Source organism: Streptomyces sp. NPDC013187 (assembly GCF_042899705.1).
GTDB classification, from domain to species: Bacteria; Actinomycetota; Actinomycetes; order Streptomycetales; family Streptomycetaceae; genus Streptomyces; species Streptomyces hawaiiensis_A.
Window position 1 is genome coordinate 112898 of record NZ_JBIBAF010000011.1, and the last position, 55514, is coordinate 168411.

At 70.6% G+C, this 55514-nt stretch carries 50 protein-coding genes and 5 pseudogenes (2 of these 55 running past the window's edge); 26 read left to right on the forward strand and 29 right to left on the reverse strand.

Annotated features, from left to right (window positions below):
* Positions 1–624, reverse strand: partial view of a DUF3533 domain-containing protein gene (locus tag ACFY5B_RS24145; protein ID WP_389972403.1) — the 5' portion only. 489 nt of this gene lie to the left of the window's left edge; 624 of the gene's 1113 nt are visible here — the first part of the coding sequence; the start codon lies at positions 622–624; its stop codon lies beyond the left edge, outside the window.
* Between the two features lie 152 nt (positions 625–776).
* On the opposite strand from ACFY5B_RS24145, the pseudogene ACFY5B_RS24150 reads away from it, so the two are divergent.
* The 3 genes and pseudogenes from ACFY5B_RS24150 to ACFY5B_RS24160 form a co-directional block, all read left to right on the forward strand.
* A pseudogene (locus ACFY5B_RS24150) lies at positions 777–1479 on the forward strand (hypothetical protein); the annotation flags it as partial.
* The gene (locus ACFY5B_RS24155; RefSeq protein WP_389972405.1) at positions 1476–1817 is read left to right on the forward strand and encodes an L-rhamnose mutarotase; all 342 of its coding nucleotides are present in this window, start codon (positions 1476–1478) and stop codon (positions 1815–1817) included. The pseudogene ACFY5B_RS24150 and the gene ACFY5B_RS24155, both read left to right, overlap by 4 nt.
* On the forward strand, positions 1814–2734 hold the full coding sequence (locus ACFY5B_RS24160) for an amidohydrolase family protein (protein WP_389972407.1): 921 nt from the start codon (positions 1814–1816) through the stop codon (positions 2732–2734). Before ACFY5B_RS24155 ends, ACFY5B_RS24160 begins: the two co-directional genes overlap by 4 nt.
* Before the next feature lie 80 nt (positions 2735–2814).
* On the opposite strand, the pseudogene ACFY5B_RS24165 reads toward ACFY5B_RS24160, so the two are convergent.
* A pseudogene (locus tag ACFY5B_RS24165) lies at positions 2815–3114 on the reverse strand (aldo/keto reductase); the annotation flags it as partial.
* A 38-nt stretch (positions 3115–3152) separates the two neighbouring features.
* Positions 3153–6008 carry a glycoside hydrolase family 3 C-terminal domain-containing protein gene (locus tag ACFY5B_RS24170; RefSeq protein WP_389972409.1) on the reverse strand — a complete coding sequence of 952 codons (2856 nt, stop codon included), beginning with the start codon at positions 6006–6008 and terminating at the stop codon, positions 3153–3155.
* A 387-nt stretch (positions 6009–6395) separates the two neighbouring features.
* On the opposite strand from ACFY5B_RS24170, the pseudogene ACFY5B_RS24175 reads away from it, so the two are divergent.
* From ACFY5B_RS24175 to ACFY5B_RS24200, 6 genes and pseudogenes are all read left to right on the forward strand, one after another.
* Positions 6396–7241, forward strand: a pseudogene (locus ACFY5B_RS24175) (extracellular solute-binding protein); the annotation flags it as partial.
* Positions 7151–7522 (forward strand): annotated as a pseudogene (locus ACFY5B_RS24180) (beta-galactosidase trimerization domain-containing protein); the annotation flags it as partial. The pseudogenes ACFY5B_RS24175 and ACFY5B_RS24180, both read left to right, overlap by 91 nt.
* Before the next feature lie 147 nt (positions 7523–7669).
* On the forward strand, positions 7670–7825 hold the full coding sequence (locus tag ACFY5B_RS24185; protein ID WP_389972755.1) for a Beta-galactosidase C-terminal domain: 156 nt from the start codon (positions 7670–7672) through the stop codon (positions 7823–7825).
* A 28-nt stretch (positions 7826–7853) separates the two neighbouring features.
* On the forward strand, positions 7854–9989 hold the full coding sequence (locus ACFY5B_RS24190) for an alpha-galactosidase (protein ID WP_389972411.1): 2136 nt from the start codon (positions 7854–7856) through the stop codon (positions 9987–9989).
* 18 nt (positions 9990–10007) lie between these two features.
* The gene (locus ACFY5B_RS24195) at positions 10008–11519 is read left to right on the forward strand and encodes a glycoside hydrolase family 43 protein (protein ID WP_389972413.1); all 1512 of its coding nucleotides are present in this window, start codon (positions 10008–10010) and stop codon (positions 11517–11519) included.
* Positions 11520–11614: 95 nt separating this feature from the next.
* Positions 11615–13378, forward strand: coding sequence for a cellulase family glycosylhydrolase (locus ACFY5B_RS24200; protein WP_389972757.1), 1764 nt, complete (start codon positions 11615–11617; stop codon positions 13376–13378).
* A 152-nt stretch (positions 13379–13530) separates the two neighbouring features.
* On the opposite strand, the gene ACFY5B_RS24205 is transcribed toward ACFY5B_RS24200, so the two are convergent.
* The 4 genes from ACFY5B_RS24205 to ACFY5B_RS24220 are packed head-to-tail and all read right to left on the reverse strand — an operon-like array spanning position 13531 to position 17493.
* Positions 13531–14541: an aldo/keto reductase gene (locus ACFY5B_RS24205; protein ID WP_389972415.1), complete on the reverse strand. Its 1011-nt coding sequence runs from the start codon at positions 14539–14541 to the stop codon at positions 13531–13533.
* Positions 14538–15296: an SDR family NAD(P)-dependent oxidoreductase gene (locus ACFY5B_RS24210; protein WP_389972417.1), complete on the reverse strand. Its 759-nt coding sequence runs from the start codon at positions 15294–15296 to the stop codon at positions 14538–14540. Before ACFY5B_RS24210 ends, ACFY5B_RS24205 begins: the two co-directional genes overlap by 4 nt.
* Positions 15293–16630, reverse strand: coding sequence for an L-fuconate dehydratase (locus ACFY5B_RS24215; RefSeq protein WP_389972419.1), 1338 nt, complete (start codon positions 16628–16630; stop codon positions 15293–15295). Before ACFY5B_RS24215 ends, ACFY5B_RS24210 begins: the two co-directional genes overlap by 4 nt.
* Before the next feature lie 11 nt (positions 16631–16641).
* Positions 16642–17493 carry a fumarylacetoacetate hydrolase family protein gene (locus tag ACFY5B_RS24220; protein WP_389972421.1) on the reverse strand — a complete coding sequence of 284 codons (852 nt, stop codon included), beginning with the start codon at positions 17491–17493 and terminating at the stop codon, positions 16642–16644.
* A gap of 577 nt (positions 17494–18070) precedes the next feature.
* Here ACFY5B_RS24220 and ACFY5B_RS24225 point away from each other — a divergent pair.
* The 4 genes from ACFY5B_RS24225 to ACFY5B_RS24240 all read left to right on the forward strand — a co-directional run bounded on the left by ACFY5B_RS24225 (position 18071) and on the right by ACFY5B_RS24240 (position 22707).
* Positions 18071–19126: a sugar ABC transporter substrate-binding protein gene (locus ACFY5B_RS24225; RefSeq protein ID WP_389972423.1), complete on the forward strand. Its 1056-nt coding sequence runs from the start codon at positions 18071–18073 to the stop codon at positions 19124–19126.
* A 129-nt stretch (positions 19127–19255) separates the two neighbouring features.
* On the forward strand, positions 19256–20848 hold the full coding sequence (locus ACFY5B_RS24230) for a sugar ABC transporter ATP-binding protein (RefSeq protein ID WP_389972425.1): 1593 nt from the start codon (positions 19256–19258) through the stop codon (positions 20846–20848).
* A gap of 2 nt (positions 20849–20850) precedes the next feature.
* Positions 20851–21894 (forward strand): ABC transporter permease, encoded by a 1044-nt coding sequence (locus ACFY5B_RS24235; RefSeq protein ID WP_389972427.1) that lies wholly within the window; start codon positions 20851–20853, stop codon positions 21892–21894.
* A 111-nt stretch (positions 21895–22005) separates the two neighbouring features.
* Positions 22006–22707 (forward strand): FadR/GntR family transcriptional regulator, encoded by a 702-nt coding sequence (locus ACFY5B_RS24240; protein WP_389972429.1) that lies wholly within the window; start codon positions 22006–22008, stop codon positions 22705–22707.
* Between the two features lie 108 nt (positions 22708–22815).
* Here the strand turns inward: ACFY5B_RS24240 and ACFY5B_RS24245 are convergent, their stop codons facing one another.
* The 4 genes from ACFY5B_RS24245 to ACFY5B_RS24260 are packed head-to-tail and all read right to left on the reverse strand — an operon-like array spanning position 22816 to position 25407.
* On the reverse strand, positions 22816–23514 hold the full coding sequence (locus ACFY5B_RS24245; protein ID WP_389972431.1) for an alpha/beta fold hydrolase: 699 nt from the start codon (positions 23512–23514) through the stop codon (positions 22816–22818).
* 10 nt (positions 23515–23524) lie between these two features.
* Positions 23525–23935, reverse strand: coding sequence for a nuclear transport factor 2 family protein (locus ACFY5B_RS24250; protein WP_389972433.1), 411 nt, complete (start codon positions 23933–23935; stop codon positions 23525–23527).
* Positions 23936–23937: 2 nt separating this feature from the next.
* Positions 23938–24747: an MBL fold metallo-hydrolase gene (locus ACFY5B_RS24255; RefSeq protein ID WP_389972435.1), complete on the reverse strand. Its 810-nt coding sequence runs from the start codon at positions 24745–24747 to the stop codon at positions 23938–23940.
* Between the two features lie 42 nt (positions 24748–24789).
* On the reverse strand, positions 24790–25407 hold the full coding sequence (locus ACFY5B_RS24260) for a DsbA family protein (protein ID WP_389972437.1): 618 nt from the start codon (positions 25405–25407) through the stop codon (positions 24790–24792).
* A 393-nt stretch (positions 25408–25800) separates the two neighbouring features.
* On the opposite strand from ACFY5B_RS24260, the gene ACFY5B_RS24265 reads away from it, so the two are divergent.
* Positions 25801–27147 (forward strand): jacalin-like lectin, encoded by a 1347-nt coding sequence (locus tag ACFY5B_RS24265; protein ID WP_389972439.1) that lies wholly within the window; start codon positions 25801–25803, stop codon positions 27145–27147.
* A 117-nt stretch (positions 27148–27264) separates the two neighbouring features.
* Here the strand turns inward: ACFY5B_RS24265 and ACFY5B_RS24270 are convergent, their stop codons facing one another.
* Together ACFY5B_RS24270 and ACFY5B_RS24275 are read right to left on the reverse strand one after the other, a co-directional pair.
* Positions 27265–27759 (reverse strand): MarR family winged helix-turn-helix transcriptional regulator, encoded by a 495-nt coding sequence (locus ACFY5B_RS24270; protein WP_389972441.1) that lies wholly within the window; start codon positions 27757–27759, stop codon positions 27265–27267.
* 40 nt (positions 27760–27799) lie between these two features.
* Complete coding sequence (locus ACFY5B_RS24275) at positions 27800–28732, reverse strand: AraC family transcriptional regulator (protein WP_389972443.1); 933 nt, start codon at positions 28730–28732, stop codon at positions 27800–27802.
* Positions 28733–28861: 129 nt separating this feature from the next.
* On the opposite strand from ACFY5B_RS24275, the gene ACFY5B_RS24280 reads away from it, so the two are divergent.
* The 3 genes from ACFY5B_RS24280 to ACFY5B_RS24290 all read left to right on the forward strand — a co-directional run bounded on the left by ACFY5B_RS24280 (position 28862) and on the right by ACFY5B_RS24290 (position 31826).
* On the forward strand, positions 28862–29641 hold the full coding sequence (locus tag ACFY5B_RS24280) for an MBL fold metallo-hydrolase (RefSeq protein ID WP_389972445.1): 780 nt from the start codon (positions 28862–28864) through the stop codon (positions 29639–29641).
* Between the two features lie 227 nt (positions 29642–29868).
* A complete protein-coding gene (locus tag ACFY5B_RS24285; RefSeq protein WP_389972447.1) occupies positions 29869–30813 on the forward strand; it encodes a hypothetical protein in 945 nt (314 codons plus the stop codon).
* 326 nt (positions 30814–31139) lie between these two features.
* Positions 31140–31826: an NAD(P)-dependent oxidoreductase gene (locus tag ACFY5B_RS24290; protein WP_389972449.1), complete on the forward strand. Its 687-nt coding sequence runs from the start codon at positions 31140–31142 to the stop codon at positions 31824–31826.
* Positions 31827–31839: 13 nt separating this feature from the next.
* Here the strand turns inward: ACFY5B_RS24290 and ACFY5B_RS24295 are convergent, their stop codons facing one another.
* Both ACFY5B_RS24295 and ACFY5B_RS24300 read right to left on the reverse strand, forming a co-directional pair.
* Positions 31840–34071 carry an alpha-L-fucosidase gene (locus ACFY5B_RS24295; RefSeq protein WP_389972451.1) on the reverse strand — a complete coding sequence of 744 codons (2232 nt, stop codon included), beginning with the start codon at positions 34069–34071 and terminating at the stop codon, positions 31840–31842.
* A 221-nt stretch (positions 34072–34292) separates the two neighbouring features.
* Positions 34293–35224 (reverse strand): annotated as a pseudogene (locus ACFY5B_RS24300) (RICIN domain-containing protein).
* A gap of 160 nt (positions 35225–35384) precedes the next feature.
* On the opposite strand from ACFY5B_RS24300, the gene ACFY5B_RS24305 reads away from it, so the two are divergent.
* The gene (locus ACFY5B_RS24305) at positions 35385–35759 is read left to right on the forward strand and encodes a hypothetical protein (RefSeq protein WP_389972453.1); all 375 of its coding nucleotides are present in this window, start codon (positions 35385–35387) and stop codon (positions 35757–35759) included.
* Between the two features lie 69 nt (positions 35760–35828).
* On the opposite strand, the gene ACFY5B_RS24310 is transcribed toward ACFY5B_RS24305, so the two are convergent.
* The gene (locus tag ACFY5B_RS24310) at positions 35829–37025 is read right to left on the reverse strand and encodes a cytochrome P450 (protein WP_389972455.1); all 1197 of its coding nucleotides are present in this window, start codon (positions 37023–37025) and stop codon (positions 35829–35831) included.
* Between the two features lie 156 nt (positions 37026–37181).
* On the opposite strand from ACFY5B_RS24310, the gene ACFY5B_RS24315 reads away from it, so the two are divergent.
* The gene (locus tag ACFY5B_RS24315) at positions 37182–38687 is read left to right on the forward strand and encodes an FAD-dependent oxidoreductase (RefSeq protein ID WP_389972457.1); all 1506 of its coding nucleotides are present in this window, start codon (positions 37182–37184) and stop codon (positions 38685–38687) included.
* 97 nt (positions 38688–38784) lie between these two features.
* Here the strand turns inward: ACFY5B_RS24315 and ACFY5B_RS24320 are convergent, their stop codons facing one another.
* Positions 38785–38952, reverse strand: coding sequence for a hypothetical protein (locus ACFY5B_RS24320; protein WP_389972459.1), 168 nt, complete (start codon positions 38950–38952; stop codon positions 38785–38787).
* A 282-nt stretch (positions 38953–39234) separates the two neighbouring features.
* On the opposite strand from ACFY5B_RS24320, the gene ACFY5B_RS24325 reads away from it, so the two are divergent.
* Entirely contained in the window at positions 39235–39870 is a 636-nt protein-coding gene (locus ACFY5B_RS24325; protein ID WP_389972461.1) for a hypothetical protein, read from the forward strand.
* Positions 39871–40089: 219 nt separating this feature from the next.
* Entirely contained in the window at positions 40090–40638 is a 549-nt protein-coding gene (locus ACFY5B_RS24330; RefSeq protein WP_389972462.1) for a GNAT family N-acetyltransferase, read from the forward strand.
* 87 nt (positions 40639–40725) lie between these two features.
* Here the strand turns inward: ACFY5B_RS24330 and ACFY5B_RS24335 are convergent, their stop codons facing one another.
* The 3 genes from ACFY5B_RS24335 to ACFY5B_RS24345 form a co-directional block, all read right to left on the reverse strand.
* Positions 40726–41109, reverse strand: a complete 384-nt coding sequence (locus ACFY5B_RS24335) for a hypothetical protein (protein ID WP_389972464.1) — start codon at positions 41107–41109, stop codon at positions 40726–40728.
* 40 nt (positions 41110–41149) lie between these two features.
* Complete coding sequence (locus ACFY5B_RS24340) at positions 41150–41428, reverse strand: hypothetical protein (protein WP_389972466.1); 279 nt, start codon at positions 41426–41428, stop codon at positions 41150–41152.
* Positions 41429–41517: 89 nt separating this feature from the next.
* Complete coding sequence (locus ACFY5B_RS24345) at positions 41518–42144, reverse strand: TetR/AcrR family transcriptional regulator (protein ID WP_389972468.1); 627 nt, start codon at positions 42142–42144, stop codon at positions 41518–41520.
* Positions 42145–42225: 81 nt separating this feature from the next.
* On the opposite strand from ACFY5B_RS24345, the gene ACFY5B_RS24350 reads away from it, so the two are divergent.
* Entirely contained in the window at positions 42226–42615 is a 390-nt protein-coding gene (locus ACFY5B_RS24350; protein ID WP_389972470.1) for a Dabb family protein, read from the forward strand.
* Positions 42616–42674: 59 nt separating this feature from the next.
* Here ACFY5B_RS24350 and ACFY5B_RS24355 read toward each other — a convergent pair whose 3' ends face one another.
* A complete protein-coding gene (locus tag ACFY5B_RS24355) occupies positions 42675–43601 on the reverse strand; it encodes a helix-turn-helix domain-containing protein (RefSeq protein WP_389972472.1) in 927 nt (308 codons plus the stop codon).
* Between the two features lie 254 nt (positions 43602–43855).
* Here ACFY5B_RS24355 and ACFY5B_RS24360 point away from each other — a divergent pair, with 254 nt between their 5' ends.
* The 4 genes from ACFY5B_RS24360 (at position 43856) to ACFY5B_RS24375 (ending at position 48352) form a co-directional block, all read left to right on the forward strand.
* Positions 43856–45334: an MFS transporter gene (locus ACFY5B_RS24360; protein WP_389972474.1), complete on the forward strand. Its 1479-nt coding sequence runs from the start codon at positions 43856–43858 to the stop codon at positions 45332–45334.
* Positions 45335–45455: 121 nt separating this feature from the next.
* Positions 45456–45926, forward strand: coding sequence for a hypothetical protein (locus ACFY5B_RS24365; RefSeq protein WP_389972476.1), 471 nt, complete (start codon positions 45456–45458; stop codon positions 45924–45926).
* 201 nt (positions 45927–46127) lie between these two features.
* Complete coding sequence (locus ACFY5B_RS24370) at positions 46128–47231, forward strand: nitrous oxide reductase family maturation protein NosD (RefSeq protein WP_389972478.1); 1104 nt, start codon at positions 46128–46130, stop codon at positions 47229–47231.
* 92 nt (positions 47232–47323) lie between these two features.
* A complete protein-coding gene (locus tag ACFY5B_RS24375; RefSeq protein ID WP_389972480.1) occupies positions 47324–48352 on the forward strand; it encodes a methyltransferase in 1029 nt (342 codons plus the stop codon).
* 146 nt (positions 48353–48498) lie between these two features.
* Here ACFY5B_RS24375 and ACFY5B_RS24380 read toward each other — a convergent pair whose 3' ends face one another.
* The 8 genes from ACFY5B_RS24380 to ACFY5B_RS24415 form a co-directional block, all read right to left on the reverse strand.
* On the reverse strand, positions 48499–48831 hold the full coding sequence (locus ACFY5B_RS24380; protein ID WP_351643249.1) for a TcmI family type II polyketide cyclase: 333 nt from the start codon (positions 48829–48831) through the stop codon (positions 48499–48501).
* Between the two features lie 20 nt (positions 48832–48851).
* A complete protein-coding gene (locus ACFY5B_RS24385) occupies positions 48852–49331 on the reverse strand; it encodes an SRPBCC family protein (RefSeq protein WP_389972482.1) in 480 nt (159 codons plus the stop codon).
* A 1-nt stretch (position 49332) separates the two neighbouring features.
* A complete protein-coding gene (locus ACFY5B_RS24390) occupies positions 49333–49587 on the reverse strand; it encodes an acyl carrier protein (RefSeq protein WP_389972484.1) in 255 nt (84 codons plus the stop codon).
* 32 nt (positions 49588–49619) lie between these two features.
* Positions 49620–50873 carry a ketosynthase chain-length factor gene (locus ACFY5B_RS24395; protein WP_389972486.1) on the reverse strand — a complete coding sequence of 418 codons (1254 nt, stop codon included), beginning with the start codon at positions 50871–50873 and terminating at the stop codon, positions 49620–49622.
* Positions 50870–52138 (reverse strand): beta-ketoacyl-[acyl-carrier-protein] synthase family protein, encoded by a 1269-nt coding sequence (locus tag ACFY5B_RS24400; protein ID WP_389972488.1) that lies wholly within the window; start codon positions 52136–52138, stop codon positions 50870–50872. Before ACFY5B_RS24400 ends, ACFY5B_RS24395 begins: the two co-directional genes overlap by 4 nt.
* Positions 52135–52578, reverse strand: a complete 444-nt coding sequence (locus ACFY5B_RS24405) for a cupin domain-containing protein (RefSeq protein ID WP_389972490.1) — start codon at positions 52576–52578, stop codon at positions 52135–52137. Before ACFY5B_RS24405 ends, ACFY5B_RS24400 begins: the two co-directional genes overlap by 4 nt.
* A gap of 69 nt (positions 52579–52647) precedes the next feature.
* A complete protein-coding gene (locus ACFY5B_RS24410; RefSeq protein ID WP_389972491.1) occupies positions 52648–53802 on the reverse strand; it encodes a SchA/CurD-like domain-containing protein in 1155 nt (384 codons plus the stop codon).
* A 257-nt stretch (positions 53803–54059) separates the two neighbouring features.
* A protein-coding gene (locus ACFY5B_RS24415; RefSeq protein WP_389972493.1) for an FAD-dependent oxidoreductase crosses the window boundary here: on the reverse strand, positions 54060–55514 show its 3' portion. It continues 264 nt past the right edge of the window; 1455 of the gene's 1719 nt are visible here — the last part of the coding sequence; its start codon lies beyond the right edge, outside the window — the gene reads right to left on this strand; it ends in the stop codon at positions 54060–54062.

Sequence of the window (55514 nt, forward strand, 5' to 3'; positions counted from 1 at the left end):
GCGGATCAGGGTGCGCTGCCGGTTGGCAGGGCGGGCACCCGCCGCCATCCCCATGATCGTGGCCGTGAGATAACCGCCGATCACCCAGCCCACCACCAGGTAGAAGGACGTCATGCCTCGGCCGTCCCCGGCGTTCGGGGGGCGGATGTCGGAGACGGTGATCTGCCGCTTCTGCGCCGTCTCGATCTTCTGGGCGATCTGTGTGGCGGTCTGCGACACCGAGGGCCCACCGGCCGAAGCGACCAGGAGGGTGTCCTTGGTACCGGCCGCGTCGAAGAGGAAGGCGGCGTCCGTCTTTCTCGTGAGCACCCATTGCCGGGCCGTCTCGGCGCTCGGTGCCGCCGTCGCCTTGACGGGGTCGCCGGACAGGGCGTCGAGCTGGGCGACGATCTTCGCGGAAGCCTGTTGTGGAGCGGCGACCGCCACGGCTATCCGGTGGGGCGTGGGCGAGTGGAAGGCCCCGACGTAGGAGACGATGAAGGCGAGCTGCACGAGCAGGCCGCCGAGCACGAGCCCGAAGGCCCGGAGCGTGACGGCATCCTTGAACTCGGCTGCGAAAACAGGCGACTTGGCGTCGCGCTCGGTCGGCGATTCACCCGAAGGCGGGCTGGAGGGTGCTTTCACGGGCGAATGATCGCACACGGACGTGAATGCCCTACTCCGCTTACTCCGCTTCCACCGCTTCCACCGCTTCCACCGGTTCGCCGGCGATCGGTGACGCACTCGCGCTGCGCAGTGCCTTGTTCAGCCTCCCGCCTCGCCCGGCGCTACCCGACAACCCGGTCACCGCGCCGGTGCCGGTGGCCCTGTGGCACCACAGGGCCCCTGACGCCGACCATGCCCGGCTGAAGGGGCTGGGTGAGGCCGACGGCATCGACTGGCGCGGGGTCCGGCCGTTCCGTGCCCAGGAGGAGCCCGGGCACGAGAAGGCGTGGTTCGCCTTCCACGCCGGTGACGACCCCGGGTACCCGGAGCGGACCCTGGCCACCGCCCAGGCCCAGGTCCGCCACCGTCTGCGGCGCATGGACCGCTACCGCTACCTGGAGGTGGCCGAGGCAGACATCCATGTGTGGCAGCTGTGCAGTCCGGTGGTCACCGAGGCTCTCGTCCAGCTGACCTGGGGCGGCCCCAGGTGCTGTACACGGCGGCCTGCAACAGGCCCGGCTGCGCTACCACGACGCCGAGGCCCAGGCGGGTGCCTTCGCTGAGCACAGCATCACGGCGCTCCGGTACACAACGTGCGCGGACGACGGTTGAATCGGGGACATGTACGACTACGGCCACACGGAGCCGGTCGTCTCCCATGCGGAGACGGCTTGCGACAGTGCCTACCTGACCGTCCGGCTTCCGGCGTCCACCCCTATACAGCTGAGACACCGGCTTCGGTCTCGCACCCGCACCCGCACACCCAGCTACCGCACACCTTTCGACACCTGTGCCGACCAGCCCCGCCCGGGCGTGGAGGAGGACACCTCATGAAGCGCTTCGCCCAGACCATCAGGCTCCGACCCGAACACCGGCGGGAGTACCTCGAACTCCACTCCGCCGTGTGGCCCGGGGTCGAGGCCGCCCTGCACCGGGCACGGATTCGCAACTACAGCATCTTCCTCCACGGTGACGTGCTGTTCGCTTACTTCGAGTACCACGGCGAGGACTTCGAGGCCGACATGGCGGAACTCGAGGCCGATCCCGAGACCCAGGAGTGGTGGAAGCTCACCGACCCCTGCCAGGAGCCCTGGCCGGACCGGGGTGACTCACGCCAGTGGACGGAGATGCCGGAGGTCTGGCACCTGAACCCGGAGGGGGACCCACAGTGACCGCAGCACCCGCACTCGTCGACGCCCACCATCACCTGTGGGACCTCGATCGGCGCCCGCAACCCTGGCTCGACGACCCCGACGTGGCAACGATCCGCCGTACCTTCACCCCCGGCGATCTGCGCTCCACCGCCACTCACCCGATCGCGGGCCGACGGCTGCACAGCACGGTCGTGGTGCAATGCATCGCGGACGTGCCCGAGACCGAGGACCTGCTCGCCCTCGCCGCACAGGAGCCACTGATCGGGGCCGTGGTCGGCTGGGCGGATCTGACGTCCCCGGCGATCGGTGACGTGCTCGACCGCCTGAGCGCCGGACCCGGCGGCACGTATCTGCGCTCCGTGCGCCACCTCGTCCAGGGCGAGACGGACCCCGAATGGCTGCAGCGGCCCGATGTGGAGCGCGGCCTGGCGGCCCTGCGGGACCGCGGGCTCTGCTACGACGTGCTCGTCCGCAGCCACCAGCTCGAGCAGGCGATCCGGCTGGCCGAACGGTTCCCGGACCTGCCCCAGGTCCTCGACCACGCGGGCAAGCCGCCCATCGCCGCGTGTGACCTGGCGGACTGGGAACGCGAGGTGCGCCGGCTGGCGGGTCATCCCCACGTGGTGTGCAAGGTGTCGGGGCTGATCACCGAGGCCGACCACGACACCTGGTCGACCGCCGGCATCCGGCCCGTCTGGGACGTTCTGCTCGACTCCTTCGGCCCCGGCCGGCTGATGTTCGGCTCGGACTGGCCGGTCGCGAACCTCGCCGGCGGCTGGAACCGCTGGGCCGCCACCGTGGACGAACTGCTCGACGGCTGTGCCGAGACCGAGATCCAGGCCGTCCTGGCCGGAACGGCGACCGCCTTCTACCGCCTGGCGCCCGCCCCCGAGGGAGGCGACGCCACAGCCCGCACCACAAGGGGGGACGGATGACTCCTTCTCACCGTCCACCTTCCTCCCCCAAGGCGCACGTGGCCCACGTGGCGCACAGCGGACCGTAGGGAACTCCTCGGTTCCAGGGTGTCGCCGACGGACCGTAGGACGCCGTCGCGGCTGAAGTCCCCTTGCCGGAGCAGGTCGTCGCGCACGACGAAAACCTCGTCGTCGACGCCTCGGGGCCCATCGTCGGGGACGGGGAGCCGGCCCGCCTCGGAGGAGACGACGCAGGCCTCACGCGGCCGGGCGCGCAGGGCGGCACCCAGGCGGCGCTCGGAGAGGCCGAGGCCGTAGTGCGGAGCGGTGTCGGACTACCGGATGCCCGCGTCCCAGGCCGCGTCGACGGCGGCCGCCGCGTCCTGGGCCGGAGTCACCCGTGGAGTCGCCGTCGACGGTCGGCAGCACCTCGCACTGATCACACGGCCCCGTCCTCGGACGAGCCGAAGGAGAAGGAGGAGAGGCGGAAGTCGCCGTGCAGGATCAGTCGCAGGTCGTGGACACCGTCGACGGGTGCCGTCACATCGGCCGCCACTGTGGTCCAGATGTAGGGGCCCCCGGTGACCGGTACGGTGAGTTCGGTCAACGGCCGGTCCCCGGCCAGGATCTCCAGCCGTGGCTCTCCGCCGCCGGCGTCCACGCGCGCGACCTGCGCCGCGAAGCGGGCCGCGCCGGTCAGATCGGCGCGGCGGAACAGCAGGGTGGCGGGGCGTGCGGGGCCGGCCGGGGCGACGGCGTCACCTGCGGCGCGGTCGGCGTCGACCAGGGTGACGGCCGTGTAGTCGTCGAAGTCGACCGCCAGGGTACGCCGGCCGACGACCGCTCGGGGCGCGGGAGGCGCGCCGGTCACCGTCAACGGTGCGGTCAGGACCACGTCTTCGGCGGACCTGGCGACGAGGACCTCGTAGGTGCCGGGGTCCACGGTGAAGGCGCCGGTGGCGACGTCCCAGTGCGCGAACCGGTCGGCGGGCAGCCGGAAGACCACCTCCCGGCTCGCCCCGGGTTCGAGCCGTACCTTGCGGAAGTCGGCGAGCCGCAGCCTCGGCGCCTCGTAACGGGCTTTCAACGCCCGGACGTAGAGCTGGACCACCTCGCTTCCGGTACGGCCGCCGGTGTTCGTCAGGCTCAGTGAGACGTCGAGCGTGCCGTCCCCCGCCACCTCAGCCGCGGACAGCCGCAGGTCGCTGTGGGTGAAGTCCGTGTAGGACAGACCGTGTCCGAAGGCGTAGCGGGGTGCGGCGTGGTGGTACTGGTAGGTCCAGCCCGCCTTGATGACGTCGTAGTCGAGGGGGTGCGGGAGCTCGTCGTCGCCCCGGTACCAGGTTTGCGGCAGGCGCCCGGCGGGGTCGGCGTCACCCCGCAGGACGGCGGCCAGTGCGGTGCCTGATTCCTGCCCGCCGTGAGACGTCCACATCACGGCGGGCAGGTGCTCGTCGGCCCAGTCGAGGGCGTAGGGGTAGCTGCTCATGACGACCAGTGCGGTCTCCGGGCGGACCGCGGCGACCGCGCGCAAGAGCGCATCTTGGGCCGCGGGCAGTGCGATGCCCGAGCGGTCCTCGGTCTCGCGGCCGTCGATGAGCGGGTGGTTGCCGAGGACGACGATCGCTACATCGGCCGCCTCGGCGGCGGCGCGGGCCTCGGCCGTGCCGTCCCGCAGCAGCTCGCGCTGCCAGCGTTCGGCCTTCTGCGGCGTCTCGGCGGTGGCGGCGACCCGACCGTCCGTGGGGTCGACCGCGGCGTAGCGGCCGGTGTGGAGGTTGCGCAGGAGCACGGTGTCGGCGTCGCCGAGCGGATCGGGCTCCAGTCGGAAAGTCTCGTTGACGAACCAGCTCTTGATGACCGTGGGGTCCGCGAGGATCGCGTCGTCGTCCTTGCGGGTGAGGTAGCGGCCGGTGCCGGTGTCGCGCAGCGTCAGCGTGCCGCCGCCCCAGTCCTGGACGTCGAACGTGGTCCCGCCAAGAGGGGTGCCCGTGGTGTGCGAGCGCAGGGCGATCCGGTCGGTGCCCTCGACGGTGACGACGTCCGCCGGGGCGGCACGCAGCCCGGACGCGATGCCGACCCGGTAGGGCAGGGTGCCGCTGTACCAGTCCTCGTACACGCTGTCGGCGTGGGGGCCGATGACGGCGATGCGGAAGGAGCGCTCCGTCCGCAGGGGCAGCAGGCCGTCGTTCTTGAGCAGCACCACCGACTCGGTGGCGGCGCGCCGGGCGAGGGCGCGGTGGTCGGGGCAGTCGATCACCTCCGGGCCGATCCCGGCGTACGGGTCCAGGTCGGGGTCGAACTCGCCGAGACGGAAGCGGAGTTGCAGGTGGCGACGGGCCGCGCGGTCGATGTCCGCCTCGTCGATCAGGCCGCGTTCCAGGGCCTCCCGCAAGCGGCCGGTGACGGTGGAACTGTCCTCGTTCTGGTCGGTGAAGCTGTCGATGCCGGCCTTCAGTGCCGCAGCGTGCCCCTCGGGGTGGTCGGCGAAGTAGTGCTCCGGGTCGACCAGGTTGGACGGTGCCTCGGCGTCGCTGACCACGAAGAGCTCGTGTCCGGTCGGCACGGCCCACTCGCGCAGTTCCGTCCGGATGAGTGGACTGACGTGGCAGGGTCGGCCGTTGACGAGGTTGTACGCGGCCATCGCGCCGGTGGCCGCACCCGAGGCGACGGCGGGCCGGAAGGCAGCCAGGTCGTACTCCTGGAGGACGCGGGGGCGCAGGCCGGAGGAGGTGATGCAGCGGTCGTCCTCGTTGTTGTAGGCGAGGAAGTGTTTGAGCACGGGGGCGGCGCGCAGGTACGTGGGGTGGTCGCCGGCCAGCCCCCGGCAGTACGCCGTTCCGAGCCGTGCGGTGTGTTCCGGGTCCTCGGAGTAGCCCTCCTCGTTGCGGCCCCAGCGCGGGTCCCGCAGCAGGTTCAGCACGGGCGCCCATGCCTGCAGGCTGTTGGTGCCGACGCCGTTCGCCGTAGGGCGGTGGCGGTGGAAGGCGCGCAGTTCGACCGAGACGGCCTGGGCGACCTCCCGCACCAGATCCTCGTCCCAGGTCGCGCCGAGACCCACGGCCTGCGGGAAGACGGTCGCTTCACCGAGCCAGGACACGCCGTGCAGTGCCTCCGTGCCGGTGCGGAACGCGGCGACGCCGAGACGCTCGACGGCCGGGGCGTACTGGTGCAGAAGGGCGATCCGCTCGTCGAGTGTGAGCCGCCCGAGCAGGTCGTCGACCCGCTTCGACATGGGCAGTGCGGGGTCACGGAACGGGAGCCGAGCGGCGGCGGTCAGCGACGGAGAAACCACGAGGCACACCTCTGGAAGCAGGCCGGTTTCGGATTGTTGAAGCGCTTCGACGCTGCCACCGCCTTCGCAGCCTGTCAATGCATTGAAGAGAGGGAAGTTTCTCAGGTATCACCATCTTGTTTCGCGAAAAGCATGTCATTAACGTTCGCCGCCTGGTGAAGCGCTTCGACGCTCTGTGGGAGAAGGGGCCGCTCATGAGCAACGAGTTGAACCGCAGATGCTTCGTCGGCAAGGCCACCGTGGTGGCGGGGGCCGCGGCGATGGCTCCTCTGCTCTCCGCCTGCGGGAACGACGGCGCACAAACAACCGGTTCGAACACCGCGTCGGGACTGAAGAAGGCGATGCCCGCCTACGTTCCCCAGGTCCGCGAAGCCCGACATCCCTTGGGTGTCGAACGGCGCCGACCCGGCCACGGACCCCGCCTCGGGGAACTCCTTCTACCAGGCCATGAACAAGGCCCTGGGTGTCGACCTCACCATCAAGCCCGCGGACGGCAACAACTACGCGACCATCATCCCGACCATGACGGCCGCCAAGCGGCTGCCCGACCGGCTCCAGCCGCCGACCTGGTGGAATGCCACCTTCAACGTCGGCCGGCTCGCGGGCACCCAGCTCGCGGACCTGACGCCCTACCTGTCGGGCGACAAGATCAAGAAGTATCCCGGCCTGGCCGCGATCCCCACCGGTGGCTGGCAGGTCGGCGCTCGGGGCAACAAGCTGTACGGCACACCGAGCGGATCCACGAGGTTCGCCATCGCCGGTACCACCTTCTACCGGCGCGACATCCTGGAGGCGCAGGGCATCACGGCGGACGACGTCACGTCCGCCGACGACCTGATGAACCTCGGCAAGGAGCTGACCGACGCCTTCTACTCCGGGAAGGTGCTGATAGTGGGCGGCGGCACCGGTGCCTGGAACCTCGCCGATTACCAGTCGGGCATCGCCGCGGACAAGAAGGCCCCGCGTGCGGCACCATCGCCGAGTGCCCTGCACGACGCGGACGCATGGTGGGCACTGGGCGTGGACGGCCTGCCGTCGGCGGGTCTCGACGACTACCACGCGGCACCCGGCCGGGCCCACCGCGCTCTGTGGGACGCCGGCGTCACGGTCGACTTCGCCCACCAGGAGCACGATCTGGTCCGGTGCCCGCTGGTCCTCGCGCCCGCCCTGTTCCTCCTCTCCGACGAGGCCGCCGAGAACCTGCGCCGCTACGTCGCCGGCGGCGGCACGCTTCTGGTGCAGCACGCGAGCGGATACGTCGACGACCGCCTGCACGCTCGTCTCGGCGGTATCCGGCCCCTCCCCTGCGCGAGGCCCTGGGCATTCGCGTCGAGGAGTACCGGCCGCTGCGGCGGGACGAGCGGATCACCCTGTCGGACGGGTCGCACGGCACCGTATGGAGCGAGTCCCTGCGCACCGCCGGTGCGCAGCCGCTCGCCGCCTACACCCACGGCCTGCTCGCCGGCAGCCCGGCTCTCACCCGTCACCACTACGGCGCCGGACAGGGCTGGTACCTCTCCACCCGCCTCGAAGACGTCGATGACGCGGCCCTGGTCGCCCGGCTCCTCGAAGACGTCGATGACGCGGCCCTGGTCGCCCGGCCCCTCGACGAGGCGGACGTGGGCCCCGAGGTGCAGGACCTCTCTCCCCGGGTCGAGGCCGTGACCCGGCACACCCCGGACGGCCGCCGCTGGCGCTTCCTGATCAACCATGGCACCGAACCCGTGCCGCTCCCCGAGCCCGCCCACGACCTGCTCACGGACGCCCCGGTGGCGGAACTGCCGCCCGGCGGCTGCGCCGTGCTCCGTATGGCCTGAACCCTGCCGACCGATCGGAAAGGCAACCATGACCAGCGCACCGCAGATCATCCGATGGGGCCACCGGGCCCTGGAGGTCGAGATCGGCGTCGGCGAGGACGGCATCGCCCGCCTCACGCGGATCGGCCGCCCCGGCGGCACGCCTCCCGAGCGGCGCAACTGGCCTCCGCTGCCCCTGGTGGAGGTGACGGCCGCGGGCCACGGCCGCGCCTGGTCGGGCGGGCGCCTCATCGACACCTCCCTCGGCGCGCGTCTGCGGTACCGCGAGCACCGCGTGAAGCGCGACGGCGCGTGGCAGATGCTCACGGTCCGACTTCACGACCCCGAGACCGGTCTCGCAGCGGAGGTCGCCTACCGCTCGCCGGACGGCGTGCCCGTGCTGCGCGCCGAAGTGGCCCTGCGCAACAGCGGGGAGGCCACCCTCCACCTGGAGTCGGTCTCCTCCCTCGTCGTGGGCGCTCTCGCCGATGGGCCGGAGGCCGTCGAGGCGGCGGACCTGCTGTGGGCCGAGAACGACTGGGTCGCCGAATGCCGCTGGCAGCGACGGCCGATGCGGGTGACCTCACCGGCCCTGGGCGATCGCGTCGTCTACGACAACGGCAAGGGCGAGTTCACGCGGACCGGGCGGGGCGTGTGGTCTAGCTGCGGCCGCCTGCCCATGGGCGGCCTGACGGACCGTCGTCTCGGGCGCACCTGGGTGTGGCAGATCGAGCACAACGGCGGCGGCTGGCACTGGGAGTGCGGCGAACGCGACACGCTGGCCTACCTGGCCCTGTTCGGCCCGAACGACACCCACCACGGCTGGCGGCACCCGCTGGAGCCCGGCGCGGAGTTCGCCACCGTACCGGTGGCCCTCGCCTTCAGCGACGACGGCGGCCCGGACGAGGCCTTCGCCGCCCTCACCCGCTACCGGCGGGTCATCCGCCGCCCGCACTCCGACCACGAGCGACTCCCCGTCATCTTCAACGACTACATGAACTGTCTGATGGGCGACCCCACGACGGAGAAACTGCTGCCGCTGATCGACGCGGCAGCCGACGCGGGCGCGGAGTACTTCGTCATCGACGCCGGCTGGTACGACGGCGAGAACGGCGGCTGGTGGGACAGCGTGGGCGCCTGGGAGCCCGCCGCCTCGCGTTTCCCCGGCGAGCGCGGGATCCACGAGGTGCTGGACCGCATCCGGGAGCGGGGCATGGTGCCCGGTCTGTGGCTGGAGCCGGAGGTGATCGGTGTCCGCAGTCCCATGGCCGAGTCGCTCCCGGACGAGGCGTTCTTCCGCCGCGACGGTGTACGCGTCACCGAGACCGGCCGCCATCACCTGGATCTGCGTCACCCCGCCGCCCGCGCCCACCTGGACCAGGTCGTGGACCGCCTGGTCGGTGAGTGGGGCGTCGGCTACCTCAAACTGGACCACAACATCGACCCGGGCTCCGGTACGAGTGCCCACCCCGGGGAAACGCCGGGCGCCGGCCTGCTCGGTCACAACCGGGCGCACCTCGACTGGCTCGACGGCATCCTGGACCGCCATCCGCACCTGGTCGTGGAGAACTGCTCGTCCGGCGGCATGCGCTGGGACTACGCGCTGCTGTCCCGGCTGCAGCTGCAGTCCACCAGTGATCAGCAGAACTTCCAGCTGTACGCGCCCATCGCGGCCTCCGCACCCACCGCGGTCACCCCTGAACAGGGCGCCGTCTGGGCCTACCCGCTGCCGCAGGACTCCCTGGACGAGGTGGTCTTCACCATGGCCAACGCCCTCCTCGGCCGCGTCCACCTGTCGGGTCTGCTGCCGGACCTGCGGCCCGAGGCCCTCTCCCTCGTGCACGAGGCCGTCGCCGTGTACAAGGCCATCCGCGACGACCTGGCCCGGGCCGTCCCCGTCTGGCCGCTCGGCCTGCCGGCCTGGGAGGACCCGTGGCTCGCCCTGGCTCTGCGCACCCCCGCCACCACCTACCTCACGGTCTGGCGCCGCCCGGGAGCCGAGGCCACCACGCGTCTCGCTCTGCCGCACCTCCACGGCTCCGCGTCTCGCCTCGAGGTGCTCTACCCGACCGCGAGCCAGGCCGACGCCCACTGGGATCCCGGCACCGCCGACCTCACGCTGACGCTGCCCACGGCTCCGTCCGCCGTGCTGCTCCGCCTCGACCACACGTCGACGAACCGCTGACGACAAGGATGTGACCGCGTGCCAGAGAATCAGCTCCCGACAGCTGCCGTGACCAACCCCGTGATCCCCGGCTTCCATCCCGACCCCAGTGTGTGCCGGGTGGGCGACGACTACTACGTCGTGTGCTCCAGCTTCGAGTACTTCCCCGGCATCCCCGTGTTCCACAGTCGCGATCTGGTGCACTGGACGCAGATCGGCAACGCCCTGGACCGGCCGAGCCAGCTCCGTCTGCCCCCGGACATGGCGTCGTCCGGCGGCATCTACGCCCCCACCCTGCGCCACCACGACGGCCGTTTCTGGCTGATCGTCACCAACGTGGCCAAGGGCGAGGGGAACCTGCTGTTCACCGCCACCGACCCGGCCGGGCCCTGGTCCGAACCGGTGCGGCTGCCGGGGGTCAAGGGCATCGACCCGGACCTCGCCTGGGACGAGGACGGCACCTGCTGGTGCACGGTCGCGGGGGTGTCGCAGGTGCGCATCGACCCGTCGACGGGGGAGACGCTCGGCGAGCAGCACCCGCTCTGGTCCGGCAGCCCAGGCGCGATGGCCCCGGAGGGACCGCACTTGTACCGCATCGGCGCGTACTGGTACCTGCTCATCGCCGAGGGCGGCACCGAGCGCGGCCACGGCGTCTCGATCGCCCGCGGGACGTCTCCCTCCGGCCCGTTCGAGCCGTGCCCGCACAACCCGGTGCTGACCCACCGCGGCACCAACCGCCCTGTCCAGAACACCGGACACGCGGATCTGGTGCAGGCACCCGACGGCTCGTGGTGGATGGTGCTGCTGGCCGTCCGGCCGCGGGGCGGCACACCGGGCTGGCATGTACTGGGCCGCGAGACGTTCCTGGCGCCGGTGGAATGGGTGGACGGCTGGCCGGTCGTCGGCGAAGTCCCGTCCGAACTGCCCGCGCCGGCCTGGCCGCTCGTCCCCGTACCCGCCGAAGCCGTACGTGACGACTTCGACCTCAGCGAGCTGCGGCCGCAGTGGATCTCCGTGCGGGAACGCCCCGTGGAGCACTGCACCACCAAGGAACGCTCCGGCTGGCTGACCCTGCGTGCCCGTGGTGACTCCCTGGACGAGCCGGACGCCGTGTTCGTCGGCCGCCGCCAGCAGCACCTGGCATGCGAGGCACGCACCCGCATCGACGTGGAGCAGGGACGCGGCGGTCTCGCCGTCCGTCTGGACGAGGAGCACCACTACGAGATCGAGGCGTCGAAGGGACAGGTGCGGGTGCTCGCCCGCGTCGGCAGCCTGCGCACGGTCCTGGCCTCCCGGCCGGCGCCCTCCGGCCCCGTGACGCTGGGCGTCCGGGTCTCCCCCGCCCCCGAGCAGGGCCCCCGCACCGGTCCCGACACCCTCACCTTCGGCGTCGAGGAACCGGACGGCACCTTCGCCGAACTCGGCACCCTGGACGGCCGCTACCTGTCCACCGAGGTGGCCGGCGGCTTCACCGGACGGGTCATCGGCATGTACGCCGCCGCCGGCACGGTCCACTTCGACTGGTTCGACTACACCCCCCAAGGCTCCTGACCAGGCACCGCTCGCGCCGGGCGCCCTCCCTCGGCCACCTGAACGCACCTCCCCCAAGGGCGGGCCCCCGCCCGGTCGAAAGAAAAGGGTCAATGATGCAGAGAACGCAGCACCTCACCGGTCGCCGCAGCCGCGGCCCCGGCCGCCTGCTCGGCCTGCTGCTGGCGCTGGTCACCATGATCGGGGTGACCGGCACCTCGGCCTTCGCCGCCCCAGCCCACAAGGGCTCGCTCCCGATACGGCTCCCGAAGCTCGCCGCCACCCCCATGGACACGGTGGCCGCGATGCAGCCCAGCTGGAACCTGGGCAACACCCTGGACGCCATTCCCGACGAGACGTCCTGGGGCAACCCGAAGGCCACCAAGGCCCTGTTCGACACGATCAAGGCCCAGGGTTACCGCAGCGTCCGCATCCCCGTCACCTGGAGCGGACACCAGTCCTCCTCGGCGCCCTACACGATCGACGCGACCTGGATGGCCCGCGTCAAGCAGCTGGTCGACTGGGCGCAGGCCGACGGCCTGTACGTGGTGATCAACGTCCACCACGACTCGTGGCAGTGGATCAACACCATCGCCACCGACCACGACGGCGTGCTGGCCCGCTTCAAGGCCACCTGGACCCAGATCGCCTCCACCTTCAGGAACTACCCGCAGTCCCTGCTCTTCGAGAGCAACAACGAGCCGCAGTTCGACAACACCACCGACGCCCAGGGCATCCAGTACAACAGCGAGCTGAACACGGCGTTCCACACCGTGGTACGCCAGTCCGGAGGCAACAACACGAGCCGGCTGCTCGTCCTGCCCACCCTGCACACCAATTCCGGCCAGGTCTTCCTGGACGCCCTGGCCGGCGAGATGAAGTCGCTGAACGACAAGAATCTCGTGGCCACCGTGCACTACTACGGCTACTACCCGTTCAGCGTGAACGTCGCGGGCGGCACCAAGTTCGACGCCACCTCGCAGCAGGACATGAGCGACAACTTCTCCAGGATCCGTGCCACCTTCACTTCCAAGGGCATCCCCGTCTACCTCGGTGAGTACGGCCTGCTCCAGTTCCCCGACTCCAACCACCCCTCCCGCATCGAGCGGGGCGAGGCGCTGAAGTTCTACGAGCAGCTCGGCCACAACGCCCGCACCGCCGGTGTGACCACGGCCCTGTGGGACGCCGGAACCTGGAACCACCTGAACCGCACCACCCTGCAGTGGTCCGATCCCGCGCTGTTCGCCGCGATCAAGTCCAGCTGGACCACCCGCTCGGGAACCGCCTCCTCGGACCGGATCTTCCTGGCGAAGGCGAGCGCCATCACGGCCAAGTCGCTCACCCTGAACCCGAACGGCACCACCTTCCGGGGCCTCTGGCAGGGCAACACACGCCTCGTCCAGGGCCGGGACTACACCGTCTCCGGCAACCAGCTCACCGTCACGGCCTCCGCCCTGACCAGGCTGGCGGGCAACCGCGCCTACGGGACCAACGCGACGATCCAGGCCCGTTTCTCCGCGGGCGTCCCCTGGAACATCTACGTGACCACGTACGACAGGCCGGTGCTCTCGGGCGCGAGCGGCACCACCCCCGACGGGCTCGGCATCCCCACCCAGTTCCGCGGTGACCAGCTGGCGACCATGGAGTCCAAGTACGCCGACGGCAGCGTCGCCGGCAACACCTCCTGGACCCCCTACCAGGAGTTCAACGGCGCCTTCTCTCCCAACTACTCCGGCAACGCCCTCACCCTGACCGCCGATTACCTCAACGCCCTGCGTGACGGCGCGCAGGCGACGCTCACGTTCCACTTCTGGAGCGGGGCCACCGTGACGTACCGCGTGACCAAGAACGGAGGCTCCGTGACGGGAACGGTCGCCTGACCGCGCCACGCCTGACCCTCGGGGGCCACCCCGGCCCCCGGGGCTCTCTCCCGGTCCCCTCGGCTCTCAGCGCGGTGATGCCCAGCCCTTCGGTGCAGTGGTCGTGGACGGCACGGGCAGCGTGCCCGCGGCTCTGGTGTGCGGGGCGGCTCTCAGGGCGACTTCTCCGACGGCATCCCGGCGGGGGTCGGCGTGTCCGGTGTCAGCAGTCCCTCGGCGCGCAACTCGTCCCAGAGGGCGGCCGGGACCGGCTGCCGCAGCTGCTCCACGGTGTCGCGCACCTCCTCGGCGAAACGGGCCCCGGTCAGGACGCTCGCGACCGCGGGGTGGCCGTACGGGAAGTGCAGGGCGGCGCTGCGCAGCGGCACGCCGTGACGTCCGGCGACGGCCTTCAGCCGCAGCGCGCGGTCGAGCACCGATTGCGGGGCGGGAGCATAGTCGTACATCGCACCGGGCTCCGGGGCGACCAGCAGCCCCGAGTTGAACACCCCGCCGATGATGACGCTCCTGCCGCGAGCGGCGGCCTCCGGCAGAGTCTCGGCGAGGCCCTGCTGTTCGAGCAGGGTGTAGCGGCCGGCGAGCAGGACGACGTCGATGTCGGTCTCCCGCAGGAAGCGGGCGGGCAGCGCGCACTGGTTCATCCCGACGCCGATCGCCCCGATCACACCTTCGTCGCGCAGCCGCTCCAACGCCGGATACGCCTCGCGCAACGCCTGGTCGGCGTGGTCGTCGGGGTCGTGCAGCAGGGCCACGTCGACGCGGTCGAGGCCGAGCCGTTCCAGGCTCGCTTCCAGGGAGCGCAGCACCCCGTCGGCGCTGAAGTCCCAGACGCGCCGGTGGGTGTCGGACACGGCGAAGCCGTGCGCCAGGTCGTCGTCCCCGCCGCCCTGTGGGTTCGGCTCCAGCAGCCGCCCGACCTTGGTGGACACGGTGTACATGTCCCGGGGGCGGTCGCGCAGTGCCGCGCCCAGGCGGCGTTCGGACAGGCCCAGCCCGTAGTGGGGAGCGGTGTCGAAGGTGCGGATGCCCGCGTCCCAGGCGGCGTCCACCACGGCGAGGGCCGCCTCGTCGCTGATCGGGCGGTAGAGGTTGCCGATACCCGCGGCCCCGAACGACAGCGCGGTGACCCGGACACCGGTGCTGCCCAGTGTCGACGTCTTCATGAGCCGGCCGCCGGGCGGATCCTGAGCCCCTGCATACCGCCGTCGACGGCGAGGGCCGTACCGGTCACGGAAGCGGCGGCCGGAGACGCCAGGTAGACGATGGCGGCGGCGACCTCGTCGGCGGTGACCAGGCGCCCCATCGGCTGACGGGCTTTCAGAGCGGCGCGTTCCGCCTGGGGGTCGTCGGCGGCGTCCAGAAGCCGCGCCACCCAGGGGGTGTCGGCGGTTCCGGGGTTGACGCAGTTGACGCGGATGCCTTCGCGGACGTGGTCGGCGGCCATGGCGAGGGTCAGCGACAGGACGGCGCCCTTGCTGGCGCAGTAGAGGGCGCGCTGCGGGAGGCCTGCGGTGGCGCCGATCGAGCAGGTGTTGACGATCGCCGCGTGCGCCGAGCGTCGTAGATGGGGCAGGGCGGCCCGGGTGGTGCGCACGATGCCGAGGACGTTGACGTCCATGACGCGGTGCCAGTCTTCGTCGGTGTTGTCCTCGATGGTGCCTATGGCTCCGACACCGGCGTTGTTGACCAGGATGTCGAGACCGCCGAGGTGTGTGGCCGTTTCCTCCACGGCGAGGCGGACCGACGTGTCGTCGCGGACGTCGGCCTTGACGGGGTACAGCGGTTCGGGCACCCCGGACGGTGCGAGGTCGAGCACCGCCGCCGTCGCACCCCGCTCGGCCAGCGCGCGTGCGGTGGCGAGCCCGATACCGGAGGCGCCGCCGGTGACGAGGGCCTTGAGTCCTGACAGTTCGCTCATGTGTCACTCTCCTGCCGGGCGCGGTCGGCGACCCAGAAAGTTCCGTCCGGGAAGTGGTAGGCGGCGATGGACTCCTCGCGCATGGTGGCCGAGAAGCCCGGGTCGAGGGGCGCTGTGTAGTGCCCGTCGCGCACGACCACGGGCGTGTCGAAGTGCTGGTGGAGGTGGTCGACGTACTCGATGGCCCGGTCGTCGGTGGTGCCGGACAGGGTGAGGTAGTCGAACATGGACAGGTGCTGCACCAGCTCGCACAGTCCCACTCCCCCGGCGTGCGGACACACGGGAACCCCGTACTTCGCGGCGAGCAGCAGGATCGCCAGGTTCTCGTTCACTCCGCCGACCCGGGCCGCGTCGATCTGCAGCACGTCGATGGCACCGGCCTGGAGGAGCTGTTTGAAGACGACGCGGTTCTGCACGTGTTCGCCGGTGGCGACCTTGACGGGGCCGACAGCCCGGCGTACGGCGGCGTGTCCGAGGATGTCGTCGGGGCTGGTGGGTTCCTCGATCCAGTAGGGCTTGAACTCGGCGAGCGCGTTGGTCCATTCGATCGCCTCGGCCACGCCCCACCGCTGGTTGGCGTCGATGGCGATGCGGATGCCGTCGCCGACGGCCGCGCGGGCGGTGCGCAGGCGCCGGATGTCGTCGCCGAGGTCGGCGCCGACCTTGAGCTTGATCTGGGTGAACCCGTCGTCGACCGCCTGCTCGGCCAGCCGGGTGAGCTTGTCGTCCGGGTATCCGAGCCAGCCCGGGGACGTGGTGTAGCCCGGGTAGCCGCGCTCCAGCAGTGTCACCTCGCGGTCGGCGAGTCCCGCGCGGCCCTTGCGCAGGAGGGCGAGGGCCTCCTCGGGGGTGAGGGCGTCGGTGAGGTACCGGAAGTCGACCTGGGAGACGAGCCACTCGGGTTCGGCGTGGGCGAGCAGGCGCCACAGCGGCTGCCCGGCGCGCTTGGCGGCCAGGTCCCACACGGCGTTGACCACGGCGCCGATGGCCATGTGCATCACGCCCTTCTCGGGGCCGAGCCAGCGGAGCTGGCTGTCGCCGATCAGGTCGCGGCTGAGCGAGCCCGGGTCGTCGCAGAGCTCCGCGACGGAACGTCCCACGACATGGTGCCGCAGGGCGTCGATCGCGGCGACCTGCACGTCGTTGCCGCGTCCGATGGTGAAGGTGAAACCGTGGCCTTCCGGACCGTCTGGGGCGTCGGTGCGCAGCACCACGTAGGCGGCGGAGTAGTCGGGATCCGGGTTCATGGCGTCGGAGCCGTCCAGTTCCCGCGAGGTGGGGAAGCGGACGTCGTACGTGTCGAGCGCGGTGATCCGGGCTGCGATGGCGGTCACGGGCGTGCCTTTCACGCTTGGCCGAAGGTCTGGCCCTGGCTGCCGAGCCGGTCGACGGAGAGTTCGACGGTGTCGCCCGGGCGGAGGTAGGGAGCGCCGGGCAGACCGAGGGCCACGCCCGCGGGCGTACCCGTGTTGATCACGTCGCCCGGTTCCAGGACCATGTACTGACTCAGGTAGGCCACGAGGTGGTCGACCGGGAAGATCATGTCCCGGGTGTGTCCGTTCTGCCGCTTCACGCCGTTGACGCTGAGGTGCAGCCCGAGGTTCTGCGGATCGCCGACCTCGTCCGCGGTGACCAGCCACGGGCCGAGCGGGTTGAAGGTCTCGCAGGACTTGCCGAGGTCCCACTGCGAGGAGTACTCAAGCTGGAACTCCCGCTCCGAGACGTCATGACTGATCGCGTACCCGGCGATGACGGCCCGGGCGGCTTCCGGGCCGTCCAGGTAGCGAGCCTGTCGGCCGATGACGACCGCGAGTTCGACCTCCCAGTCGGTCTTCACCGAGCCACGCGGGACGAGCACCCGGTCGTAGGGTCCGACGACGGTCCCCGGATCCTTCATGAACACCACCGGCCGCTCGGGGATCGCGGCACCGGTCTCGGCGGCGTGGTCCCGGTAGTTCAGGCCGACGCAGACGATCTTGCCGGGGCGTGCGACGGGCGGGCCGATCCGCAGTCCGCCGGCGTCCAGTGCTGGGAGGTCTCCCGCCGCGATGGCGGTGCGGGCGCGGTCGATACCGTCCGAGGCGAGGAACGCGCCGTCGATGTCGGAGGTCACGGAGGACAGGTCCAGCAGCCGGCCCTCGTCGGTGCGGACAGCTGGGCCTTCTTCGCCGGTGGCGCCGACTCTCAGCAGTTTCACTCGCAGTCTTCCCTTGCCCTAGGCGGTTCGCGGAGGGAGACGACGGCCGGTTTCCGTGCTCTCCCAGTCATCGGATGTATGACTACAGCGCGACTGTAGACGCGAGAGAAACCCGCTGGCAACGGATACCTCGGATGTATTTCCCTACGCGCCGGTGGCCTCCTTGACCGGGACGGAACACCCCGATGGACGCTCCTACAGGTATGCACAGGTATGCCGGGCGAGGGCCGGAGTGGGCGAGCAGACCTGGTCCATGCCGCGCAAATCAGTGGGTTCGGAGTCTTGTCAGCATCGACAACGCCGTCGTAACGTCCTCGGCGTCCGAGATACATCGGAGGACTACTCTCAAGCTTCCCAGCTGCACCCTGCACTTCCGTCGGCCGTACCGGTCGGCGGGCCTTCACCTCTTCGGCACCGGCTGTCCCTCACGTCCGTCCCCATCGGGCGCGGGCCCGCACCGCCCCGTGCCGGGCCGCCTTTTGCCCGGCCTGCCTGCTCCCCCGCGTCCGGCAGGCCGGTACGCACCTCCTCACCCACGCCCCGCGGTCCTCCGCCCTGCCAAGGAGACAACACGGCCATGAAGCTCACTCGCACCCGCTCCACCGCCGCAGCCGCCACCGCTGTCCTCGCGGTACTCGCCCTCGCCACCGCGTGCAACCGCGAGAGCACCGCCACGGCCGCCTCGGGCGGCGGCGACAAGCCGTCCATCGGCATCGACCTGCCGCGCTCCGACTCCGACTTCTGGAACTCCTACGCCCAGTACGTGAAGAAGGACATCAAGTCCGGCGGCATCAAGGCCCTGCCGATCAGCAACTCCCAGAACGACATCACCAAGCTCGTCGCCAACGTCCAGGTCTTCGAGAACACCGGCGCCAAGGCCGTCGTCATGGCACCCCAGGACACCGGTGCCATCGCCTCCACCCTCGACTCGCTCGCGTCCAAGAAGATCCCCGTGGTCAGCGTCGACACCAGACCCGACAAGGGCGACGTCTACATGGTGGTGCGCGCCGACAACCGGGCGTACGGCACCAAGGCCTGCGAGTTCCTCGGCAAGCAGCTCGGCGGCAAGGGCAAGGTCGCCGAGTTCCAGGGCGCCCTGGACTCCATCAACGGACGCGACCGCTCCGAGGCGTTCGCGCAGTGCATGAAGACCAAGTTCCCGAAGATCAAGGTCTTCGAGCTGCCCACCGACTGGAAGGGCGACGTGGCCTCCGCCAAGCTCCAGTCCCTGCTCGCCCAGCACCCGGATCTGAACGGCATCTACATGCAGGCCGGCGGCGTCTTCCTGCAGCCCACCCTCGCCCTGCTGGAGCAGAAGGGACTGCTCAAGCCCGCCGGGCAGAAGGGCCACATCAGCATCGTCTCCAACGACGGCATCCCGCAGGAGTTCGACGCCATCCGCAAGGGCCAGATCGACGCCACGATCTCCCAACCCGCCGACCTCTACGCCAAGTACGCCCTCTACTACGCCAAGGCCGCGGCGGAGGGCAAGACGTTCGAGCCGGGTGCGACCGACCACGACTCCACCATCATCAAGCTGCCCAACGGCCTGGAGGACCAGCTGCCCGCACCGCTGGTGACCAAGGACAACGTGGACGACAAGTCCCTGTGGGGCAACAGCGTCGGGCACTGACCGGCAGGCGGCGACGCCGACGCCGGGGGCCTCGCCATCCCGCTCCCCCGGCCCGGGCCTCCACCCCGGATCCGGGCCTGTACCGCGCTCCGCGGCCCCACCCTCCGTACCCGAAGGACGGTACACACCATGGCGGACACCGCCACCACCCCGGCGGCCGGCTCCGGAACCCGGTCACCGGTCGCCGAGGCGACCGGCATCGGCAAACGGTTCGGCGCCACCGTCGCGCTGCGCGACGCCCGCATCAGCATCGCCGAGGGCGAGTCGCACGCCCTGGTGGGGCGCAACGGCGCCGGCAAGTCGACGCTCGTGTCCATCCTCACCGGTCTCCAGCAGCCCGACACCGGTTCCCTTCGCTTCTCGGGCGAACCGGCCCCCGCCTTCGGCGACATCGACGCCTGGCGCTCCCGGGTCGCCTGTGTCTACCAGCGGTCCACGATCATCGGTGACCTGACCGTCGCCGAGAACCTCTACCTGAACCGGCAGAGCCCCACAGCGATGCGCCCCATCCGCTGGAAGCAGCTCAGACAGCGTGCGGAGGAACTCCTCGCCGAGTACGGCGTGGCCGTCGACCCCGCCGCGCGGGCCAGGGATCTGACCGTCGAGCAGCGGCAGTTCGTGGAGATCGCCCGCGCTCTGTCCTTCGGAGCCCGCTTCATCATCCTGGACGAGCCCACCGCCAAGCTCGACGCCCGCGGCATCGGCCGGCTCTTCGGCAAACTCCGGGACCTCCAGGAGCAGGGCGTCGCCTTCCTCTTCATCTCCCACCACCTGCAAGAGGTGTACGACCTCTGCACCACCGTCACGGTCTACCGCGACGCCGCCCACATCCTGACCGCGCCCGTGGCCGAACTCGATCACCACTCCCTCGTGGAGGCCATGACCGGCGAGGCGGCCGTGGGCCAAACCCTCGCGAGCGGGCCCCCGGTGACACCGGTGGATGGTGCGGAGCTGCTGCGCATCGACGCCCTGACGGTGCCCGGCGCCTGCGAGGACCTCTCCCTGTCGGTGCGCTCCGGCGAAGTGGTCGGGCTCGCCGGAGCGGCGGCCAGCGGCAACGTACAGGTGGGCGAGGCCGTCGCCGGTCTGCACCGGGCCGAGGCCGGCGGGATCTCGGTCGGCGGCAGGGCGGTACGCGCCGGCAGCGTCCCGTCCGCCCTGGCCGCAGGTGTGGGTTTCGTCCCCGAGGACCGCCATCTGCAAGGCCTCGTCAACGGCCGCAGTGTGGCCGAGAACGCGACGCTCACCGTCACCGACCAGCTCGGCCCGTTCGGTGTCGTCCTGCCCGCCCGCACCCGCGCCTTCGCCCGGCACATGATCCGCGATCTCGACATCAAGACCCCGGCAGCGGCCACCCCGGTCTCCGCCCTCTCCGGCGGCAACCAGCAGAAGGTGGTGGTCGCGCGCGCCCTGGCCACCGACCCGCACGTGCTGGTGGCCATCCGTCCCACGAACGGCGTCGACGTCAAGTCCAAGGAGTTCCTGCTCGGCAGGATCCGGCGGGCCGCCGACGAGGGCAAGGCCGCGCTGATCGTCTCCGACGAACTGGACGACCTCAGGGCCTGCGACCGGGTCGTGGTCATGTTCCACGGGCGGGTGGTCGGCGAGTTCGCCCGCGGCTGGAAGGACGAACACCTCGTCGCCGCCATCGAAGGCGTCACCGGCACCACCACCCCACCCGCCGCGTCCACGGCGTCCGGCACTCACCAGCACGGAAGGTAGACATGTCCGCCACCACAGATGTCACGGAGCCCGCATCGAGCACGAAGGCGCCGGCCTCGGTGGACACCACCCGGAGCCGGCTCGACGTCGGCCGCTTCCGTGAACTGTCCCTGATCCCGGCCATCCTGGTGCTGGGCCTGATCGGCTTCATCGTCTCGCCGGCCTTCCTCACCGCCGACAACCTCATCGGCGTACTGCAGCAGTCCACCGAGCTGAGCCTGCTCGTCCTGGCCGCCGCCCTCATCCTCATCTGCGGACGGATGGACCTCTCCCTGGAGTCCACCATCGGCGTGGCCCCGGTCATCGCCGTGTGGCTCGTCCTGCCCTCCACCGGCGGGCGGTTCAACGGACTCGGCCTCTTCCCCGAGTGGACGGCCATCCCGCTGTGCCTCCTGGTCGGCGTGGCGATCGGCGCCCTGAACGGCTTCCTCATCCTCAAGCTGCGGCTCAACGGGTTCATCGTCACTCTGGGCGGTCTGACGATGTTGCGCGGTCTCCAGGTCGCCCTCTCCGAGGGCCAGTCGATCGTGGACCTGCCGTCCTCGTTCACCTATCTGGGCAAGGCGTCCTGGCTCGGTGTACCGGCAGCCATCTGGATCTGCGCGCTGCTGTTCACGGTGGCCGGCAGCGCCCTGGCCTGGCTGCGGCACGGCCGGGCGCTGTACGCCATCGGCGGCAACGCCGAAGCGGCACGCACCGCAGGCATCCGCGTCGACCGGATCGTGTGGGTCGTCCTCATCCTCGGCAGCCTGCTCGCGGCGTTCGCCGGCATCCTCTACAGCGGCCACTACGGCTCGATCTCGGCGACCCAGGGCAGCGGCTGGATCTTCCAGGTCTTCGCGGCGACCGTCATCGGCGGGGTGAGCCTCAACGGGGGCAGGGGCTCGGTGTTCGGCGCCCTCACGGGTGTCCTCACCCTGCAGCTCGTCGTCAACGTCATGACGCTGGCGGGCGTACCGGCGCTGTGGAACCAGTTCCTGAACGGCGCCATCATCATCGTCGCCCTGATCATCTCCCGCTTCGCCTCCGGCGAGAGGCAGGACTAGTGCCGCGGCAGGCACCGTTCGCCCCGGAGCGACGCCCGGGCACCGCTCCGGCTCGGCCCCGGCGACGCGAGGCGGCGCTCGCACCATCCCCCGGCACAGGAAGGCATGCGCGTGGCACTCACCGACGAGGCGATGGACAAGATCAAGGCGATGATCGTCGCCGGCGAGCTGGCACCCGGTTCGCGCCTGCCGAAGGAGGAGCTCCTCGCCTCGCAGCTGGGTCTGTCCCGCAACTCTTTGCGGGAGGCCGTCCGCGCGCTCACCGCGATGCGCATCCTCGTGGCGCGGCAGGGCGACGGCACCTACGTGTCCAGCCTGGAGCCCCAACTCCTCCTCGAGTCGCTCTCCTTCGCCTCGGACGTCTCGCAGGGGCATACCGCTCTGCAACTGTTCCAGATACGCAGGCTCCTGGAACCAGCGGCGACCGGGATGGCCGCCACGTTGCTGACGCCCGATGACCTCCGGGACCTCGGCGACATCCTGGAGAGGTCCAAGTCGTCGGCCACCGTGGAGGATTTCGTGGCGCACGACATCACCTTCCACGCGAGGATCGTCGAAGCGGTCGGCAACCCGGTGTTGTCCATGCTGCTGCGCGTGCTGTCCACCAGCACCCAGCGGGTGCGCATCGTCCGCGCCGGCCAGGCCCGCCGTGCGGTGGCCCACGCGCACCGGGACCACGAGCAGATCCTCGGCGCACTCCGGTCCCGCGACGCCCTGCTGGCCGCTTCGGCCGCGACGGTGCACATCACCGCCGTCGAGCAGTGGCTGGCGGCAAGCCTCACCGAGGCAGCGGAAGCACCCCTGGCCGGCTGACCGGTCCCGTCCGGCCCGCATGAGTGAAGGCGGGTTCCCGGCGTCCGTGAAGGCGGGTTCCCGGCGTCCGTGAACGCCGGGAACCCGCCCCGTCGGGGCCGGTCGACGTCAGTCGCCGGTCGCGGCCCGTGCCACCGCTGCCGCGAGGACGTCGGCGACCTCGTCGGGGTGGGACAGGTGCGGGGAGTGCCCCGAGGGGACGCGCAGGATGTGCGCGGCGCGGTCGGCCCACTGCTCCTGGACGGGGGGCGGCAGGGCCGGGTCCTCGGTGGCCACCACGTATGTCTGCGGGACGTCCGCCGACGCGGCGCCCAGTTTCTCGGTGAAGGCGCGCATGCCCTGCCAGTTGAGGCGTTTGACGGCCTCGGCGGTCAGGACGGGGTCGACGCCGCTGAAGACGGACTCCTCCGCGTCTCCCGCCTTGACGGCGAGCCCGTCCGGCGATCGGTGCCAGGTGGGCGGGAAGTCGCCGCCCATCCACTCCATCATCGAGGTGCCCGGCTCCAGGGCGAACGCGGCGATGTAGACCAGTTCGACGACCTGGTCCTCTTCGGCGGCGACCCAGGTGGCGGGAACACCACCGTAGGAGTGGGCGGCGAGCACGACGGGCCCCTCGACGCCCTCGACGGCGGCACGGACCACCGCGACGTCCTCGGTCAGCCCTTGGGCGGCGGCGCTGTCGGGGTTGCTGCTGGGCAGTTGCACGGCGAGGGAGGCGATGTCGCGGGCCGTGAGACGCTCGCGCAGCGGGTCGAAGATCCACGGGGTGTGCATGGCACCGTGGACCAGCACGACGGTCGGTTTCATCAGAGAGACCTCACGAGGTCATCGCGTCGCGGACGAGCGCGGTGTCGGTGAACTGTTCGAAGCGGACGATCAGGCCGCCGCGCACCACGAAGTGATGAGCCACCCGGACGTCGATCGGCTTGCCGGTGCTCTTGTGTGTCGCGGTGTAGCGGGCGAGGACGACGACGTTCTCGCCGTCGACGACATAGGTGTCGTCGTGGGCCGCCCAGCCGTCCCAGTCCTGGCCGAGTTTCTCCATCACGTTGGCGGTGACGCCCTCGGGGGTGCGGTAGGTGCCTGCGAGGGGGAAGCCGGCCATCTCCGTCCACTCCACGTCGGGGGCGAGCGTGGCGCGCAGGGCTGCCAGGTCACCGGCCGCCGAGGCCAGGTACTGGCGGCGTACGACGTCGGCGGGGGCGGTGGAGGTGGTGAACTCGCTCATGGTCAGCCCCACTGCATTTCGCCCTTGGCGACCTTCGCGCCGATCTGGGCGGCGATCAGCATGCCGTTGCCGGGGTAGCGCTCGACGAGGGCGTCGGTCAGCGCGGCGCCGTCGGCCGCCTTGCCGAGCTCCTCCTCGAAGGCGACGAGGTACTCGCGGGTGGCGGTGATGGCGGAGGCGTCGGCGGGAGCGCCGGGCAGGCGGTGCCCGGGGACGACGAGCTCCGGCTGCAGGGCGGCCATCTCGTCGAGCAGGCCGATCCATGCGGAACGGTCACCTGGGGCCGGGGTGTCGGCGACCCAGACGTGCTCCTGCTGGAAGAGCAGCACGCCACCCAGGATCGCGCGGTGCTCGGCCTGCCACAGGTAGTGCCGGTCGGGGAGATCGGCCGGGCCTCCCCTGAGCTCGAAGCGGTTTCCTTCAAGGGTGAGGTCGCCGGTCAGCGGCTCCAGGTCGACGAGACGGGTCGGCAGGTTCTCGCCCACGGCCGCCCAGGCCTTGAGCTTGCCCTCGTAGGAGTGCCGGATGTGCTCGATGATGATCGGGGTGGCGACGAACTTCGCCTCCGGGAAGGCGTCGGCGAGGACCTCGGCGCCGAAGTAGAAGTCGGGGTCGCCGTGGCTGACGAAGACGGTGGTCAGCTTCTTGCCGGAGTCGAGGACCTCTGCGGCCAGGCGGTGACCGTCGGCGCGGGTGAAGGCGGCGTCCACGAGGAGCGCCTCGTTCTCGCCGGTGACGAGGGTGGCGGTCTTGTTCTTGCTGCCCGCGGGGAAGTCGAGGTCGAGGACCTTGAAGGAGAGAGCGCTGCTCATTGCTGGTTCCTTGAGTGTGGGGTGGCTGGGGACGGGGGGAGCTCAGTGGGCCGTCAGGGACGAGAGCCGCTGTTCGACCTCGGTGGCGGTGGCGTTCCCGTAGGCCAGCGGGGTGGCCCGGTCACCGTCGACGGCGAGGAGCGTGGGGAAGCCGGTGACACCCAGGGCGGCCGCCCGGCGGAAGTCGGCCTCGGCCGCCTCCTGAGCCCGGGGTGCTTCGAAGGCGGCGATCACGGCGTCGGCGTCCAGTCCGGACTCCTCGGCGACCTTCCGGTACGTTGCCGCGTCGGAGAGGCTGAGGCCGTCGACGTAGAAGGCCCGCTGGAGTGCGGCGGCCGACTCGACCTGCCGCGTGGGCGCGACCTGGCGCAGGGCGGCGACACCGCGTGCGGCGGCCTCGGAGTCCATCACGAACGAACCGTCGGCGATCAGCCGGTCGTACGCCTCACCGAACTCGGCGCCGGTCAGCTCGGCGATCTTGGCGTTCGCACCCTGGACGTATCCGAACTCGCGGATCGGCACCCGGCGGGGCCCGGTGAAGAGGCCGCCGGAGACCACCTCGACGTCGAGCTCCGGATTCCGCGAGACCACCTCACGGAGAGTCCGGGAGAACCCGTGGGACCAGCCGCAGTAGGCGTCGAAAACGTAGCTGAGCTTCATCGTGGACCTCGGCAGAGCGGTGGGGCACCCGCCTGGTGCGGGCGATTCACCTGACACAACAGTACCTGACACGTCAGATATTTGGGGCGAGGTGTCGCTCGCCACACGAGCCGGTACCGAGCGAGCGGCTCGGTCGTGCCGATCCTTGCCCCGACCGGTGAACACAGGCCTGCACCGGAGGTCAAACGATCGCCAAGCATGCGACCGCCCTGGCGTATCGACCGCGAGCGCGTCACCCAGGGAGCAGGGTTCTCCTGACCGACCTCCGCACCCGCCTGGTCCGGACCCGTCGGTCAAGATTCGGTCTCGCTTAACCGAGTAGTCGGCCGCAGGGATTGTTACCCACGGTAAGTTCCGCCTCCCCACTCCCCGTTGTCAGGAGCCCCGGTTTTCATGCGCCGACTTCCAGCCTCCATCGCGGTGGCGTCCGTGGCCATCGGCGGGTTCATCACGAACACGTCGCCCGCCGCTGCCGCGGACCCCGCGTCCGGTTCCTTCAGCGTCCTCGCCTACAACGTCGCAGGCCTGCCGGAGAGCATCTCCAGCGCTCCCACCCCGCGCGAGCCCGCCACCACGGAGATCGGCCGGCGGATCGCGCCGTACGACATCGTCAACGTCCAAGAGGACTTCAACTACCACGCCTTCCTCTACGCCGGCGACACCGCGCACGCGTACCGGACCCCCACCAGCGGCGGTGCGGGGATCGGCAGCGGCCTCAACACCCTGGCGAAGCTCCCCTACGACACCGACGACTTCGAGCGGGTGCGCTGGAAGTCCTGCCAGTTCGACTCGGGTGACTGCCTCACGCCCAAGGGGTTCACCTTCATCCGCCAGCGTCTCGCCGAGGGCGTGTACGTGGACTTCTACAACCTGCACACCAACGCCGGGACGAACCCCGGCGACCTGGCCTCGCGGGCGGACAACCTCAACCAGCTGACGGCCTTCATCAAGAGCCATTCGGCCGGGAACGCCGTCGTCGTCATGGGCGACACCAACACCCGCTACACGCGCTCCGGCGACACCATCGCCGAGTTCGCCGCCGCGAACGGCCTGACGGATCCCTGGGTCGAACTCATCCGCAGCGGCACCCCGCCCGCCAAGGGCAGCGACGCCCTGGTCTGCGACCAGACCGGCCCCACCGTGCCCAACACCTGCGAGGTCGTGGACAAGGTCCTGTACCGCGACAGCAAACTCGTCTCGCTCGACGCCACCTCCTACAACAACGAGCACTCCAAGTTCCTCACCGACAACGGGCTCATGCTGTCCGACCACGACCCGATCAAGGTGGGCTTCTCCTGGTCGCGCGCCGCGGACTTCCAGCTCAGCGACCAGTTCGGCGGGCCGCACGGCGACCACTACAACGACATCGACGCCGTCCCGGCGGGCGTACGCCCGGTCAGCCTCTCGCTGCGCAGCGGCACCCGCGTCGACGGTGTCGGCCTGACGCTCGGCAACGGCAAGGTCGTCAGCCACGGCGGAACCGGCGGCACGGTGTCGACCCTGAACCTGGGCAGCGGGGAGTTCCTGAGCTCCGCCCGGCTGTGCCGAGGTGAGAAGGACGGCCGCACACGGATCTTCTCCGCCGAGTTCACCACGAACCTCGGCAGGAGCCTGTCCGGCGGAACGACCACGTCCGACTGCGTGACGCGCACCGCGCCGTCGGGATGGCAGATCGCCGGGTTCCACGGGCGCGCCGGTGCCGAGGTCGACAAGCTGGGCTTCATCTACACGAAGCGCTGACGCGCTCCCACGTCGGCTGCCACCGGCGCCGGCACGCCGACGGCGGCGACGGCCTCACACCGGCTGTCGCCGCCTTCCGGTGGGGCGGATTCATCCGCCTGCCCAGCCGCCGCGCGGTCAGGGGAGGCGGGGCAGCATGTCCCGCGCGCTGTGGCTGAGAACGCGGAGGTTCTCGGCGAACCGCTCCCGGTCCTCGACCGGCAGGGGCGCCAGGAAGTAGCGCTTGATGTTCTCCACGTGCGCCCGGGCCGCGACGACCGTGGTCTCCTCCCCCTGCGCGGTCAGGCGCACCAGGCGCGCACGCCGGTCACCGGGGTCCTCGACCCGCTCGACCAGACCGGCCGACACCATGCGGTCCACCAGGCGGGTGGCACCTCCCGTGGTCAGCACCTGCTCCTGGGCGATGGCACCCATGGACAGCCCGGGCTCCCCCGCCCGCCCCAGAATGAGCAGCACCTCGAACATCAGGTGGCTGATGCCGCACTCCGCCTCCAGCGCCCGGCCCAGGATGTATTCCAGCCGGTTCGCAGCCCCCTGCAACCGGCCGAAGGCCAGCACCAGGGCGTCGTTCGCCGCTTCCCCCGGCGTCGAGATCTCCGCCTGCTCGTTCACGGCTCCACCACCCCTTTCCTCCTCGCACCCGTCCTCCCGATCATGCCGCACCCTCGCCGGGCATCACCTGCCGGCTGTGATGCACCTGCCGGAACGTGCCCGGCGGCATGCCCGTGTGACGGGTGAAGAACTTGCCGAAGTTGGTGGGTTCGGGAAAGCCGAGGCGGCGTGCGATCGTCGCCACCGGCTCGTCGGTGTGTGCGAGCAGGCGCCGGGCCTCCAGGGCGACACGACCGTCGATGACGTGTTTGACGGGCTGTCCCGTGGCGGCCGCGCAGGCGCGGGTGAGGGTCTTGACGGTGTATCCGAGGCGGTGGGCGTAGTCGGCGGCGCGCCGGGTGGTGGGGTAGGAGCGCTCCAGCTCGGCGCGGAAGCGGGCGTAGACCTCTCCGCCCGCGCGCGGGTCGCCGCCGCCCTCGGGGTGGGGCAGCCGGTCGATCTGCAACAGCACGGTGGTCAGCAGGAGTTGCAGGATCTCCGGGGACACGGTCTGCGCCGGCCGGTCGTACTCGGCCCGCAACTGGCCCAGCAGGGTGGACAGCACAGCGTACTCGGGGATGGCGCCCAGTTGCCGGCATGTGGTCCCGTACCAGTCGCTGACCAGCCGGTCGGCACTGCCGGCGCGCGACGGGAACGCCGAGGTGAACAGCAGATGCGTGCCGTTCGCGGTGCCCGGCCGCACGAAACTCTGCACCTGCCCGGGGCGGACCCACAGCAGTGTGCCGGGGCGGAGGGGGTAGGTCACGAAGTCGACGGCGTGCTCGCCGCTGCCCTCGGTGATGAGGGTGAGGGTGTGGAAGTCGACCCGGTGCACCGCGTCCAGCCGACTGCGCCGACGCCGACGCCGCTCGTGCAGGGTGGACAGGTCGATGATCTCGAAACCGGGGATCCGCTGCTCGGGCGGGTTGAAGTCGAACCGGGGGATGGCGCCGCCCCGGGAAGGGTCGTCCGCGTCAGGATCCGAGGCGGGCATCGCACTCTCCGAATGTCCTCGATTCACCATGCCAGGTCTCCAGCGTATCTCGCCTGCCTGCGCTTTCGCGGCGAGAGTGGAGGACATCAAGGGCGACGCAAGGCCGCCCTGACCTTCAGGGAGCAGCCCATGAACGGCACGGTCACGGTCCTCGACAAGGGCGCGGTCCGCATCCACAGTTACATGTCCCCGGCGGACACCTTCCACACCACCACCCAGCTGATCGAAACCCCGGCTCGGATCATCGCGATCGACGCCCAGCTGCTTCCCGCCTACGCGGACGAGGCGATCGCCTACGCCAAGGGGCTGGGCAAGCCGCTGGACCGGCTCATCGTCACCCACGCCCACCCCGACCACTACAACGGTGCCGCCCGCTTCGGCGTCCCCGTCCACGCCCTGGCCGTGGTGCGCGAGCAGATCATCGCGCGCGGCGACAGCCTGCTGCCGACCGGACTGGTCATCCCCGTCGGCGACTTCACCCCGACCGTCGACCTCACCCCCGGCACCGAGGTCATCGACGGCGTCCCGTTCGTCTTCGAGGCCGTCTCCGGCGGTGAGGCCGCCGACGAACTGCTCGTCAAGCTGCCCGAGCAGGGCGTCCTGGTCGCGCAGGACCTCGTGTACAACGACGTCCACCTCTACCTGGGCAACAACGACATCAATGGCTGGCAGCAGGCGGTCGACGCGCTGGCCGCCGAGTCCGGCTACGACACGATTCTGGCGGGCCACGGCCTGCCCACGGGGCCGGACGTGTACGCGGAGGTCCGCCGCTACCTCGCCGACGCACGCGAGCTGCTCGGCGACGACGGCGACGCGTACAAGAAGGCGATCGTGGACCGCTACCCCGCCCACGTCGGCCCGTTCATCATCGACATCGCCAACCGGTCCCTGTTCGGCGCCACCCACTGATCGCACACCACTGATCGCACACCACTGATCGCACATCCCGCTGATCGCACACCCGCTGATCGCGAAGGGAGGCAGTCATCATGCAGATCACCATCGTCGGCGCCGCCATCATGGCCCGCGGCATCGCGCCCCGCGCCCAGATGGACGTCTTCATCACCGGCTGGGCGAGCACCGTCAAGCTCATCGCGCCCTGATCCCCGCTCCTCCCCCTCCTGGAGAACCACCCCATGGACCCCCGCTCCACCCTCACAGCGCTGGCGGCAGCCGCCCTGCTGGCCTCCGCGGCGACCACGACCGCCTCCGCCGCCACCGCTCCCGTCTCAAAACCCCGTATCACCGCCCACTTCGACCTGGCCGCCGCCCAGCAGCCCGAGAACATCACCCTGGGCGCCGACGGATCCGCCTACCTGACCTTGTCCTTCGCACGGCAGATCGCCCGGGTCGACCCCTCGGGCCGGACGCACGTCCTCGCCACTCTCCCGGCCCCCGCCGAAGCCGACACGCCCAACCTCGGGAAGGCGTTCATCGGCGGCATCGCCCGCGCACACGACGGCACCTTCTACGTCACCTACGCCACGGGCACCGCCGATCTCACCGGCATCTGGTCCGTCGGCCCCGGCGCCCGCCCGCATCGCATCGCCGCCCTCCCCGCCGACGGGCTGCCCAACGGTCTCGCCCTGGACGACCGGACGGGTCGGCTGTACGTCACCGACTCCGTCCACGGCGTCGTCTACCGCGCCTCCGTACACGGAGGCACCGCCGCGGTATGGGCCGGGGGCGACGCCCTGAAGCCCAGCTCGTTCGCCGGCGGCAACGGAGTCAGATTGCACGACGGGGCCGTCTGGACCACCAACGCCGACAAGGGCACCGTCCTGCGCATCCCCGTCACCGCGCAGGGCAGCGCCGGGAGGATCCAGGTCCGGGCCACCGGCCTGCCCTCCATCGACGACTTCGCCTTCACCGGCCGCGGCGACACTCTCCTCGCCGCTCGCAACGACGACGAAGTCGACCTCATCCATCCCGACGGCAGCCACACCGCCGTGCTCACCGCGGCCGACGGCCTGCAGACCCCGACCTCGGTCGCCGTCCGTCGCGGCACCGTCTACGTTCCCAGCGCCGCGTACCTCACGAACGAGGATCCCAACCTCTTGAAGGCCCACCTCGGCCGCTGAGGCGGAAGGTGGCACCCCGGGGTCGGCACGTCGCCCTCCCCCGTCCCCATGAACGACACGAGCGCCAACCACCCCACCACGAACGGGGCTCGCCGAGACGGGCGCGTCGAGCAGCACATCTCTGGTCGCCCGTGGCGGTCTCGCGGTCGTGGTGGCGGGCACGGCCGCGGTCTGGTTCGGACGCAGGCGCCGTACAGCGGGCAGGACTGTCGGACACGCCGCACCACCCCGAACGGGGCCGGGGCGTCCGGGACACGTGGGCGGCCCGGTCGCGCTGTTTCCGCTATCGGCGTCCGGGGTGCAGTCCGAGCCATCCCGGGGACGGCGTGCCCGTCACCTCGCCGACGTACAGGGTCAGTTGCCGGCGGAAGCGCTCCGCCATAGCCCGGTCCTCCATCGGCTCCCGGGTCGCCTCGGAAGCGCTGGGCCGCGGCCACGAGGTGACCGCAGCGACCCGCTCCGGCGCGGCGGCGGCCCTGCCCGAGCACGACTCCCTGACCTCGCTGGCCCTCGACGCCTCCGTGCCCGCCAAGGTCGCCGAGGCCGCCGACGGACACGACGTGGTCGTCTCCGCCGTATCCCCGCCCCGCGACGGCTCCGACCCGGCCGCTCCGCTCCTTGCCCTCTACCGCTCCATATGCGCAGGACTGCGTACCGCCGGCGTGCGCCGTCTTGTCGTCGTCGGCGGCGTCGGCAGCCTCACGACCGCCTCGGGGCTCGACCGGGTCGACACCCCCGACTTCCCCGCGCCGTACATGGGTGAGGCACTCGCTCACCGGGAGGTCCTGCGTCTGCTGCGCGCCGAGGTGGACGACCTGGAGTGGACCTGCCTCTCCCCCGCCGACGAGATCGCTCCCGGCGAGCGCACCGGAACCTTCCGCCTCGGCGGTGACGAACTGCTGACCGCCGAGGACGGCAGCAGCTTCATCAGCGCCGAGGACTACGCGGTGGCTCTGGTCGACGAGGTGGAGAAGGGCGAAGCGATCCGGCGTCGCATCACCCTGGCGTACTGACCCCCGGTGGGCCTCACAGAGCCGTGAAGGTCCACATCAGGTTGGTGCTGCCGTCGTAGGTCCACTGCTTGGTGACGGAGCCGGAGGGCACGTTGCCCCCGCCGTCGAGGACCAGACCGGTGGTGCGGTTGGCGATCGAGTAGCGCCCGTCGCCCCGGTGGGTGATCCGCCACTGCTGGTTGCCGCCACCGTTCCAGGTGGCCTGCCGGGCGGGGGAACCGTCGGCGGCGGCACCCCAGCCGTCGGCCACCATGCCGTTGGCGCGGTTGACCAACTTGTAGTAGCCGTCGCCGACGTCGACCGCCTGCCAGTGCAGGTTGGGGCTGTTGTCCCAGCTCCACTGCTTGAGGTTGGAGCCGGAAGCGACGTCCCCGCCGGAGTCCAGGGCCAGGCCGTCCGTGACATTGGTGATCCGGAAGTACGAGGACGGCGCGAACTGCACTCTCAGCGAGGCGACCTTGTCGTTGCCGCCGGTGCCCCGCAGGTCGGGGATGTCGGTGGTGAAGGTCCACGACGTGCCGGTGAAGTCGTCTCCGGAGGAGCCGGTCACCTGATGGCCGGGAGCCGGCCGCAGTGAGGACAGGCTGCGGGGACCGAGACCGGCGAGCTCGAGTTGGCCACCGTCGTAGTCGCCGACAGCGAGGACCGCGGCCGGCCCGCGGTAGCCGGAGTCCGGGAAGACCACGGCACCGCGCAGGGGGCGCAGACCGGGGATCTGACCGGAGAACTCCAGCTTCAGGACGTACGCGTGGGCCTGGAACGGCGCTGCCGCCGGGAGGCTCACCTGCAAGCCGGTCGCGCCCTGTACGGGCTTGGGCAGGGTGATGTAGTGACCGGCCTTGTCGTCGAGCAGTTTCACCGACCGCAGCGAGGCGAGGTCGATCCGGTCGGAGTCGAGCGTGCCGATCGTCAGCGAACTTCCGGGCCAGCCCAGGACGGTGGCGTACAACGCGGTGTTGGCCTTGTTCCGGGTGAACCGGATGTCCTGTGCCGTGCCGGCGGTCGGGTTCGTGAAGGAACCGCCGCCCATCTTCGTCGGGCCCTCGCCGTGGGCGGTCCAGGCGCGGGTCGAGTACACCGACTCCCCGAAGCGCTTCAGGTAGTCGCCGATGCCCAGCAGGATGTCCTTCTGCGCCTGCGGGATGGTGCCGTCGGCCTTCGGCGCGATGTTGAGCAGCATGTTGCCGTTCTTGCTCACCCGGTCGAGGAACGAGTGCAGCATCTGCTGGACGCTGTAGTAGCCGATGCCCTCCGTGTAGCACCAGCTGGAGCTGGAGATGCTGTCGTCGGTGAGCCAGTACGGGGCGGTGAGGTCTCCCGGACCGCCGCGCTCGTAGTCGAAGACCTGACCGCGGTCGCTCATGCCGTCCTTGTAGGTGGCGACGACTTCCTTGCCCCAGGCCTCGGCCTGGTTGTAGTAGTACGCCAGGAAGTTCAGCCGTTGTTTCTCGTCGACGGCGTCGAGCTTGAAATCCTGCCAGAGGATGTCGGGGCGGGCGCGGTCGATGACCTCCTTGAGCTTGTCGTACCAGAGTTGGTTCTCCTCGGCCGGACTCAGCTGCCCGTACAGCTCCTTGAGGCTGGGGTCCGTCTGTGCGGGCACATGGTCGAAGAAGCCGTTGAAGTGGTACGCGTGGTGCATGGCCACCAGGAGTTTGAGGCCCCTGGCACGGATGGCCTCGGTGAAGAGTCGCAGCAGGTCGAGCCTCGGGCCCTTGGCGACCGAGTTCCACTCGCTGACCTTGCTGTCCCACATCGAGAAACCGTCGTGGTGCTCGGCGACGGGGCCGGCGAACCGGGCGCCGGCGTCGACGAACAGCTGCACCCACTCCCCGGGGTCGAAGTCGCCACCCGCGGACTTCAGCTTCGGCGCGAACTGCACGGTGTTGCCCGCGAGATCCTTCCCCCCGTCGATGAAGTTGCGGTAGGGCCAGGCCGAGGGCGGGCCATAGGTGGCGACGTGGTGCTTGTTGGCCGCGCTGCCCTCGATGTACATATGGCGCGGGTACCACTCGCTCTCGTAGGCGGGCACGCCGAAGACACCCCAGTGGAAGTAGATTCCGAACTTGGCGTCTCTGAACCACTCCGGGGCCGGCGGATGCCGGTCGACCGAATCCCAGTCGGGCGTGTAGGTGCGGGTGCGGGGCACCGCCTGGGCGCCTCCAGCGCCGAACGGGCCTCCGGCAGCGGCGGCCACCACCGTGGCTGCCGTGAGGAACTGACGTCTGTTGGTCCGACTCGACATGGGCGTCCCTGCGACGAAGGGGAAGGGGGGTGCGCTCGGAGACGAGGCTCCGAGCGCCCTTGTGCCAGGGACGAAGGTCGACCATGCGAGCCACTCATGTCAACGGGCGTGCACGTAATTGATGGGATGGATTTCGCGGGTGGTCGGATTCCTACCGGGAAATACGCACTCGCAGCCCGCACTCATCCCATCAATCACGTGCTCTGCGTCCTCGCTGGCCCTCAGGCGGTGCGCCGCGGGAACTGCTGGTTGGCGGCGGTGGCGCTGCAAACCCATTGGATGAGGCGGGCGCCGTTGGCGGTGGAGCCGTTCGCGACGTCCAGGCACTTGCCGCTGTGCTCGGCGATGACCTGGACGTAGCCGCCCCCGGCGCCCTTGAGCCGCCACTGCCGGTTGAGCCCGCCATTGCAGTCGTACTGCACGACGTCATAGCCGTCGGCTGCGGAGTTGTCCTTGAGGTCGACGCACCTGCCGCTGTGCCGGGCTACGAAGTTGTAGTAGGGGCCGCCGCCGACCCCCGTGATCGTGCCGGCCGCCGTGTCGATGGCGACCTGCGGGTACCACGGCAGGTTCATCGTCCTGCTGGTGGGGAAGGTCAGCGGCAGCCAGCGTACCGGGAGTCGTTGGCCGTGCGGCCGATGGAGTCGCCCCAGCGGTCGCCCATGTACAGGTACGAGGTGCCCGAGGTGCCCTGGATCGGCGGGACGTAGGCGGTCTGGGAGCCGTGGGCCGTCGCGTCGCCGACGTCCGTCATCGCCGTCCACGGGCCCTGTAGTCCTTGCCGTTCTCTTGTGCATCCACATGACGAACTTGCCGGTGGCGCTGTTGCATCATCTTCGGCCGCTCGATGTAGGAGAGCTGCAGCTCGGGGGCGCTGCTCTGGGTGAGGGCGTTGCCGCGCGGCTCCCAGGTCTTCAGGTCCGTCGACCGGTAGACCGAGACGGCCTTGAAGGTGTTGTCGGGATTGCGGTTCTCACCGAACCTAGTAGTAGTACGAGCCGACCTTGATCACGCCGCCGCCGTGGGCGTGGACCACGGCTCCGGTGGTGTCGGGGAACTGGGTCACGTTGGTCACGGTGACCGGAGCGGCCTGGGCGGGCGCACCGGCGGACGGGAGCCCGAGGACGCCCACGAGCAGGGCCGACAGGAGCAAGCAGGCACGACGGAGTCAGCGTCTGACCGCGGCCCAGGGGCCGGGTCGTTCGCGGGGTGCGCGGCGATCACCCTGGCCCCGCCGTCGGCCGATGGTCACAGTCGGGTCCTCCCCGGTCATGGAAGGTGTCGAATGCGTCATTCCGTGGTGCAGTCAGGTCATGGCCCCACCGCTCACGGATGACCACGACGCTCTCGCGACTCCAGGGCGCGAGCGTCCCTCCCGGCTGATCGACGTCGCCGTCGCCCTGCTGCTCCTGGTCGCGGACGCGGTCATCCTCGTCGTCGCCGTGGTGCTGCTCGTCGCGGTCGGCTTGGGCACGGCGCACGCTCCGTCCTCCCCTTCGACCGCACGCTCCTCCGACACACCGGTCCTGGCGTGGCTCGTCATCTGGGGCGTTCCGGTGGTGGCGGCAGTCGGCGCCGTCGTGCACGCCCGCCTGAGGATGCCCGTCACGGCTGTTGTGCAGGGCCTGTTCACCCTCGCCTGCACCTTCCTGGCCTTCGCGTGGACGCGCATGCTGCTGGTGTCGTGAGGAAGGCGCACCGAGCCCGCCTGCACCGAGCGGAGACGGGAGCGGAACCGGATCCGCCCGGTCGTGGTCTCACCACGTCACGGGCAGCTCCAACGGGAAACGTCGGATGGTCCGGGTGTCCCAGCGCACGGCCTCGGCCGGTACCGCCAGGCGCAGGCCGGGCAGGCGGGTGAACAGGACCCCGATGGCGGTGCTGAGTTCCGCGATCGCGAGCGTGCTGGCGATGCAGTGATGGTTGCCCCAGCCGAACGTCATGTGGGGATGGGACGAACGGTCGACGTCGAGGGCGTCAGGGTCCGGGAACACCGCGGGGTCTCTGTTGGCCGCGAGGTAGGAGACGTGGACGAAGTCACCCGCGCGGATCAGCACGCCCTCCACTTTCACGTCCTCCAGGGCGATGCGCGGGATGCCGACGCCCTTGCGGAAGGGGATGTGCCGCAGGAGTTCGTCCAGCAGCCGGGGCAGCTGCTCGGGACCGCGCCTCAGCACGTCCAGTAGCTCGGGGTGGGTGAGCAGGGTGAACGCGATGTTGCTGATCTGACAGGTCGCCGTGTCGTTGCCGCTGAGGATGAGCGTCAGTGCCAGGACGGCCAATTCGTCGTCGCTCAGGGGCTCCTCGCCCTGCTCACAGGCCGCCATGGTGTTGATGAGGTCATCACCCCCTTCCACCCGGCGTTCGGCGACGAGCGCGGTGAAGTAAGTGCGCAGGAACCGCTTGGCCTCGGCCGCCGCCTGCCTGGCTTCGGGGGCGGTCGTGAGCATCTGCTGGGTGTAGCGCAGCATGAGGGGCCGGTCCGCGGCGGGTACGTCCAGCAAGGCGCAGATGGTGTGGTTGGGCAGCTGTGCGGACAGACCGAGGGCCAGGTCGGCCGGGGGGCCGTGTTCGATCATCTCGTCCACGAGGCGGTGGGCCACCTGTTCGATGGCCGGCGTCATGCGCTTCACGCCGCTCTGTGTGAAGGCCCGGGCGGCGGCATGACGGAGTCGGGTGCTGCGCGGCGGGTCCATGACGTTGAGCGACTCCGGGGAGACGATCGGTTCGGGAGTCATCCGGGGGTAGTCACGGCCGACGATGCCGGCCCGGCTGAACCTCGGGTCGGTCGTCACCTGACGTACGCCGTCGAAGCTGGTGACCAGCCACGCGTCGGCTTCGCCGTAGGGCAGCCGGATACGGCTGACCGGGCCGCCGGCCATGAGCTGTGCGAGTGACGGGTCGAAGGCCAGTTGCTCGCTGAAGTCGAAGGGGCAGGTGGCGACGTGGGCCATGTGTACTCCTGAACGCGTGCGGCGGTGCGGCCATGTGGGCGGAACCGGGTGGGCCCGGGGCGCGGCCGCCCGGCCCACGGGGGACATTTCGCATAGTGCGGCAGAGTGCCGCTCCATGCACCCAGTGCCGGGTCAAACGGCAGAAAGCGGGGAGACATGCCCGATCGGACCCCTCAGACACCGAAGCAGCCGGCCGTGGACGTGCTGGTCGTCGGCGGCGGCCCCACCGGTCTCACTCTCGCCTGTGACCTGGCCAGACGTGGTGTGCGTACCCATGTGATCGAGGCCGCCGACCAGCTCCTGCCCGGGTCGCGCGGCAAGAGCCTGCAGGCACGCACGCTGGAGGCTTTCGACGACCTCGGTGTCGCCGACGCGCTGATGGCCGCCGGCTCCCCCTTCCCGCCCATGCAGACCTGGCGCGAGGGTGAGCGCCAGGGCGAGTGGCAGCTGATCCAGCCGGACCCTGAGGCCCCGGTGTCACGGTACCCGCGGCCGTGGCTGGTCCCCCAGTGGCGTACGCAGGACATCCTGCGCGATCGGCTGCTCGGCCTGGGCGGGACGCTGGAGTGCGGTGTCCGGCTCACCTCCCTCACCCAGACCGACACGCGGGTGACGGCCGAGGTGACGCACTCGGACGGTGGCCGTCACCTGGTGTCGGCGCTCTACCTGGTGGGCGCCGACGGCAGCCACAGCACGGTGCGTGAGTCCCTGGGCATCGCCATGAAGGGTGAGGAGAGCGGGCTGCGTTCGGCCGTGGTGGCGGACGTACGCGTCGAGGGACTGGACCGCGATCACTGGCACATCTGGCCCGACCCGGCAGGTGAACTGCTGCTGTGCCCGCTGCCCGGGACCACCGACTTCCAGCTGAACGCCAAGATCATCGGTGAGGAGTTCACCGCGACGCCCGAGACCGTGCGCCGCCTGGTCGCCGCTCGTACCCATCTGCCCTCCGACGCCGTCACGGACGTGCGGTGGTTCTCCTTCTACCGGCCTCGCACCGCGATGGCCGAACGCTTCCGTCAGGGGCGCGTCTTCCTCGCCGGGGACGCCGCGCACGTGCACCCGCCCGGCGGTGGTCAGGGGCTGAACATCGGCGTGCAGGATGCCTACAACCTCGGCTGGAAGCTGGGCCAGGTCATCGACTGCCATGCCCCGGACACGCTGCTGGACACTTACGAGGCCGAGCGCCGGGCCGCCGCTGCGGACACGCTGGACCTCAGCACGCGCCTGTACCGGGCCGGCCGCACACCGCAGGACGCCGACGAGCAGGCACGCTACCGGGGGCGGGTATGCCACCTGCTGTCGGCGCACTACCGCGGCAGTGAGCTCTCGACCGACGTGCGGGAGCGTCGTTCTGCGACCGGTCTCCAGGCCGGCGATCGCGTGCCCGACCTCTCGTGCGTCACCACCGAGGGCCCCTGCCGGAACCTCTTCGACCTGCTGAGAGGCCCGGACTTCACCTTGCTCGCGGTGAACTGTGCTGCGCCCTCCGAGGCAGCGGGTCTGCGTATCCACCAGGTGACCGGCGGGCCGCTCGCGCAGGAACTGGGCACCGGGCTGTTCCTCGTCCGCCCGGATCACCACATCGGTCTGGCTGCCGACAGCCCTGAGCCGCTCAGCCGCTACCTGGCGGGCGTCGGGCTGAGGGGGACCGGGATGTAGCGGGCGCATGCGCCTCGAGCTCCGAGCCCGTCCAGCCACCTTCAGGACCGGCGCAGGTCCGGTGTCGAGACGCCACCGGACCTGCTGGAGCGTGAGGTCAGCGTCGGCGGGCCCAGCCGGCACCGACGCCGGCCACCTGCAGACCCAGGCACATCAATCCCAGCAACATGACGTTCGTCGAAGAGAACACATCGTTGGTGCTGATCTCAGCCGCGTTGATCAGGAACGCCAGGAAGAACAACACTGCCGCGACTATGCCGAGCATGACGAGCTCCTCTCGAAGGGGATGCAGCCCGTATGCCCCGCCTTCACGCCCGCAGACACCGGAATGTTCGCCCGCCTGTGCGGGCGCCGATGAAGTCTTCTGGCGGCTGCAACTCCACCACAGGTGTCAACTCGTGTTGTACATCGCCCCGTTGGCACCGGACATCGCAGACCGGAGGCCGGCGTCGAGCAGAAGGACGCTGCTCATCGGGAACAAGCACCTGCTCTTGTCCGTACCATCTCCCACCAAGACGACGTGCGGTACACAAGAAGGGTCAGTGCCATGCCCGAGACATCAACTCCCGCCACCGAACTCGCATCGCAGTACATCGCCCAGGTGACGGGCGACCTTGACGCGAACCTCAAGGAGCAGGAACGCATCAGCGCGGACATCGCCTCCCTGCAGGAGCAGCTCGCCGCTCTGCAACATGACCACAGCGTGCTGGTCAGCATGCAGCAGGCACTCGGCATCACTCAGGCCCAGACCGGTTCCGCGGTCGAGTCCAAGAGCGCCACTGTGCCCTCACCGCGGCGGAAGAAGGCCGGTGCCGCGGCCGGCGGGAAGCAGAAGGCACGCAAGTCGACTGCCGCCCCCGCGAAGAAGACGGCCCGCAAGTCCGCGGCCAGGACGGCGGACAGCGCACCGGCCACCGAGCTGACCCTGGTCGAGCTCATCCGCCGCCACCTCGCCGAGCAGAAGGAGCCGCGCTCCGCCGCCGAGATCTCCACGGCGCTCGGCCAGGCCCACCCCGGCCGCGACATCTCGCCCAAGGTCGTACGCGTCACCCTCGAAGGCCTCGTGGCCAAGAGCGGGGCCGAGCGCTCCAAGCAGGGCAGGTCCGTCTTCTACAGCGCGCCTGCGCAGAGCGGGAACGGCGCACCCGAAACCGGGGCACAGCCCCAGTCCACGGACAGCTGACGGCAGGAGGTGCTGGCCCGGCCGGCCGGCAGGAACGCCGGACTCAGACCCCGGCCGGGGCGCGATGACTGTCAGAGGGAGCGTGGCGGGGACGCTCCTCAAGGGCACGAGCCGTGTTCGTGGCATGAGTCGACGGTCCTCACGGGCTGTGCGACGGGGCTCGCTGAGCGATGATCCGGTGCCCTGCTGGTGAGCGCCTCTTGCGATAAGTTGCCCGCCATGACCGAACCAGGGCCCCTCGGCCGGCCGCCCGCCCCCTTACGGACCGAACGGCTCGTGCTCCGCGCGTCCGAGGCACGGGACCGTGAGGCGTTCATCGAGCTGTTCGCGTCGCCGGAGGTGGGCACCTACATCGGTGGCGCCCGACCGCGTGACGAACTCGAGCGTGCGGTTCCCGAGGTGCCCGGGCGTCGCTGCGGCCTTTTCGTGATCGATCTCGACGGGACGATGATCGGTATGGTCACGCTTGATCGGCGTGGCGCGGAGCGTCGGGGTCACGTCCGGCCGGAGGCCGATGAGGCCGAACTCGGTTACATGCTGCTGCCGGAAGTCTGGGGATGCGGCTACGCAGCCGAGGCGTGCGCGGCGGCGCTCGGCTGGTTCGCCGACGCGCATCCCGGCGAGCCGGTGGTGCTCTGCACCCAGACCGCCAACGAGCGGGCGATGCGCCTGGCGGTGGGGCTGGGGTTCACCGAGGTGGAGCGGTTCGAGGACCACGACGCCGAGCAGTGGTTCGGCATGTGGGCGCAGGGCACGCCCGCCCGTTGAGTGCGAGGCCGGGGAGCGCCGGAGCGCCCCTGGGCGAGCTGGGGCAGTGCGACCGTCGGCAATGCGCTCGACAGCGCACGCGGCACCTCACCACAGGTGCAGGAAGCTCCGTACGTCGTCATACCCGTCGACGGCCCGACCGTCCACGTCCGACGGGTCGGCCTCGGCGCGCTCCGCCAACGACGACGCCAGGGCGAGCGCGTCATCACTGAGACGCCCGAAGCGCCGAGCGGTGTGTCCCAGGCACAGGCCGGCCAGCCCGAGCAACGGACTGCCCGGCACGGCCCGTGTCCCGACCTGCACGCACCAGTGCTCGACGAACTCCATGTCGTCATCGTTCAACGCGCTTCCGACCAGGACACTGGCGGCCTCACCCTCGGCCGCGCGGTCACGCAGAGCCCGCTCCAACGTCTCGACCACGACCTCGTGAGGCAGCGCCGGAGGGTTCGCGAAGGTCCGATGCAAGTGCACCACGCGAGACTACGTGCCCGCGTCGTTCGCACTCCACCGATTACACCGAGGCGAGCCTTGCCTGATGCTGCACCAATGGCTGTCTCGTAATCTCGGTGAGCTGGTCGGCGTTGGGTTGGTCGTGCAGGTACTCTCCGCTCAACGGACCGTGGTGATCGAGGCGTTCACCGGGCTGTGATGCGGCAGCCAGCGCAGTAACCGCAACGACCGCACTGCCTTCACCGAGTCCGGCATCGACAGCGCCTGCGGCAGGGCCACCGTCCTCACTGACGGCGGATACCAGGGCACCGGCGCGCTTCACCCGGATGAAGAACTGCAAGATCCTTCGGGACTGCCGTACGTATGCACAATTTGGCCCTAGACCAGTGAAAGGCGCGCCTCTTCAATGGGCGGAGCACAGGTTGGGGGTCACTTTCCGTAAGCGCGCAGGAAGACGTCAATCGCAGCGTCAGCGACGGTGTCCGGGGCGGCGGTGGGGCGGTACTCCAACGGGCCGGTGAGAAGAGAGAGGAAGTGCTCGGCGGCGAGCTCCGGGTCGCACGGGCGCAGGCGGCCGGCGAGTGTCAGGCGGGCCAGGCGGTCAGCGAGGGCGGAACGTACCCGCAAGGCTGTGCGCTCGCGTACGCTCGCCGCCAGGTCGGGGAATTGGGCTGTCTGTGCAGAGGCCAATTGCCGCACGGCGCGAGCGTCTTCGTTGCTCAACGCCTGGAGCAGGCCGTGGGCCACGGCCGTGAGTGACGCGCGCGGGTCGCTGTCCGCGACGGCCTCGCGCAGCTGCTCGACGACGGCGAGGCTCTGCGCACCGACCCGGTCGGCGGCGGCCTCTACGGCCTCGCGATAGAGGCTCTCCTTGTCCTTCAGGTGACTGTAGACGGTCGGCTTGGCGACGCCTGCCTCATGCGCGATCTCCTTCACGCACGCCTCGGCGTAGCCGTGTCGCGTGAATACCGCGAACGCACCGTCCAGGATCGCCTGCCGCCGCTCGATCCGTCCACGGGCGGGACGCCCGCCCCCGGTTGACACTTCTGAACCCATGGGTTCAGTGTAGTGATTGAACCAGTGAGATCGATTTTCTGAACCCCCGGGTTCAGTCCGGGTGGAAGGGGTGGGACAGGCGTGATCGTCCACATGCTGCGCTTCACGTTCAAGGAGACCGCTACCGAAAAGGATCGGGAGCACGTACTCGCGGTGCTGCGGCGCACGGCCTCTGTCGAGTCGGTGTCGTTCTCGACTGTGGGTCAATGCCTCGGTGATCCCGACGGCTTCACCCATGCCTACTGTGTGGGGATCACCGACCTGCCGACCCTGCGGCGCTACATGCACGACCCGGTTCACCTGGCCGGCGACCCGCAGATCACGCCCTACCTGGCCAAGATCGCTATCGGCCCGGACCTGTCCGACGACATGGCGCCCACCCTGACACGGGACATCCTCGCCCTGCATGAGGAGAAGGTCGCGCTCCATCCGGAGTGGGCCGCAGAACTCGGCCCGCTGCTGGCGGCCTGAAGAAGCCCGGCGCCAACAGTCGGCACCGTCCCCGCACCAGCCGCAGTTACGAGACAGCCTTAGTGGGCAGAGGCTTCCGCCGTGGACGGGGCTTCCGCCGGCAGCGCGTGTGCGGGGGGTGCCGGCTCCGAGCGGACGCCCGGGGAGTCCAGGCGGAGCATGGCTGCCTCGTCCGGGGTGCCGGGGGCCGCTTGGTAGACGATCATGCGCTGACCGCCCGTGCGGGCCAGTCGCATGACCTCGTAGGTCAGGGTCATCGGACCGACCTTGGGGTGCCGGAACGACTTCTGGCCGCCACCGCGTTCGCAGACGTCGTACCGCTCCCAGAGGCGTGCGAACTGCGTTGACTTCAGCATCAGTTCGCCGACGAGGGTGGTGAGCTCGGGGCTGTCCGGGTCGGCCCCGCCGACCGCCCGCAGATGCGCGACCGACAGGGCGACGGTCTCCTCCCACGGCTCGTAGAGCGTCCGGCCGACCGGGTGCAGGAAGACGTAGCGCGTCAGGTTCCGCTGGTCATCGGGCCAGTCCCAGAGCCCGGGCATCAGCCGCCGGCCGGGCGGGTTCGCGGCCAGGACGCGGTTGTACCGGCTCACCACATAGGCGGGCAGCGGACGCACCGACTCCAGCATCCGCAGCACCGACTCGCGTACGTCGTGGTCCGAGCAGGCCGGCAGCTCGGAGGCGCGGCCGGAGGCCAGCTCCGCGAGCTCGTGCAGGCGCTCGAAGCCGTCGCCGCGCAGCCGGAGGGTACGGCCGAGGGCGTCCACGACCGCCGGAGAGGGGTTGGTCTCGCGGCCGCGCTCCAGGCGGATGTAGTAATCGACGCTCACTCCGGCCAGCGCGGCCAGCTCTTCGCGGCGCAGTCCGGGAGTGCGGCGCAGGCCCGCGCCGGCCGGGAGACCGACGTCCTCCGGGCGCACCTGCGCTCTACGGGCCTTCAGGTACCGGCCGAGCTCCGTGCCCCTCGCATCCGTTGCTGCTGTCATCCGGTCATTGTCGCAGGCGGTCAGGAGGCGTGGGGGGCCGTGTCAGGGCCAGGAACACCGCACCCTGGGCAGAGCGCGGTCTGCCGGGGCCCGCGGGTCTGGCGGAGAGTTACTGGTGGAGCGGGCGGCCCGGCCGCCGGAGCCCAGGGGGTGCTCGACACCGGACCGCGGCCCCGGCGCGCCGCAGCCGCCCGCCCCCTCGCCCCGTCCACCACCCCTCCCCCAACCGATCTCGCGGACTTCAGGAGTTCACCATGCCCGCCACCCCTCCGCTGCCTACCTCCACCACCTCCGGTCCCGGGCACGAGGCAGAGCCGTCGGAACCCGGGCCGGGGCGACGTACGCCGGACCGGGCCCGACCGGTCCCGCCGCCCTCCGGGACCGTCACCGCGCCGCGGCGAGGCGGCGCCGCCCTGGTCGCTTCGCTTCTCGGCTTCACAGTGATCACCATCGACGTCTCCGCCGTGAACATCGCGCTGCCCTCGATCCGGAGCTCCCTCGACAGCGGAATGTCCGGACTGCAGTGGGTCGTCGACGCCTACACCCTGATGTTCGCGGCCCTGATGCTCTCGGCAGGCGCACTCGCCGACCGCACCGGCGCCCGCCGCGCCTATGCCTGGGGCGTCACCCTGTTCACCCTCGCTTCCCTCGCCTGTGCGCTGGCACCCGACATCGGGGTGCTGATCGCCTCGCGCGTGGCGCAGGGCGCTGCCGCCGCGATCGTCATGCCGGCCTCGCTGGCACTGATCCGGCAGGCCTACGAGGACGCGCGGGCGCGCGCCCGGGCCATCGCCCTGTGGACGGTCGGCGGTTCGGTGGCGATGGCCGCGGGACCAGTGCTGGGCGGACTGCTCACCGACACGGCCGGCTGGCGGGCGGTCTTCCTGCTCAACCTTCCCGTGGGCGCGGTCGTCCTGGGCCTGTTGCTGCGGGTTCCGCGCTCCCCGCGCCGGCCCGCCGCGCTGGACCTCGCCGGCCAGCTCACCGCCGTACTGGCCCTGGCGGGACTGGCGTTCGCCATGATCGAGGGCGGTCACCTGGGCTGGGCCAGCGGACCCGTCCTGGGCGCTGCCGCGCTCGCGCTCGTCTCCGGGTGCGCCTTCCGCGCGGTGGAGGCCCGGCATCCTCGGCCGATGGTTCCGCCGGCCATGCTGAGGGACCGCCGGGTGGCCGTCCCCCTCGCCGCGGGTTTCGCCATCAACGCCGCCTTCTACGGTGGGATCTTCCTGCTCGGGCTGTACTACCAGCAGCTGCGCGGCATGTCCGCCATCGCGGCCGGGTTGATGTTCGTGCCGATGTCGGCGGTCGTGACGGCGACCAACCTGGTGTCGCCTCGCCTCGCCGAGCGTGTCGGGCGACGCCCGGTCATCGTCACCGGGCAGCTCGTCTTCACCGGAGCGATGCTGGCCATGCTGCCGCTCGCCGCGCACACCCCGATGTGGCTCGTGCTCGTCCTGCTGCTGCCGCTCAGCGTCGGCGGGGCGCTCGCGGTGCCCGCCGTGACCGCGCTGCTGATGGACGTCGTCCCGCAGGAGCGAGCGGGAACCGCCTCCGGGCTCCTCAACTCCCTTCGCCAGACCGGCGGAGCGCTCGCCGTCGCCCTTTTCGGAGGTCTTCTCTCCGGACCCGGCGGGGCCTTCTCCCTTCCGGGCATGCGCGTCGGCCTCCTCACGGTCGCCGTCCTCCTCCTCACAACCGCCGCTCTCGCCCGGCTCCTCCTGCCCCGGGGGTGACGTGACGTCACCACCTGCCTCCGAAAGCGGCTCGCCGCCGTGTTCGGCCTCGGGACCGGCACGGCGGCACCGCTGCGGCGGCATGGGGCACCATGGGGCCCTCGATGAGGAGGACTTGTAGATGAGTTACGACCTGCGGGCAGTGATCGCGGCCGGGGAGACACTCTGTGTGGCCACACGGGGCCTGACTGCCGCCCGGACGACATCCATCGGGCAGGGTCTGTCGCTGCTGCCGATGACGGACGCGCTGTGCGAAAGCGCCGCAGACAGCAGTCGCGCGAACGCGTTGGGCTTCCAGCGGCTCCCGGGCGGGTTCGAGAAGCTCCTGGCCGACTGGTCAGCCGCTGGGCCTGTGGCATACGTGGAGGCCGAGTACTTCGGCGGTGTGGGCGAGCAAGGCGCTGCCGTGTGGGACGGCGGTGGCGTCGTGCTCGGACCCCTCCGCGTGGAGGAGGGCGAGCCCTTCGCGCCGGCCGGCAGCCCTGTCTCTCAAGCGCTGCGGCGGCTGGGAGTCGTGAGAGGCGCCGACCAGGACGAGTTCACGGCCGTGGGTCTGGACCGGCGGCGGCACACCGACGCGTGGATCGCCTGACGTGCCCTCTGCGACCGACGGGCCAGGGCAGGTATCGGAACCTGCCCACCAGTGAGCCACACAGTCCCGGCGCCCCCGTACCAGCTGGGGCCACGGTGCAGCGCGGTGAGGTGATCAGTGGTCGGCCGGTGATGGGCGGGGCCACGCCGCCGGATGGACCAACTCGCTGGTTTGCGACGTATAGGACATAACCTGCGCGATATGAAGAAATGCCATATCGCACCTCTGGCGTGCCTGGCGGCGCTGGTCGGGACGGGGCTCGGCGCCGCTCCGCCCACCGCCGCCCACACGGTCCATGTCGTAAGACCGGGAGAATCGATCCAGAAGGCGGTGGACGCCGCCCGGCCGGGCGACACCGTGCTGCTCGCGCGCGGCACCCACCATGGGAGCGTCAACGTGACCACGCCCGGGCTCACCCTGCATGGCATGGGCCGCGGCACGGTGCTCCGGCCGGCGGTGGACACGAGCACCGCCACGACCGCCCCCAGCGCCGCACCGCCCCTCTCGAAGGCAGCCGACAGCTGTGCCGCGGCAGGCAACGGTATCTGTGTGGTGGGCACGAAGGACCACGGCGTCGACGGCGTCACCATCGCCTCCCTGACGGTGACCGGTTTCGACAAGACCGGCGTCTACGCCCATGAGGCCGACGGGCTGACCGTGCGGGATGTCACCGCCGTCGGCAACGGGGTGTGGGGCATCGCCACCGAGTATTCGCTCCGTGGCGTGTTCCGCGGCAACACAGCCCGGGACAACGGCGACGCGGGTCTGCTCCTCGCCAACACGGTGAAGGAGGAGCAGGGGGCCGTTGACACCGAGGGCACCGTGGTGGAGCACAACCGGCTGGAGGGCAACCGGATCGGCGTCACCGTCCGCCGGTTGCGCAACCTGACCGTCGAGGGCAATCACCTCACGGGCAACTGCGCGGCGGTCTTCGTCGTCGGCGACGAGAACAAGCCCAAGGCCGGCTTCGTGACCGTGCGCGCCAACCGCATCGAGCGCAACAACAAGTTCTGCCCGAAGACCGCCCGGCTGGACGCCCTGCAGGGGTCCGGCATCGTGGTGACGGGCGCCGACGACAACCTGATCACACACAACGTGATCAAGGACAACGTCGGCAACTCCTCCTTGTCCGGAGGCATCGTCCTGTACAAGAGCTTGGTGGGCACGGCCAGCGAGCGGAACCGGATCAGCGCCAACCTGCTGCAGGGCAACTCCCCCGCGGACCTGGTCAACGCGGACCCCGGTCAGGGCAACACGTTCCAGGACAACTCCTGCGTCTCGTCCCGGCCCACCGGCCTGTGCTGACCGCCCGCCTCGCTCTTCGTGAACCCAGGGCGGGCACGAACGCCCCGTGATCCTCGTGCTTCACATGACCCAAGAAGGAAGGAAGGCGGCACATGACGACCACTCAGCCTGCCCCTGCGCCGTCCATGCGGCTGCGGGAACTCGCATTCGGGGCGGCATGTGCCGCCGCCCTGCGCGCGGCCGCCCGGTTGGGCGTCGCCGACGCCCTCGGTGACACCCCCCTGGCCGTGGAGGACATCGCGGCCGCGGTGAAGACCGAACCCCGCCCACTGCGACGGCTCCTGCGGGCCCTGTCCTGCTACGGCGTCTTCGCCGAGCAGCCGGACGGGACCTTCGCGCAGACCGACGTCTCCCGGCTGCTGCGCGAGGACGACCCCGACAGCCTGCGCGCCATCACGCTGTGGTGCACCGAGCCGTGGACCTGGGACGCTTGGCCGAAGCTGGACGAAGCCGTGCGCACCGGCCGCAACGTGGTGGAAGGCCTGTACGGCAAGGAGTTCTTCCCGTACCTCAACGAGGACGCCCCGGAGTCGGCCGACGTCTTCAACCGGGCCATGACGACCTCCAGCGTCCAGTCGGCACGCGATGTCGCCCAGTTCCTCGACCTGTCGGGGAGCTCGTCGGTCGCCGACATCGGCGGGGGCCAGGGGCACGTGGTCGCGAGCCTGCTGGACAAGTACCCCGCGATGCACGGGACACTGCTCGACCTTCCCCGGGTGGTGGAGAACGCCCTGCCGAGACTGCGCGCGGGCGGCGACCTCGCGGACCGTGCGCGCGTGGTGCCCGGCGACGTCCGGACGGCCGTCCCGGTGCAGGCCGACGTCTACGTCATCAAGAACATCCTGGAGTGGGACGACGAGAGCACGGCCCGCACGCTGCGCAACGTCCGTGAGGCCGGTGGCCCCGGGACGCGGGTCGTCGTCATCGAGAACCTCGTCGACGACACGCCGTCCATGCGGTTCAGCACCGCGATGGACCTGCTGCTGCTCCTCAACGTGGGCGGGGCGAAGCACACCAGCCAGAGCATGGTGGACCGGCTGACCGAGGCGGGCCTGGTCATCGACGACATCAGCCCGGTCAACCCCTACCTGCACGCGTTCGACTGCCACGTTCCCGGCTGATCCGACCCCGTCCCGCCGTGGCTCGTGGCAGGACCGGCTGATCCGACTCCGTCCCTCGGTCCTCGTGCCCCGTGAACCATCCGGCAGACCACCGGTCGCCGGGTCCGCGACGCTGCGGACCCGGCGACCGGTGGTCAGTCCGGCGGTCACCCGGCCGGCTCACGCTCCCAGAGGTAGAAGCGCTGCGCCATGGCGTCCTTCGGGGAACGCCAGGTCTCGGGGTCGTATGCGCTGACGTACGCGGCCAGCCGCTCGCTGACGTCCCGGAACTCGGGATGACCGGCGACCTTGGCGATGGCGGGGCCCGGGTCGCGCTCGGCCTCGATCAGATGCATGTACACATCGCCGAACTGGAAGAGGCTGCGCCGGGTCACCCCGACGAGCCGCGGCAGCTCCCCCCGGTCGGACTCCTCGAACACCTTGGCGATGTCGGGCGCCGATCCGGGGGCCATCCGGGCGACGATCAGAGCTTGGTGCATGGGGCGGGTCTCCGTCCGGCTCAGTCGTTCAGACGGTGCGCCGCACCGCGCTCCGCCGCGATCTTCTCGATGCGGTCGCGGATCAGGGCCATCTGCACCTTGGAGTTGCGGTTGATGTTGTCGGTCATCCACTCGTCGTCGACCGGCGCGTCGGGCTTCATCGCGAAGTCCTGTGTCCAGACCATGCGCGTGCCGGCCGGTACCTCCTCGTACCGCCAATGGATGTCCATGTGGGCGAAGGGGCCCGTCTCGACCCGGCGGGCCTTGACCGTGAGCGTCTCGCGGTCCGGCTCGCGCTCCGAGACCCAGCTCCACACGGTGCCGTTCTCGTCCGGGTGCATGGTCAGCCGGAAGGTCGTCCTGTGGCCCTGCCGGGACAGGATCTCGACGGAGGCGTACTCGCTGAACAACTGCGGCCAGTTCTCCAGGTCGTTGGTCACCTCCCAGACCAGGTCCAAGGGCGCCGCGATGGTGATCTCGTTCTGTGTGTGTCCAGTCATCTCATGCTCCTGTCAGCAGTGCACTGTTGACGAGGTCGAGGAACCGCGCTGGCGTCTTGGAGCGTTCGGCGTCGGTCGGCATCGGCGTGCCGTACCGGTTCTCCAGCTCACCCACGATGCCCAGCAGCCCCAGCGAGTCGACGCCGAGACCTTCGAAGGCCGGGTCGTCGCGGCGGAGTTCCTCCGGTGTGACGGTGACACCGGTGCATTTCTTCATGAGTTCGGCCAGCTCTTCCACAGTGATGCGGTCGGTCATGCCATTCCCTTCCTCTCCTGCTCCGCGGCGCCTCAGTGCGAGGCGTCGGTGGCGCCGTGCCGCAGCACGAGCGCCGAGTTCGACCCCATGAGTCCCCGGCTCAGAAGCAGCGCCGTGCGTACCTCGGCGGTACGGGCCCGGCCGGTCACGAGGTCGAGGTCGTGGCAGATGTCGAAGACATGGGGGGTGGGCGGGATCAGCCCGTGCTCCATCGAGAGCACCGCCGTCGCGGCGTCCATCAGCGGCGCCGCGCAGTAGGCCCGGCCGATCCCGGTCTTCGGGGCGGTGACGGGCACGCGGGTGCCGTGCGCCCCGAGTGCATCGGCGATGGCCATGGCCTCGGCGCGGTCCGCCTCCGGTATGCCGAGGGCGTCGGCGAAGACGACGTCGATGTCCTCGGGAGCGCAGTCGGCCTCGGCCAGGGCTCCTCGGATGGCCTGGGCGAGTCCTTCCCGGGACTCCTCCCAGCAGGAGGCTCCGGTGAAGGTCGCCGCGTGTCCGGCCAGGTGGGCCCGCACGCGGGCGCCCCGTTCCCGAGCCGTGCCCTCGGCCTCCACCACGACCATGGCGCCGCCCTCCGCGGGCACGAACCCGCAGGCCGCGGATGTGAACGGACGGTAGGCGCGGGTGGGGTCGTCGACCGTGCTGAGCTCTGGGTAACCGAGCTGGCAGACCACCGAGTAGGGCGCGATCGGCGCCTCGGTCGCACCGGCCACGATCACGTCGGTGCCGCGCCGCACGGCCCGCGCCGCGTGGGCGAGGGCGTCCAGGCCGCCGGCCTCGTCGGCGGCGACGACCGAGCAGGGGCCCTTGAAGCCCCGGCGGATGGAGATCTGGCCGGTGCTGGCGGCGTAGAACCAGGCGATGGACTGGTACGGGCCGACGAAGCGACTGCCCTTGCCCCACAACTGCTGGAGTTCGCGCTGTCCGAACTCGCCGCCGCCGGAACCGGCCGCTGTGACCACGCCCACGGAGAACGGCGCCTCGTCGGTCTCGGGCCGGTGCAGCTGGGCGTCGTCCAGCGCGAGGTCCGCCGCGGCCATCGCGAAGTGGGTGAACCGGTCGGTCTGGACCAGGAAGCGTTCCTCGATCGCCGCCGACGGGTCGAAGTCGCGTACCTGGCCCGCCACCCGCAGCGGCAGGTGCTCACAGCCCTCCCGGGTGATCCGCTCCAGGGCGCTGATGCCCTCCGTGGTGGACTTCCAGAAGGTCTCGGTACTGGCTCCGTTGGGCGCGACCACACCGATTCCCGTGACCGCCGCGCGTCGTATGCGGGGTTCGCTCATCGTGTCTTCTCCCTCGGCCGGTTCATGACCACCGCGGACTGGAAGCCGCCGAATCCGCTGCCCACCGAGAGCACACTGGCGAGCTCGCGCTCCCGAGCGACGCGCGGGACGTAGTCCAGGTCGCACTCGGGATCGGGCGTCTCGTAGTTCGCGGTCGGCGGTACCACCTGGTGGGCCAGGGCCAGCACACAGGCGACGAGTTCGATCGCTCCGATGGCGCCCAGGGAGTGGCCCACCATCGACTTGATGGAACTCATGGGGGTGTCGTAGGCGTGCGGGCCCAGGACCCGTTTCACCGCGGCGGTCTCGTGGCGGTCGTTCTGCTTGGTGCCCGACCCGTGCGCGTTGACGTAGTCGATCGCGGTGGCGTCGAGCCGTGCGCAGTCCAGGGCGTCCTCGATGGCCCGGGCCATCTCCAGGCCCTCGCTGGTCAGGCCGGTCATGTGGTAGGCGTTGCCGAAGGTGGCGTACCCGCCGAGCTCGCAGTACACGTGGGCGCCGCGGGCCCTGGCGTGTTCGAGCTCCTCCAGGACGAGTACGGCACCGCCCTCGCCCATGACGAACCCGTCGCGGTCGGCGTCGAAGGGACGCGAGGCGTGGGCCGGGTCGTCGTTGTTCGGGGAGGTGGCCTTGATCGCGTCGAAGCACGCCATGGTGATCGGGGAGATCGGCGAGTCCGAGGCGCCGGCTATGCACACGTCGGCGCGGCCCTCCTGCACGGTGTGGAAGGCGTACCCGACCGCGTCGAGCCCGGAGGTGCAGCCCGTGGAGACGGTCTGCACCGGGCCGCGCGCCCCGAAGCGCTCCGCCACCGTCGAGGCGAGCGTGCTGGGCGAGAACGCGCGGTGCAGTTCCGGGCCCGCCTTGCGGTGGTCCACGTCCCAGTGCCGTCCGCGGCTGCTGACCAGGACGTAGTCGTTCTCCAGCCGGGTGGTGCCGCCGACGGCGGTGCCCAGCGAGACACCGACGCGCCACGGGTCCTCGGCGCTCACGTCGAGACCGGCGTCCCGTACCGCTTCGTCGCCCGCGACCAGCGCGAACTGGATGTAGCGGTCGCAGCGTTCCACGTCCCGTGCGTCCAGACCGTGGGCTGCCGGGTCGAAGTCGCACTCGGCGGCGATCCGGGAACGCAGACCGGACGGGTCGAAGAACGTGATGGCCCGCGTCGCCGTGCGCCCGGTCTCCAGGAGGTTCCAGAACGCCGGTACGCCTATGCCGCCGGGAGCGACGATGCCTATGCCGGTGACGACCACTCGTCGCGTCATGACCGGACCTGACGTCGTGCGGCTGCCTCCGCCCCCACCACCGCGGACTCGGCGTCGGTTCCCTCGGTGTCGACGTGGCCCAGCGGCGGGCTCGGGGCCAGCGGGCCGAGGTGGAAGACCATCCGCGCCTCCACGTCGCCGACGTTGCGGAAGCGGTGGCGCACGTTGAGAGGGATCAGCAGCCCCTGCTCGGGCTGCAGCGGGTGCGGCTCGCCGTCGAGGTCCACCTCCAGCTGCCCGCACACCACGTACACGAACTCCTCGGAGTACGGGTGGTAGTGCTCGGCGATGCGGTCACCGGGCTCGATGAGGGCCACGCCCATGAAACCGCTGGTGGCGCCGACGGCGGCCGGAGTGAGCATGGCACGCAGGTCACCGCCTCGCCGGCGGTTGGGCTCGACGTCGCTCATGCTCACGATTCTGGGACGAGATGTGATCACGCGTTCCTCCGTTGATGTGCTGCACGACCGTGGGAGAGGCAGGCACCGCCTCTCCCACGGGACGGTGAATCAGGCGTCGGGCGACCGGCGGTCGGTGACGAGGTCCATGCGCGCGATGTCGAGGAGGCGCGCCATGCCGCCGTCCCTCGACGCGGTGGCGTCCGTGCCCGCGTCGTCCAGGAGCGTCGTCAGCTCGGCCACCTGCGCCGAGTCGGTGAGACCCAGGATCTGGACGGGGTCGGCGGCTTCGAGCCCGTCGCGCACGTCGATGAGCCGTACGACGACGTCGTCGCGCTGGAAGATGGTGCTGCGCAGGACCGGGCTGCGCGGGTCGTCCGCCGCCGCCTCGTCCTGTCGGGACAGGAGTTCGGCCAGTTTCATGCCGAGGTCCGGCCGGGCCGGGTAGTACAGGGCGTACCGCTCGGCCCGGGGGTCCTGCCGCCCCGCCGTCACGTGATGGACGGCCGGCAGCGCGGCCCTGGTGAAGAAGAGCCGGGCGGACTCGGAGTCGTTGAGGTCCCGGTCCTGCTCCAGATGGGGGTTGATGGCCTCCTCGACGGCCCGGACCTCTGGCTGCCGGGCGACGTGGCGCAGCGCGGCCAGCAGGTCGCCCCGCACCTCGATGGCCCGCACCACGCGGTTGCCGTGCATGAACAGGGAGGTGCGGCACAGCCGGGTGGTGTCGTCGACCTGCGGCTCGGGCGAGGCGTAGTCGGCGAGGATCTTGGCGACGGTCTCCTCGCTGCCCGGCTTGACGGTGAAGGTGAGCGCGTGCCGGATGACGCCGTCGCCGATCCTGGGCGCCGTCTGGAGCCGGCGCTCCGCCTGGTCGGCGTCCGCCGCCGGGCCGCCGGTCTCGCGGACGACGTGGAAGCGCAGTGACCGGGTGTCGCGCACGCAGCTGTGCAGCGGCTCCACCATCCGCACGTGCTCTTCGCTGTTCACCCAGGCGAGGAACGGCGGGGCGCTCTCCCACTCGCTGGTGATGAGCCATTGCGAGGGGTTCTCGATCGACTGGCACAGCTGGTCGCTGACGTGCCCGGGGACGGACGCGACCTGGTTGCACAGCTGTTCATAGGCATCGAGGAACTCCTGCTGGGCGCCGTCGTGGACGTCGACCAGGAGGACGACTCGGAGCCGGGAACCGTCGAACACGGACTGCGAGACATGGTGCGACGCCTGTCGCGCCCGCGAACCTGCAACCCGTTCGGATGTGGTGGTCATCCTGCGCACATCTCCTTCGCGGAGGGGAAAGTGAACGTTGGCCGCAGTGATGCGACGTCAGCGTTCCTCGATCCTGTGCCCGTCCCCGCACATCGCGCGACTCGGATGAAGTACGTGAGTGACAGGGAGGATGACGCCCGGACCCGATGCGCGAAGGAGACGTCCGCCGTCCATGTGCTCCTCGGCCCGCCGGTCGCGGTCCTCCGCTCAGGTGACGTACGCGTCCGCGCCCCGGGCGTCCTCCTGCCCACGGGGGCTCAGGCGACTGCCAGCCCGGTGCGCAGGACCTCGCGCAGCACCGCCTCTGCCTCCGCCTCCGGACCCGGTGACCGCCACAGGACGAAGCCGTCGGGCCGGACGAGCACGGCACCCCCCGGTCCCGTGCCGTGGCGCTCCGCCCAGTCGGTGGCCTCCTCGGTCACCAGATCGGCCTGAGCCGCGGGGCCCACCCGGTACGACCTGAGCGGGAGGGACAGCTCGTCCGCGAGGCGCACGGCGGCCGCGTGCCACTCGTTCGGCTCAGCGGCGTCACTGAGCAGGACGAGGGACCGCTCGTAGAGGTCGAGCGTCGAGATCCGTTCGTCCCCGCGGCGCACCCACAGGTGCGGTGCCCTGCTGCCGGGTCCACCGGTCAGGTCGAGGCTCTCCGGCACCACCGGGGCGGCGGGGTCGGCGCCGACGACGGCGCCCTGCGGGTAGCGGTAGCCGAGGGCCACGTTGAGGATGCCCTGCCGTGGGCCACCACCGCCCGCTCCGGGCGGGGCGGCGAATCCCGGGTGGCTGTGTTCGGCCGACCGGGCCGCGGCCCGCGCGCTGGTGGCCTCGGCCACGGGACGACGCTCGGCGTCGTAGGTGTCCAGCAGGTCCTCCCCGGCCCAGCCGTCGAGCACGGCGGCCAGCTTCCAGGCGAGGTTGTGGGCGTCCTGGATACCGGTGTTGGACCCGAAGGCCCCGGTGGGGGACATCTCGTGAGCCGAGTCACCGGCGAGGAACACACGCCCCGACCGATAGCTGCGGGCGACCCTCTGTGCGGCGTGCCAGGGCGCCTTGCCGGTGATCTCCACATCGAGGTCGGGGACACCGACCGCCCGGCGGATGTGCTCGGCGCACCACTCGTCCGTGAAGTCCTCCAGGGGCTGCCCGTGCTCGGGGTGCCAGGGGGCGTGGAAGACCCAGTTCTCGCGGTTGTCCACCGGCAGCAGGGCGCCGTCGGCCTCCGGGTTCGTCAGGTAGCAGACGATGAAGTGGCGGTCGCCCACGACGTCGGCCAGCCGGCGGGAGCGGAAGGTGAGGCTGACGTTGTGGAACAGGTCGCCGGGTCCGCTCTGAGCGATGCCCAGCTGCTCACGCACGGGGCTGCGGGGGCCGTCCGCGGCGACGAGGTAGTCCGCGCGGATGGTGGTGTGCTCACCTGTCTCACGGCTCTTGACCACGGCGGTCACACCGGTGGGGTCGCTGTCGAACGACATCAGTTCGGTGGAGAAGCGCAGGTCGCCGCCGTGCCTGCGGGCGTGGTCGAGCAGGACCGGCTCGAGGTCGTTCTGGCTGCACAGGCACCAGGCGCTGGGGCTGAAGCGGGCCAGTCCGCCGCCCGGGTCGATGTCCTTGAACAACCACTCGCCCGCGTCGCCGGCCAGGGTGGGCGCCTGCAGGATGCCGTGATTGACGGACAGGGTGGCGGCCGCCTCCTGGATCGCCTTCTCCACACCCGC

Bases quoted from the DNA above. Each gene is read 5' to 3' on its own strand.
- ACFY5B_RS24155 (WP_389972405.1), top strand. From the start codon at position 1,476: ATGAAGCGCTTCGCCCAGACCATCAGGCTCCGACCCGAACACCGGCGG.
- ACFY5B_RS24190 (WP_389972411.1), top strand. From the start codon at position 7,854: ATGACCAGCGCACCGCAGATCATCCGATGGGGCCACCGGGCCCTGGAG.
- ACFY5B_RS24200 (WP_389972757.1), top strand. From the start codon at position 11,615: ATGCAGAGAACGCAGCACCTCACCGGTCGCCGCAGCCGCGGCCCCGGC.
- ACFY5B_RS24205 (WP_389972415.1), bottom strand. From the start codon at position 14,541: ATGAAGACGTCGACACTGGGCAGCACCGGTGTCCGGGTCACCGCGCTG.
- ACFY5B_RS24210 (WP_389972417.1), bottom strand. From the start codon at position 15,296: ATGAGCGAACTGTCAGGACTCAAGGCCCTCGTCACCGGCGGCGCCTCC.
- ACFY5B_RS24225 (WP_389972423.1), top strand. From the start codon at position 18,071: ATGAAGCTCACTCGCACCCGCTCCACCGCCGCAGCCGCCACCGCTGTC.
- ACFY5B_RS24230 (WP_389972425.1), top strand. From the start codon at position 19,256: ATGGCGGACACCGCCACCACCCCGGCGGCCGGCTCCGGAACCCGGTCA.
- ACFY5B_RS24235 (WP_389972427.1), top strand. From the start codon at position 20,851: ATGTCCGCCACCACAGATGTCACGGAGCCCGCATCGAGCACGAAGGCG.
- ACFY5B_RS24245 (WP_389972431.1), bottom strand. From the start codon at position 23,514: ATGAAACCGACCGTCGTGCTGGTCCACGGTGCCATGCACACCCCGTGG.
- ACFY5B_RS24250 (WP_389972433.1), bottom strand. From the start codon at position 23,935: ATGAGCGAGTTCACCACCTCCACCGCCCCCGCCGACGTCGTACGCCGC.
- ACFY5B_RS24255 (WP_389972435.1), bottom strand. From the start codon at position 24,747: ATGAGCAGCGCTCTCTCCTTCAAGGTCCTCGACCTCGACTTCCCCGCG.
- ACFY5B_RS24260 (WP_389972437.1), bottom strand. From the start codon at position 25,407: ATGAAGCTCAGCTACGTTTTCGACGCCTACTGCGGCTGGTCCCACGGG.
- ACFY5B_RS24265 (WP_389972439.1), top strand. From the start codon at position 25,801: ATGCGCCGACTTCCAGCCTCCATCGCGGTGGCGTCCGTGGCCATCGGC.
- ACFY5B_RS24275 (WP_389972443.1), bottom strand. From the start codon at position 28,732: ATGCCCGCCTCGGATCCTGACGCGGACGACCCTTCCCGGGGCGGCGCC.
- ACFY5B_RS24280 (WP_389972445.1), top strand. From the start codon at position 28,862: ATGAACGGCACGGTCACGGTCCTCGACAAGGGCGCGGTCCGCATCCAC.
- ACFY5B_RS24285 (WP_389972447.1), top strand. From the start codon at position 29,869: ATGGACCCCCGCTCCACCCTCACAGCGCTGGCGGCAGCCGCCCTGCTG.
- ACFY5B_RS24295 (WP_389972451.1), bottom strand. From the start codon at position 34,071: ATGTCGAGTCGGACCAACAGACGTCAGTTCCTCACGGCAGCCACGGTG.
- ACFY5B_RS24305 (WP_389972453.1), top strand. From the start codon at position 35,385: ATGGCCCCACCGCTCACGGATGACCACGACGCTCTCGCGACTCCAGGG.
- ACFY5B_RS24310 (WP_389972455.1), bottom strand. From the start codon at position 37,025: ATGGCCCACGTCGCCACCTGCCCCTTCGACTTCAGCGAGCAACTGGCC.
- ACFY5B_RS24315 (WP_389972457.1), top strand. From the start codon at position 37,182: ATGCCCGATCGGACCCCTCAGACACCGAAGCAGCCGGCCGTGGACGTG.
- ACFY5B_RS24320 (WP_389972459.1), bottom strand. From the start codon at position 38,952: ATGCTCGGCATAGTCGCGGCAGTGTTGTTCTTCCTGGCGTTCCTGATC.
- ACFY5B_RS24325 (WP_389972461.1), top strand. From the start codon at position 39,235: ATGCCCGAGACATCAACTCCCGCCACCGAACTCGCATCGCAGTACATC.
- ACFY5B_RS24330 (WP_389972462.1), top strand. From the start codon at position 40,090: ATGACCGAACCAGGGCCCCTCGGCCGGCCGCCCGCCCCCTTACGGACC.
- ACFY5B_RS24345 (WP_389972468.1), bottom strand. From the start codon at position 42,144: ATGGGTTCAGAAGTGTCAACCGGGGGCGGGCGTCCCGCCCGTGGACGG.
- ACFY5B_RS24355 (WP_389972472.1), bottom strand. From the start codon at position 43,601: ATGACAGCAGCAACGGATGCGAGGGGCACGGAGCTCGGCCGGTACCTG.
- ACFY5B_RS24360 (WP_389972474.1), top strand. From the start codon at position 43,856: ATGCCCGCCACCCCTCCGCTGCCTACCTCCACCACCTCCGGTCCCGGG.
- ACFY5B_RS24365 (WP_389972476.1), top strand. From the start codon at position 45,456: ATGAGTTACGACCTGCGGGCAGTGATCGCGGCCGGGGAGACACTCTGT.
- ACFY5B_RS24370 (WP_389972478.1), top strand. From the start codon at position 46,128: ATGAAGAAATGCCATATCGCACCTCTGGCGTGCCTGGCGGCGCTGGTC.
- ACFY5B_RS24375 (WP_389972480.1), top strand. From the start codon at position 47,324: ATGACGACCACTCAGCCTGCCCCTGCGCCGTCCATGCGGCTGCGGGAA.
- ACFY5B_RS24380 (WP_351643249.1), bottom strand. From the start codon at position 48,831: ATGCACCAAGCTCTGATCGTCGCCCGGATGGCCCCCGGATCGGCGCCC.
- ACFY5B_RS24385 (WP_389972482.1), bottom strand. From the start codon at position 49,331: ATGACTGGACACACACAGAACGAGATCACCATCGCGGCGCCCTTGGAC.
- ACFY5B_RS24390 (WP_389972484.1), bottom strand. From the start codon at position 49,587: ATGACCGACCGCATCACTGTGGAAGAGCTGGCCGAACTCATGAAGAAA.
- ACFY5B_RS24395 (WP_389972486.1), bottom strand. From the start codon at position 50,873: ATGAGCGAACCCCGCATACGACGCGCGGCGGTCACGGGAATCGGTGTG.
- ACFY5B_RS24400 (WP_389972488.1), bottom strand. From the start codon at position 52,138: ATGACGCGACGAGTGGTCGTCACCGGCATAGGCATCGTCGCTCCCGGC.
- ACFY5B_RS24410 (WP_389972491.1), bottom strand. From the start codon at position 53,802: ATGACCACCACATCCGAACGGGTTGCAGGTTCGCGGGCGCGACAGGCG.